Annotated in this window: 53 protein-coding genes (1 of these 53 running past the window's edge); 14 read left to right on the top strand and 39 right to left on the bottom strand. The window is 36.8% G+C overall.

The annotated features are described in order from the left end of the window. The 7 genes from ACVYAD_RS22750 to acpS all read right to left on the bottom strand — a co-directional run. A protein-coding gene (locus ACVYAD_RS22750; RefSeq protein ID WP_349661707.1) for a PP2C family protein-serine/threonine phosphatase crosses the window boundary here: on the bottom strand, positions 1–548 show its 5' portion. Its footprint begins 448 nt before the window's first position; the window shows 548 of its 996 coding nt (coding positions 1–548); the start codon lies at positions 546–548; the stop codon falls past the left edge of the window. A gap of 12 nt (positions 549–560) precedes the next feature. After that, positions 561–962: an anti-sigma regulatory factor gene (locus ACVYAD_RS22745; protein WP_349661708.1), complete on the bottom strand. Its 402-nt coding sequence runs from the start codon at positions 960–962 to the stop codon at positions 561–563. Between the two features lie 497 nt (positions 963–1,459). Then, positions 1,460–1,810: a type II toxin-antitoxin system PemK/MazF family toxin gene (locus ACVYAD_RS22740; RefSeq protein ID WP_049663446.1), complete on the bottom strand. Its 351-nt coding sequence runs from the start codon at positions 1,808–1,810 to the stop codon at positions 1,460–1,462. Between the two features lie 4 nt (positions 1,811–1,814). After that, on the bottom strand, positions 1,815–2,078 hold the full coding sequence (locus tag ACVYAD_RS22735) for a hypothetical protein (RefSeq protein ID WP_049663444.1): 264 nt from the start codon (positions 2,076–2,078) through the stop codon (positions 1,815–1,817). 321 nt (positions 2,079–2,399) lie between these two features. Then, positions 2,400–3,521, bottom strand: coding sequence for an alanine racemase (gene alr / locus ACVYAD_RS22730; protein WP_476428037.1), 1,122 nt, complete (start codon positions 3,519–3,521; stop codon positions 2,400–2,402). 221 nt (positions 3,522–3,742) lie between these two features. Continuing rightward, on the bottom strand, positions 3,743–4,849 hold the full coding sequence (locus tag ACVYAD_RS22725; RefSeq protein WP_349661746.1) for a LolA family protein: 1,107 nt from the start codon (positions 4,847–4,849) through the stop codon (positions 3,743–3,745). Between the two features lie 277 nt (positions 4,850–5,126). After that, complete coding sequence (gene acpS / locus ACVYAD_RS22720; protein WP_079562539.1) at positions 5,127–5,480, bottom strand: holo-ACP synthase; 354 nt, start codon at positions 5,478–5,480, stop codon at positions 5,127–5,129. A 64-nt stretch (positions 5,481–5,544) separates the two neighbouring features. Between acpS and ACVYAD_RS22715 the strand changes: the two genes are divergently transcribed. Beyond that, positions 5,545–6,165 (top strand): rhomboid family intramembrane serine protease, encoded by a 621-nt coding sequence (locus tag ACVYAD_RS22715; RefSeq protein WP_349661710.1) that lies wholly within the window; start codon positions 5,545–5,547, stop codon positions 6,163–6,165. A 3-nt stretch (positions 6,166–6,168) separates the two neighbouring features. Here the strand turns inward: ACVYAD_RS22715 and ACVYAD_RS22710 are convergent, their stop codons facing one another. The 8 genes from ACVYAD_RS22710 to ACVYAD_RS22675 all read right to left on the bottom strand — a co-directional run bounded on the left by ACVYAD_RS22710 (position 6,169) and on the right by ACVYAD_RS22675 (position 15,118). Continuing rightward, a complete protein-coding gene (locus ACVYAD_RS22710; RefSeq protein WP_386831325.1) occupies positions 6,169–6,321 on the bottom strand; it encodes a hypothetical protein in 153 nt (50 codons plus the stop codon). Positions 6,322–6,703: 382 nt separating this feature from the next. Continuing rightward, positions 6,704–8,185 carry a PH domain-containing protein gene (locus ACVYAD_RS22705; RefSeq protein WP_476428039.1) on the bottom strand — a complete coding sequence of 494 codons (1,482 nt, stop codon included), beginning with the start codon at positions 8,183–8,185 and terminating at the stop codon, positions 6,704–6,706. Then, entirely contained in the window at positions 8,178–8,657 is a 480-nt protein-coding gene (locus tag ACVYAD_RS22700; RefSeq protein ID WP_386831323.1) for a PH domain-containing protein, read from the bottom strand. Before ACVYAD_RS22700 ends, ACVYAD_RS22705 begins: the two co-directional genes overlap by 8 nt. A 190-nt stretch (positions 8,658–8,847) precedes the next feature. Then, the gene (gene cshA / locus ACVYAD_RS22695; RefSeq protein ID WP_476428036.1) at positions 8,848–10,371 is read right to left on the bottom strand and encodes a degradosome RNA helicase CshA; all 1,524 of its coding nucleotides are present in this window, start codon (positions 10,369–10,371) and stop codon (positions 8,848–8,850) included. Between the two features lie 351 nt (positions 10,372–10,722). After that, a complete protein-coding gene (locus ACVYAD_RS22690; protein WP_349661714.1) occupies positions 10,723–11,415 on the bottom strand; it encodes an alpha/beta hydrolase in 693 nt (230 codons plus the stop codon). A gap of 88 nt (positions 11,416–11,503) precedes the next feature. Beyond that, positions 11,504–12,871 (bottom strand): UDP-N-acetylmuramoyl-tripeptide--D-alanyl-D-alanine ligase, encoded by a 1,368-nt coding sequence (locus tag ACVYAD_RS22685; protein WP_476428035.1) that lies wholly within the window; start codon positions 12,869–12,871, stop codon positions 11,504–11,506. Between the two features lie 11 nt (positions 12,872–12,882). Then, positions 12,883–13,962, bottom strand: coding sequence for a D-alanine--D-alanine ligase (locus ACVYAD_RS22680; RefSeq protein ID WP_349661716.1), 1,080 nt, complete (start codon positions 13,960–13,962; stop codon positions 12,883–12,885). Between the two features lie 400 nt (positions 13,963–14,362). Next, complete coding sequence (locus ACVYAD_RS22675; protein ID WP_476428034.1) at positions 14,363–15,118, bottom strand: hypothetical protein; 756 nt, start codon at positions 15,116–15,118, stop codon at positions 14,363–14,365. Positions 15,119–15,489: 371 nt separating this feature from the next. Between ACVYAD_RS22675 and ACVYAD_RS22670 the strand changes: the two genes are divergently transcribed. Then, positions 15,490–16,677, top strand: a complete 1,188-nt coding sequence (locus ACVYAD_RS22670) for an FtsW/RodA/SpoVE family cell cycle protein (RefSeq protein WP_349661717.1) — start codon at positions 15,490–15,492, stop codon at positions 16,675–16,677. A 62-nt stretch (positions 16,678–16,739) separates the two neighbouring features. Here ACVYAD_RS22670 and ACVYAD_RS22665 read toward each other — a convergent pair whose 3' ends face one another. Continuing rightward, a complete protein-coding gene (locus ACVYAD_RS22665) occupies positions 16,740–16,877 on the bottom strand; it encodes an Lmo0850 family protein (RefSeq protein WP_004232019.1) in 138 nt (45 codons plus the stop codon). Between the two features lie 599 nt (positions 16,878–17,476). Here ACVYAD_RS22665 and ACVYAD_RS22660 point away from each other — a divergent pair. The 3 genes from ACVYAD_RS22660 to cls all read left to right on the top strand — a co-directional run bounded on the left by ACVYAD_RS22660 (position 17,477) and on the right by cls (position 21,264). Further along, a complete protein-coding gene (locus tag ACVYAD_RS22660; protein ID WP_476428033.1) occupies positions 17,477–18,637 on the top strand; it encodes an MFS transporter in 1,161 nt (386 codons plus the stop codon). A gap of 90 nt (positions 18,638–18,727) precedes the next feature. Then, complete coding sequence (locus ACVYAD_RS22655; RefSeq protein WP_349661719.1) at positions 18,728–19,519, top strand: YwqG family protein; 792 nt, start codon at positions 18,728–18,730, stop codon at positions 19,517–19,519. A 287-nt stretch (positions 19,520–19,806) separates the two neighbouring features. After that, on the top strand, positions 19,807–21,264 hold the full coding sequence (gene cls / locus ACVYAD_RS22650) for a cardiolipin synthase (protein WP_476428032.1): 1,458 nt from the start codon (positions 19,807–19,809) through the stop codon (positions 21,262–21,264). A 58-nt stretch (positions 21,265–21,322) separates the two neighbouring features. On the opposite strand, the gene ACVYAD_RS22645 is transcribed toward cls, so the two are convergent. From ACVYAD_RS22645 to ACVYAD_RS22630, 4 genes are all read right to left on the bottom strand, one after another. Continuing rightward, on the bottom strand, positions 21,323–22,099 hold the full coding sequence (locus ACVYAD_RS22645; RefSeq protein ID WP_476428031.1) for a M15 family metallopeptidase: 777 nt from the start codon (positions 22,097–22,099) through the stop codon (positions 21,323–21,325). Positions 22,100–22,258: 159 nt separating this feature from the next. After that, entirely contained in the window at positions 22,259–22,507 is a 249-nt protein-coding gene (locus ACVYAD_RS22640; protein ID WP_197141517.1) for a hypothetical protein, read from the bottom strand. Positions 22,508–22,560: 53 nt separating this feature from the next. After that, positions 22,561–23,322: a membrane protein insertase YidC gene (gene yidC / locus ACVYAD_RS22635; RefSeq protein WP_476428030.1), complete on the bottom strand. Its 762-nt coding sequence runs from the start codon at positions 23,320–23,322 to the stop codon at positions 22,561–22,563. A gap of 139 nt (positions 23,323–23,461) precedes the next feature. Next, positions 23,462–24,256: a helix-turn-helix transcriptional regulator gene (locus tag ACVYAD_RS22630; RefSeq protein ID WP_079562523.1), complete on the bottom strand. Its 795-nt coding sequence runs from the start codon at positions 24,254–24,256 to the stop codon at positions 23,462–23,464. A 497-nt stretch (positions 24,257–24,753) separates the two neighbouring features. Between ACVYAD_RS22630 and ACVYAD_RS22625 the strand changes: the two genes are divergently transcribed. From ACVYAD_RS22625 to ACVYAD_RS22615, 3 genes are all read left to right on the top strand, one after another. Continuing rightward, positions 24,754–25,404, top strand: coding sequence for a LytTR family DNA-binding domain-containing protein (locus ACVYAD_RS22625; RefSeq protein ID WP_049663393.1), 651 nt, complete (start codon positions 24,754–24,756; stop codon positions 25,402–25,404). Between the two features lie 371 nt (positions 25,405–25,775). Next, on the top strand, positions 25,776–27,296 hold the full coding sequence (locus ACVYAD_RS22620; protein WP_349661723.1) for a succinate CoA transferase: 1,521 nt from the start codon (positions 25,776–25,778) through the stop codon (positions 27,294–27,296). 122 nt (positions 27,297–27,418) lie between these two features. After that, entirely contained in the window at positions 27,419–28,564 is a 1,146-nt protein-coding gene (locus ACVYAD_RS22615; RefSeq protein WP_476428029.1) for an MFS transporter, read from the top strand. A 13-nt stretch (positions 28,565–28,577) separates the two neighbouring features. On the opposite strand, the gene ACVYAD_RS22610 is transcribed toward ACVYAD_RS22615, so the two are convergent. From ACVYAD_RS22610 to ACVYAD_RS22555, 12 genes are all read right to left on the bottom strand, one after another. After that, a complete protein-coding gene (locus ACVYAD_RS22610; RefSeq protein WP_349661725.1) occupies positions 28,578–28,886 on the bottom strand; it encodes a hypothetical protein in 309 nt (102 codons plus the stop codon). Between the two features lie 768 nt (positions 28,887–29,654). Then, positions 29,655–29,936, bottom strand: a complete 282-nt coding sequence (locus ACVYAD_RS22605) for a GNAT family N-acetyltransferase (protein WP_386831301.1) — start codon at positions 29,934–29,936, stop codon at positions 29,655–29,657. Between the two features lie 181 nt (positions 29,937–30,117). Beyond that, positions 30,118–31,032, bottom strand: a complete 915-nt coding sequence (locus ACVYAD_RS22600; RefSeq protein ID WP_349661727.1) for a DUF1002 domain-containing protein — start codon at positions 31,030–31,032, stop codon at positions 30,118–30,120. A 176-nt stretch (positions 31,033–31,208) separates the two neighbouring features. After that, positions 31,209–32,066 carry a CvfB family protein gene (locus ACVYAD_RS22595; RefSeq protein WP_349661728.1) on the bottom strand — a complete coding sequence of 286 codons (858 nt, stop codon included), beginning with the start codon at positions 32,064–32,066 and terminating at the stop codon, positions 31,209–31,211. A gap of 100 nt (positions 32,067–32,166) precedes the next feature. Next, positions 32,167–32,586: a transcriptional regulator MntR gene (gene mntR, locus ACVYAD_RS22590; protein ID WP_079562516.1), complete on the bottom strand. Its 420-nt coding sequence runs from the start codon at positions 32,584–32,586 to the stop codon at positions 32,167–32,169. Positions 32,587–33,081: 495 nt separating this feature from the next. Next, positions 33,082–33,381: a late competence development ComFB family protein gene (locus ACVYAD_RS22585; RefSeq protein WP_368483752.1), complete on the bottom strand. Its 300-nt coding sequence runs from the start codon at positions 33,379–33,381 to the stop codon at positions 33,082–33,084. Positions 33,382–33,548: 167 nt separating this feature from the next. After that, positions 33,549–35,675 carry a heavy metal translocating P-type ATPase gene (locus ACVYAD_RS22580; protein WP_476428028.1) on the bottom strand — a complete coding sequence of 709 codons (2,127 nt, stop codon included), beginning with the start codon at positions 35,673–35,675 and terminating at the stop codon, positions 33,549–33,551. Beyond that, complete coding sequence (locus ACVYAD_RS22575) at positions 35,656–36,027, bottom strand: ArsR/SmtB family transcription factor (RefSeq protein WP_476428027.1); 372 nt, start codon at positions 36,025–36,027, stop codon at positions 35,656–35,658. Before ACVYAD_RS22575 ends, ACVYAD_RS22580 begins: the two co-directional genes overlap by 20 nt. A 643-nt stretch (positions 36,028–36,670) precedes the next feature. After that, entirely contained in the window at positions 36,671–39,034 is a 2,364-nt protein-coding gene (locus tag ACVYAD_RS22570) for a penicillin acylase family protein (RefSeq protein ID WP_476428026.1), read from the bottom strand. Positions 39,035–39,592: 558 nt separating this feature from the next. After that, complete coding sequence (locus ACVYAD_RS22565) at positions 39,593–40,348, bottom strand: exodeoxyribonuclease III (protein ID WP_349661732.1); 756 nt, start codon at positions 40,346–40,348, stop codon at positions 39,593–39,595. Between the two features lie 56 nt (positions 40,349–40,404). Continuing rightward, positions 40,405–41,319, bottom strand: coding sequence for a UDP-N-acetylmuramate dehydrogenase (murB, locus tag ACVYAD_RS22560; protein ID WP_349661733.1), 915 nt, complete (start codon positions 41,317–41,319; stop codon positions 40,405–40,407). Between the two features lie 224 nt (positions 41,320–41,543). Further along, positions 41,544–41,849: a winged helix-turn-helix transcriptional regulator gene (locus tag ACVYAD_RS22555; protein WP_197142135.1), complete on the bottom strand. Its 306-nt coding sequence runs from the start codon at positions 41,847–41,849 to the stop codon at positions 41,544–41,546. An 838-nt stretch (positions 41,850–42,687) separates the two neighbouring features. Here ACVYAD_RS22555 and ACVYAD_RS22550 point away from each other — a divergent pair. Next, positions 42,688–43,056: a DUF2500 domain-containing protein gene (locus ACVYAD_RS22550; RefSeq protein ID WP_476428025.1), complete on the top strand. Its 369-nt coding sequence runs from the start codon at positions 42,688–42,690 to the stop codon at positions 43,054–43,056. A 30-nt stretch (positions 43,057–43,086) separates the two neighbouring features. Here the strand turns inward: ACVYAD_RS22550 and ACVYAD_RS22545 are convergent, their stop codons facing one another. From ACVYAD_RS22545 to ACVYAD_RS22535, 3 genes are all read right to left on the bottom strand, one after another. Beyond that, positions 43,087–45,441 (bottom strand): bifunctional 2',3'-cyclic-nucleotide 2'-phosphodiesterase/3'-nucleotidase, encoded by a 2,355-nt coding sequence (locus tag ACVYAD_RS22545; protein ID WP_349661735.1) that lies wholly within the window; start codon positions 45,439–45,441, stop codon positions 43,087–43,089. Between the two features lie 327 nt (positions 45,442–45,768). Continuing rightward, positions 45,769–46,392 carry an FMN-dependent NADH-azoreductase gene (locus ACVYAD_RS22540; RefSeq protein ID WP_349661736.1) on the bottom strand — a complete coding sequence of 208 codons (624 nt, stop codon included), beginning with the start codon at positions 46,390–46,392 and terminating at the stop codon, positions 45,769–45,771. Positions 46,393–46,794: 402 nt separating this feature from the next. Further along, a complete protein-coding gene (locus tag ACVYAD_RS22535; RefSeq protein ID WP_476428024.1) occupies positions 46,795–47,502 on the bottom strand; it encodes a DsbA family oxidoreductase in 708 nt (235 codons plus the stop codon). 126 nt (positions 47,503–47,628) lie between these two features. On the opposite strand from ACVYAD_RS22535, the gene ACVYAD_RS22530 reads away from it, so the two are divergent. Beyond that, positions 47,629–49,008, top strand: a complete 1,380-nt coding sequence (locus ACVYAD_RS22530; protein WP_476428023.1) for an FAD-dependent oxidoreductase — start codon at positions 47,629–47,631, stop codon at positions 49,006–49,008. A 121-nt stretch (positions 49,009–49,129) separates the two neighbouring features. Here the strand turns inward: ACVYAD_RS22530 and ACVYAD_RS22525 are convergent, their stop codons facing one another. Next, the gene (locus ACVYAD_RS22525; protein WP_476428022.1) at positions 49,130–50,056 is read right to left on the bottom strand and encodes a manganese-dependent inorganic pyrophosphatase; all 927 of its coding nucleotides are present in this window, start codon (positions 50,054–50,056) and stop codon (positions 49,130–49,132) included. 469 nt (positions 50,057–50,525) lie between these two features. Between ACVYAD_RS22525 and ACVYAD_RS22520 the strand changes: the two genes are divergently transcribed. Beyond that, positions 50,526–51,326, top strand: a complete 801-nt coding sequence (locus ACVYAD_RS22520; RefSeq protein WP_349661740.1) for a GNAT family N-acetyltransferase — start codon at positions 50,526–50,528, stop codon at positions 51,324–51,326. Positions 51,327–51,393: 67 nt separating this feature from the next. Here ACVYAD_RS22520 and ACVYAD_RS22515 read toward each other — a convergent pair whose 3' ends face one another. Together ACVYAD_RS22515 and ACVYAD_RS22510 are read right to left on the bottom strand one after the other, a co-directional pair. Further along, on the bottom strand, positions 51,394–52,260 hold the full coding sequence (locus ACVYAD_RS22515) for a MurR/RpiR family transcriptional regulator (RefSeq protein ID WP_476428021.1): 867 nt from the start codon (positions 52,258–52,260) through the stop codon (positions 51,394–51,396). Between the two features lie 310 nt (positions 52,261–52,570). Further along, complete coding sequence (locus tag ACVYAD_RS22510) at positions 52,571–53,800, bottom strand: MFS transporter (protein ID WP_476428020.1); 1,230 nt, start codon at positions 53,798–53,800, stop codon at positions 52,571–52,573. 205 nt (positions 53,801–54,005) lie between these two features. Here ACVYAD_RS22510 and thrC point away from each other — a divergent pair, with 205 nt between their 5' ends. Genes thrC through ACVYAD_RS22495 form a run of 3 tightly spaced genes read left to right on the top strand, consistent with a single transcriptional unit; the run spans position 54,006 to position 56,681 of the window. Continuing rightward, positions 54,006–55,058, top strand: coding sequence for a threonine synthase (gene thrC / locus ACVYAD_RS22505; RefSeq protein ID WP_476428019.1), 1,053 nt, complete (start codon positions 54,006–54,008; stop codon positions 55,056–55,058). After that, positions 55,055–55,969, top strand: a complete 915-nt coding sequence (gene thrB / locus ACVYAD_RS22500) for a homoserine kinase (protein ID WP_476428018.1) — start codon at positions 55,055–55,057, stop codon at positions 55,967–55,969. Before thrC ends, thrB begins: the two co-directional genes overlap by 4 nt. Positions 55,970–55,997: 28 nt before the next feature. Continuing rightward, positions 55,998–56,681, top strand: coding sequence for an MtnX-like HAD-IB family phosphatase (locus ACVYAD_RS22495; RefSeq protein WP_476428017.1), 684 nt, complete (start codon positions 55,998–56,000; stop codon positions 56,679–56,681). A 168-nt stretch (positions 56,682–56,849) separates the two neighbouring features. On the opposite strand, the gene ACVYAD_RS22490 is transcribed toward ACVYAD_RS22495, so the two are convergent. Then, the gene (locus ACVYAD_RS22490) at positions 56,850–57,461 is read right to left on the bottom strand and encodes a phosphatase PAP2 family protein (protein ID WP_349661745.1); all 612 of its coding nucleotides are present in this window, start codon (positions 57,459–57,461) and stop codon (positions 56,850–56,852) included. Positions 57,462–57,671: the final 210 nt, after the last annotated feature.

Below are 57,671 nucleotides of genomic sequence, written 5' to 3'. Positions count from 1 at the left end.
TATGAAGGATCTCTATATGCATAATCCAATGCTTCTAAACCATATTTTACCATAGACATGCATAATGCGGCTGGAACACCTTTACCTACCACATCTGTCACAGCTACACTCAAATAATCATCTCGATTATATAAAAAATGGACATAATCCCCATTCATTTTCCGGATTGGAATAGATATCATTCCTATATCGATATTTAAAAGTTGTGGTACCTCTGTTTTAAGTAATGTACTCTGGATACTTGTAGCAATTTTCATTTCTATCTCATACTCAGCCTGTTTTTGTAATAAGCTTTGGTGCTCCCTATGAGCCATTCCATAATGCACCATCACTTCGATAAGAAAATCATATGCAAGCTGTTCTTCACTCATTCTACGTGGAAAAAGCTTTTCAACTGCGTTTTTATGAATACTTACAACATCCTCTGGAGATATATTATTTTGGATTAACTGACGAGTGAAATTTTGAGCAATATACAAATTCTTTTCAGTTTGATCAGTCATATAATCTGACAAAATCTTTTTATATTGAGATTCTAATCGATCCAACAACTCCACATCCTAACGCAGCCATTTTTCAGCTCTTATCATTGTTCCTTCACCAATAACCGATTGAATATTCATACTGTCCATCAATCGATTAACGCCTGGTAAACCTGCACCTAGCCCCCCTGAAGTAGAGTAACCATCCTCCATCACTTTCCGAACATCCTCTATTCCTGGTCCTTGATCCGTTGCAATAACAATTATTTTTTTCTCTGTGTCTGACTCAAATTTTTCAATTTCAATGACACCTATACTTGCATATAAATATATGTTTCTAGCTAGTTCGCTTATAGCTGTGGTGATTCGAGCCTGATCAACAGTGTCAAATCCAAGCGCTTTTGCTTCGTCACGCCCCAGTTGTCTTGCTGCTACTATATCCCACTCAGTAATAATCTCAACCGAAGACTTAATTGTCACTGCTGTCCCCCCAATTCCTTTCGGAGTTATACTCTTACACTTTTTTGACCCACTTAACTAAATACTTTAAATATTTTAATTATATTAAAGATTTTACCTCAGCGAAATGGTTGCTGTCGCTAAGTTTGTATTTCACAGAAAAAATTTTATTGCTGAAGTTTTACTTTCGCACAGAAAAACACTTGTTGCTGCCGCTTCGCTTTCGCACAGATAAACACTTGTTGCTGCCGCTTCGCTTTCGCACAGATAAACACTTGTTGCTGTCGCTTCGCTTTCGCACAGAAAAACACTTGTTGCTGAATGAAGGTGAAATTCTATGTATATTTCCTTAAACCTCTCAATGCTTTTTCAAAAATCGATGCTAATTTTATATCTTGAATATACCTCAAATTTATAAGCACCATTTTTGAATAGCGATTTTAATAAGTATTTTAGGGGAACAATACAAAAAAGCATCGAGATGAAAACATCTCGATGCCGCTATACACATATGTATATCAAAATTTAACAAGCCCTAAACTAATCATCAATGCACCATCAACTTTCTCCATCAACGCATGGTCAAGTTGTGTAATACGATCCGTCAATCTTGACTTATCAATCGTCCGCACTTGCTCGAGCAGAATAACCGAGTCACGTTCAAAACCATACTTTTCAGCATTAATTTCGACGTGCGTCGGTAATTTTGCTTTCTGAATCTGTGCAGTAATAGCTGCGATGATGACAGTCGGACTAAATCGATTTCCAATATCATTTTGAATAATCAGCACCGGCCTAGTGCCCCCTTGCTCGGACCCAACTACCGGCGATAAATCTGCAAAAAAAACGTCACCACGTTTTACATTCAAAGTGTCATCCCCCGCTAACGAGACGCTCCACTGTATGTTGTGCTTCATATTCTGCATGCAAGCATTCACTTGCAATACTCAGATTTATATGAGACATTTCAACATATCCTTTCATCATAGCTTCCCGTATTTGATTTGGTTGCTCCTGCATTAAAACTTTGCGCGACAAAATACGCGCAAAAGATTCACTCTCAATTACTTCCTTTGTTTGTAGAAATAGTCTGTCTTGAACAGCAATTGTAGCTTCTCTTAACTTTTTCTCGTACACAGCAAGCACCTCCAACGGAACCATCCACTTTTCATTACTACCCATTCTACCATTGAAAGATATCGTTGAAAAGACACGAAATGACAAAATATCTGACAATTTAAAGTCCAAGTTGTAAAAATATGTAGGTTGTCGAAGGTAAATGCCGATTTATTCACCTTGCAATATGTCACAAATTATGATTGGCTCATCTACCCGGTAATTTAACAAATTGATTAGTAAGTAGTTATTCACCAGGTTGTTTAGTTGCTCCGATAAAAAATTCATTTGTCCTAAAATCATTTATGCCTCGGCATGATTGATCCCGATTTTAATTTAGAGTTAAATGTATAATCTAGGAACCCTCGCTGTAATAATGCATGGTACTTCATAATTAATGGTTTCAAGCTTCGCTGCCCATTCATTCATTGAAATAACATCCTGTCCTTGATGACCAATGAGTGTTACTTTCTCACCTATAGCATATGCTTTTGGCAAGGCAACCATACATTGGTCCATACAAATTCGTCCGACAATCTGCATTCTTTGACCATCAATTAGTACTTCTTGTCCGCCTAATTTACGAATCACTCCGTCAGCATAGCCTATTGGTATCGTTCCAATCCACATATCCGCTGGTGCCGTAAAAGTAGCGCCATAGCCTACTGAATCACCTGCTTGTAACTGTTTTACATGAACAAGCTCACTCTCAAGTGAAAACGCTGGCTGTAACGAAAATGGTAAAATACCTTCTACATAAGGCGATGGTGATAATCCATACATTGAAATACCATATCTGACAGCGTCAAATTGTAAATGTGTATCTTTCACTAATGATGTAGCTGTATTTGATGCATGAACAAGTCTAGGCTTTTCAGGCAATACTGACACACATCTCTCAAAAAATTGCACTTGTCTATCGAAGTAAGAGGCATCTTCTTCATCTGCAGTCGCAAAATGTGTAAATATCCCATCAAGCTCTACATTTATTGTATTCTTTATTGTTTGATATAGTTCCAATAATTCTTGTTCTGAACGAACGCCAATTCTGCCCATTCCACTATCTACTTTTATATGTAGTCGTAAAGGGTTTACTTCATTAGCTATGAACGGAGCAGCTTGCTGTACCCATTCACTAGCAAACGCCGTAAGAATTATGCGCTGCTTGGCAGCGTATGGCACAAACGAAATTGGAGAAGCACCTAATAATAGTATGTCCGGTTCTTCAAAATGCGCTCGAATATGTAATGCTTCATCGGGCGTTGCCACAGCAAGTATTGTTGCCCCTGCCTCGAGTGCCGCTTTTGCAACAGCTAAATCTCCATGACCGTATGCATTTGCTTTTACGACAGCTATAATTTGAACATTAGGTTGAAGTAGCTTTTTCAAATTTTTTACGTTTTTTTGAATTGCTTGTAAGTCTACAATTGCTTTGGTTGGTCTAAAATACTGCTGTATCTCCATTAGAATACCCTCTTTATATTTTTATTAAAACAATATGTATTGATTAAATCACTTTTGCTCTACAGTTTTACCATAAGTTATTCTATTTTAGACTAATTTTCTACATAACTTTTATCATATATGACTTAACACTTTCTAAACAGTGTTAATATTCATCAAAACTGCACTATTTTTCTTAATAAGCTACAGCTTTCCATTTAGAAAAGCTGTAGCTGGAGTAATTATTTCATACTACCTATCGTCATAGAAGTGGCAACTTGCACCATTTCTTCGCGAGTCAATTTACTAGATGCTACAAAGAATTCGACGCCATCCTTTTCCCAGCTAATAGATGTATCTGTAATAGCTCCAATTGTAAAGCCTAAATCTACAGGATCACCAGGCGATGATACTGGCAACATTGAAGTCTGTTTCGTAACTGGTTGTTGCATAACAGTAAATGGCTTGTCACCGTCGAATGTTAAGATAACACGTTCCATGCCACCCTCTTGCATGACTTTCTCATCCACCATCTTTGTATTTCCTAAACTTACAACAGGGTAATGTGTTTGGAACTTTGTATTTTCGGCTTCTGCACTTACTGCTTGTTCCCCATCATTTCCATCCGGATTATTATTGCTCTCTTTATCGCCTTTATCCTTTTCTTCCTTATTATCTTTTTCTGGCGATGTAGCGTTTTCCCCTTTTGGTTCATCTTTTTCTGTAAATTGCTCAACCGCATACTCTTTAGCCGCATGTTGAACACCTAATTTAATATTTTTAAATGTGATACGAATTTGCTCTTCTTTTACATCATTCATAATTACTACGGAAGTTGGAAGCATTGTTTTCTTATCGACTGTTATTACTTGATGAGGCATACTATTTTTATAGCTATTTCTAGTAGCCGCTTCAAATATATATGCTTTGTCCTCTTCTTTCATGACTAAATTTTTATCTTGAGCTAAATCTTCTGCTAGTGCACCTATTAAATAGGCCTGACTATTTTTCTTTGGCCAATCACTTTGGAATTTATACATTTTGTTTAATGTAGGTGTAACAACAAAAACGCCATCTGCATTTCGCACTATCATTTGTGAAACATCTTTCCCACTTTCTACAACTTCCACTCGATAGAAATCAGGTTTCGTATGCCAAACAGTTACATCATATTTTTTTGGATCCCCACCAGATTTAATCTCCATCGTAGCATTTAACTCATAACCATTGGTCTCTGCCCATTTCCCATTAACTTTCTTCAACACTTTTTCCTGTGAGTCTGTACCACATGCCGATAGAAGTAATATCGTACAAAGTAAGACGAGCCATTTAACTATTCGGTTGCCCACGCTTTCACCCTTTCCTTCTTTCAAATCCACTACGACAATATATGAACCGTATTTGTCAGTTATGTCATTTGAACATGGGCAATATATTTATCTTCACTCAGAAATTTATTTGCTTTTTAATAGCTATCACGATAGAGTAGTTGATTTTTGCTCCGACTAGGCACTTTCCTAGAGCGTCAGCCGGGACAGAAATCAACTTATAGTTTTAATAAATGCCTTCCGCAACTTTTAATAATGAGCCCTTTTACTTTATATGGCGAAAGATTGTTTACATTTTTTATTGTAATAATATTACTTGTGCTGCTGCGTATTGTTTTGAGTGTGTTATGCTTACAAATCCATTTACAAGCTCTCCTTTAAAATATAAAACAGGATTACCAGCTTCCCCTCTTAAAACTTCAACATCATGAAGCTTACATTCTTCACCAATACCAGTTCCTAACGCCTTCGAAAATGCTTCTTTTACAGCAAATCGTCCGGCCAAAAATTCTATTCTACGAGTTTCTGTATGTGCATCAAACAAAACTCTTTCCCTTTCAGATAAAATGCGGTCTTTAAATTTATTTGTTCTCCCCATTGCTTTAATAATACGGTCAATTTCTACAATATCGAGACCAATTCCTTTAATCATTTGAACTTCTCCTTTTCCTATTTCTAAAAAGCCATGTATAATGATTGTAAATTGAGGTGGAGTTATGTTTAGTAGAACAGAAAATTTCAAGCAATATACAAAGTATTATCCTATTGTTTCAACATTAATAGCGGTTAATTTAATTATTTATGTAATAACTATTTTACCTGAAATAGGTGACCAAGTACTGAATTACGGAATCCAAGTGAACTTCCTTGTTCAAACAGGTGAATGGTGGCGTGTTTTTTCCGCAATGTTTTTACACGCTGATTTTTTGCACGTTTTCTTTAATATGTTTTCACTGTATTTATTCGGACCAGAGCTTGAAAAAATTGCAGGTAAGGCGCGTTTTATTACAATCTATTTATTGTCCGGTATTGTAGGCGACATGGCAACCTACCTTCTATATGATAGTAGCTATGCAAGTCTCGGTGCAAGTGGAGCTGTTTTTGGAATATTTGGTGCCTTCGGAGCACTTGTCTACTACACACGCCGTACAATGCCGATGCTTCGAAAGCTTATTTTACCAATCATTGTGATAAGTGTTATTATGACTTTTTTACAGCCGAATGTGAATGTCTATGCTCACTTGGGCGGTTTAGTAACAGGGTTCCTCCTTGGACTCATCTACTTACACCCAAGAAGAATTTTAAGCTGGCGTAAACAAAAGATGGCGGGTAAGTAATAGTTACAAAGTGGAGCCATTCTCTGATGATAAGCTTTCATCGAGGATTGCTCCTTTTATTTTTACGCTAGTGTTATATTCTTTTTTCATTTTATCCCCAAATAAAACCGTATTAACACTTGTCCATTTATGCCCTAATTCACTTGATGATGCCACTCCCACATACTTCCCCAATAGCCCCCGTTTGTAGGCCATTATTATTCACGTTTTGTTGCATTGTAGCTACATCCTCTACGCTTTCTATTACTCCCCCTTTTGTTTGATTAATTTTATTATAAACAGAATATTTGGAAATTTATAGGTAAAAAAGGATTATCATCACCATGTGTCCCTAACTTCCTTTTTGACTATGTACTTTTCTAAGAGCATGCGATTAGCCACTTGGATCAACACAATATTTTTGTGCGAAAGCGTAGTATAAACGTAGTAGCACGATATTTGTCACTCATTCGTATATTGTTGTTCTAATGTTTTAACAAATGATTCATAAAAAAAGCTAATCCCACATTAATTGTGAGGACTAGCCTTTTTCTCGCATTCAATGTTCGTACCAAGATACTATAGTTTCAGCATCCTGCTGCTCCAAATTTCGCACATTCCCTGTCATACCAGTCATGCCCGACATTACCGTTGCTTTTACAGACATAACATTCTTTCTTTTTTGGAAATACGTTTGGGTAGTCCCAATAGATTGAATTCGTTTTTTCTCCATAAAAAATGTAATACGACTGAACACACGATATTGCATAGTTAGTTGCTTTCCATCTATCATATAAGCAGCTGTTTTATGTTGCCAAATACCTATTAATATCGTTAATGGAATTAACAATAGCGAAAGCAGTCCGTACGGATAAAAGTAATAACTACATGCACCAATTATCGGTACAAGCCAAATGAAATCAATTCGGTAAAAAAATGGACGAGCTCGATTTGGCGAATAAATAAGTTCTGGTCGCCAATTTACATCCGGAAAGATCTGCTCTAACGTTTCCAAACAATCCTGCTTCTGAATAAGTGGGAACAACGCAATTTTTTTATCATTTCCCTCTCCACCATTTCCCCCAGCACTCTCAACAACAACCGTTGCAAAGCCAAATAATTGACGCAATGGATTTTCTACAATACGAATCGCCTGAATTCGATTTAACGGTAAAGTAATACGTTTTTTCTCCAGTAGCCCTTTTGTAATAATAAGTTTTTCATCTTCAGTTCGAACTGTATAATCATAATAATTGACCAATGTAATAATAAATGACACAAACCATGCCAGAATTAGGCTGAATATCACTATTAGTGCAACTAAAAATGCACCAATTTTCGCAAAGTCAGCTAGCTCATTAAAAATTTCTTCATATGGGATTATATCTGAAAGCTGAGAGATAATTGCTGCTAGCCCAGACAGAACGACCCCAATTCCGCCTGAAGTTATGGCTAATATAAGTAAATCACGTATCGACATATGATAAATCATCGGCGCTAATACTTCCTCGGTTAGCGATTGTTCATTACTCATCTGGTCATCATTCATCTGCTCATTGGCTTTGTTTTTCGTGTGACGCATTTCCAGCTCTATTGCATCTGCCGCATCCTTTCTAATTGCCGTTAACTCTACCTCTGGCTTTCTATCCTTGCTTCCCGCAGTTTCAACTTGAACCTTTACTAGGCCAAATAGTCGATGAAAAATACCCTCATTGTAATTTAAGCTTTGAATACGTTCAAATGGGATGTAACGTTTCTTTTTAACGAACAAGCCATATTTTACACGTAATTCTCCATCTTCAAACCAATATACAAAGGTACGCCATTTAACAATGCCACTAACAAGCGCAAGTATAGCCCCTACTCCCCATATACCGAATAAGAAAACAGTTCTCCAAAAATTATCACTATGGAAATTAAACGAGAAGTTAAAACCATTCGTTATAATAATAACAATTAACGGGAAAATCATACTTTTTAATGCTTTTGCACTTGAAATAACAGCCGATACTGGGTGTAATCGATTAACTTCCTTAGACATCATCTTCTGCCACCCTTGCTAATTCCGATATACGTGCACGAAGTCCATCCGCCTCTTCCATTACAAGGGCTGGAATCGTATGTACAGTTGCCGCCGTTGATATTGAAATATTACCTAAACCATATTTTTTTAATATCGGTCCTTGCGTCGTATCAACATGTTGTACACGCACCATTGGGATAAGCGTACGTTTAACAACGAATAAACCATGTTGCACTTCAATCTCACTTTCACGCACCTCATAGCGCCAGCGTTCCCATCTTACTTTTGGAAATAGATAAGCAGATAGAATAGCACTAAGTATAACTACAACAACTGCAATGAAATAAATAAATGATGGCCATTCAAAATAATAAGTGCCATAGCATACTAAAGCCGCTATAATCAAAAGAAGTATCGTTTGCAATACACCATATAAACGCCACACTGTTAACCCTTTCCTAGAAATCTTATGAATTGGTTCTGATCTCAAAATCGATCCCTCTCTTTCCTTATTTATGTATACGTAACTAATTATCTTTTTGTTTCAAAGTTTTATCAATTTTACCTTGGCGTTCTCGTGCTGTCGCTTCGTATTTTAATATGGCCATCCGCTAAAAGAAGTTAAAAAAACCTTACAGCCACTTTGACTGTAAGGTTTTATCATTTTGATGAAGATAAAATTAATCTTCGTGACGACGTGGGGCACGTGAACGACCTTGTCCACCTTCACGGCGACCTCCATCACGGCGTCCGCCTTCTCGACGATCTCCGCCACGTCCTCCACGACGATCTCCGCCACGTCCGCCATCACGACGTCCGTTAGAGCTACGGTTGCCACCGCGTCCACGATCTCCGCCACGATTGCCAGAACGCTCACGACGCATTGGTAATGGACGTTCTTCAGTAATTGTTACTGGCGAGTCATCTGGCTCTTTTGTTAATGAACGAATTGCTGCAGCTACGACATCGATTGCATCATGGTTTTCAAGTAATTCTGTAGCAAGTGTACGATAATCACCTAAGTCGTTGTTCGCAATAAGACCTTCAAGTGTCTCCAAAGCTAAGCGTTGTTGTCCAACTAAAGCTTCGTCAGTTGTTGGTGGACGAAGTGGTGTCATACGTTTTTTCGTTGTTTCTTCTACGATACGTAAGTAACCCATTTCGCGTGGCGTTACAAACGTTACCGCAAGACCTGATTTACCTGCACGACCTGTACGACCAATACGGTGAACATAAGACTCAGGATCTTGAGGAATATCGAAGTTATAAACATGTGTTACACCAGAAATATCAAGCCCACGAGCAGCTACATCTGTTGCCACAAGAATATCAATTTTATTTTCTTTAAATTGACGTAATACTGAAATACGTTTTGCTTGGCTTAAATCACCGTGAATCCCTTCAGCAAGGTAACCACGAATTGATAACGCTTGTGCAAGCTCATCCACGCGGCGTTTTGTACGTCCAAAGATGATTGCAAGTTCTGGTTGGTGAACGTTTAATAAACGAGATAAAATATCGAACTTTTCACGCTCAGCAGACTTCACAAAATATTGATCGATGTTATCAACTGTTAATTCTTTTGCTTTAATTTTTACGATTTCTGGATCACGCATAAATGTTTCAGCAATTTTACGAATTGCTGGTGGCATTGTTGCTGAGAACAGTAATGTTTGACGTTCAGATGGGACGTTTTCTAAGATTGAATTAATATCATCAATAAAGCCCATGTTTAACATTTCATCTGCTTCATCAAGCACTAATGTTTGAACATCTTCTAATTTTAAAGTACGACGATTGATATGATCTATAATTCGGCCAGGTGTACCAACGATAATTTGTGGTTTATTTTTTAGCGCACGAATTTGACGGCCGATTTCCTGACCACCATAAACTGATAATAATTTCACACGTTTGTCATAACCAATTTTATAAAGTTCTTCAGAAACTTGAATTGCTAATTCACGAGTTGGAGCAATTACTAATGCTTGGATGTTAGGGTTTTTTGGGTCAATTTTTTCGATAAGTGGAATCCCGAAAGCGGCAGTTTTACCTGTACCTGTTTGCGCTTGACCTAATACGTCACGGCCTTCAATCGCAAAACGAATAGTACCTTCTTGGATTGGTGTTGCTTCTTCAAATCCCATACGCTTTACAGAACGTAATGTAGATTCGCTAATATTTAATTCTGAAAAATTTGTCAAACTTCTCAATCTCCTTTTTCTGCTTTTAAGTTGACAAATGGTTACATTTTCAGATGAAGTTGTCGGCAAATTCGAGCCTGTGTTGTGGAACGTTTCCGTTACTTAAAAATTTTCTCTATATGATGGTCACATAGAGCTCTCTTATATGAAAAGGAAAGCCCGGTCTTTACCGAGCGGTTTGATTCTGTCGTAATTATTCACTTTAGAATAAAACCGTTGTGTTCAAAAAAAAGTACTCTTCAATCAAATATGAAGAGTCTTCGCACAAAATGTATCCATTGCTTACACTAGTCTAACATGGGATTAAAACGTATGCAACGATAACGCATGAGTCGTAATAATCTGACTACTTTACGAACTCTTTAAAAATGACAAAACGTTAGAAAACCATTCAGAGCAATCTTCGCCATAACAAATATGATGCTTGCCAGTATCAGATAAATACAAGGTTTTTTCGTTTGAAGTTAATTGATCAAATAAAAAGCGAGCAGTATGATAAGGCACAATTCCATCTAATTTCCCTTGTACAATATACACCGGAATTTTAATATCTTTATAATACGGCTCCACCATTCGAACAAGCTTCATGAATTCTATCGTTGCGGATAGTGGCACATGATTAAACTTATGCCGGTATCGTAAAAACAGCTCATTATTAGACAAATTACGATGGTATGCCTCAGTTGCCAGCATTTTAAAATCTTTGACCAGTTGCTTCGGACTCACATATTTGGCAGCAGCGCTTAGTAATACGAGCTTTTTCACTTTATACCGCTTGGCTAAATAGAGCGCTATAATGCCCCCCATTGAAAATCCAACTACTATTACTTCATCTACTTTTTTGGCAAGAGCACGAAAAGCGAGCTCGGCATCCATTAACCAATGCTTAGCAGTGAAACCACGCATTTGTAATTCTTCTCCATGCCCTGACAAGGTAGGTTCTTCAATGAGCCAATTTGTATACGTTCGTAAATAGGTAGTAAAAGGTTCTACTTCATAAGGTCCTCCTGAAAATCCATGTATACATAACACACCTACTGACATTATTTTCACCTCTAAATGTGTAACTCATATAAGTCGATAAATGAAAGAAAGAATCGGTGAGAGAATGCCCCACCGACTCCTTGTTTTATCACTTCGTAAATGCACGTAAGATCGTTTCTAACTTCATACCACGAGAGCCTTTGAGTAAAACGATAGACTCCTCGTTAGCTTGCTGTAGTTTTTCGATAATTGGCGTATAATCATCCTCTGCATATAACAAATGGTCCTCATCAAATCGCTCTTTTAAAACTTCATTTAAATAAGCCATTCGTGGGCCAAATAAACATACATAGTCGATTTCTTCTGCATGAATATCCTTCGATAAATCTTCATGGAAACGCTTTTCATTTGGTCCAAGTTCAAGCATATCACCTAGCACAAGCCATTTTTCTGGGCGAATCGTTGTCGATGCAACAAATTGAATAGCCGCCTTTACAGAAGTTGGTGCAGCATTGTAAGCATCATTAATAAATAATGCCCCATTTGATCCATTCACTTGCTGCATGCGCATATCCGTAAGAGTTACTTGTTTTAAGGATGCACGAATTTGGTCATCGTTTAAACCTAGCTGTTGTGAAATTAACATCGCGACTAATGTATTTTTCACTTGATGCTTCCCAAGAACTGAAATAAAGAAATCTCCTTCTATCACACCATGTGTAGAGAAGCTACTTCCATCAGCCGTTGCTTCAATATTGTCTGCATACAATAGATTGCCATGCTCTAGGCCAAATGCCACCGCTTTTAACTGTTGCTCTTTCGCAACTAACTCTTGTAGTAGCGGTTCATCTCCATCATAAAACAGCACTCCATCTGGTTGCATTCCCTGGATTATTTCAAATTTGGCTTTAGCGATTCCTGCACGTGAGCCTAAATCTTGCATATGAGCCTCGCCAATGTTTGTAATCACTGTCATATGTGGACGAGCAAGTTTCGTTAAAAACTCAATTTCACCAAAACCACTCATACCCATTTCAAGTACGGCAACATCAGTATCTTCATCTAGCTGTAATACCGTAATAGGTAAACCTAGTTCATTATTAAAATTCCCGATTGTCTTTTGTACTTTAAAAAATGGTGTTAGCGTTCCTGCTAAAATATCTTTCGTCGATGTTTTACCATTTGAACCAGTAATGCCAATAAACTTCGCCTTATGCTCACTGCGATAGGCACGTGCCATTTGCTGAAGCGCCACCTCTGGATCATCTACAAAGAGTAATGGCACACCTTGAGGTGGATTCGGTTCATCCTTCTGCCAAAGAGAAGCTCCTGCTCCTTTTTCAATAGCCTGCAGAACGAATTTATGACCATTGGCCTTTTCACCACGAAATGGAACAAACAAATCCCCTTGTTGAATTGTTCTAGTATCAATGGAAATTCCTGATACGACCGTGTCACCAAAAGCTGGTACTTCTTCATTTAACCATGTAGCTAACTGCTTTAATGTTTTTTTCACAATAATCCCACTCAGTCTTTTTTATAGTGAAGCTGTTGTTTTTCTTCAAAACGCTCAATTGCTAGAGTAATCAGACGATCAATAAGCTCTGGGTAACTTACATTTGTATGTTGCCAAAGAAGCGGATACATACTTACAGGTGTAAAACCTGGCATTGTATTCACTTCGTTAATATAAATGCTATTATCAGCCGTCACAAAAAAGTCCGCACGAACTAAACCGCTCCCATCAATAGCTTTGAACGCACGTTTAGCTAGCTCCTGTAAATTAGATACTGTATCCTCAGTAAGCTCTGCTGGGATAATAAGGACTGTCGAGCCATCTTTATATTTGGAGTCATAATCATAAAAGTCAGTGACTGGTTTAATTTCACCAGGTACAGAAACTTCCGGGAAGTCATTTCCTAGCACAGCAAGTTCAATTTCACGAGCGATTATACCTTGCTCAATTACAATTTTACGATCATACTGCAAGGCTATTTCGATAGCCTTCACTAATTCATCGCGATTTGTTGCCTTGCTAATTCCAACACTTGATCCTAAGTTTGCAGGTTTCACAAACATCGGCCAATCCAGTTTTTCTTCGCAACGAGCGAGGATAGCCTCCTGTTCATTAGCCCATTCACTACGAATGAAATACGTATATGGAACTTGTGGTAAGCCGGCAATTTCAAATAATTGTTTCATAACTACTTTATCCATGCCAGTTGCTGATGCTAAAACACCATTTCCTACATAAGGTAGATTTAGAACCTCAAGTAAACCTTGAACAGTTCCATCTTCACCATTAGTACCGTGAAGCAATGGAAAAATCGCATCAAATTGTACGGATTTACCATCTTTATCAATTAAAAAATCTGTAATGTTATTTTCTAAAATATTGGCATTATCACCAAATTGTAATTCTTCAATTGTACTTGCAGGTTTTTTTAGACGCTCACCTCGGCGCCATTCCCCTTCAAGGGTAATGAAAATCGGATATACTTCATACTCCTCGAAATTCAAAGCTCCCGTGACTGCACGTGCTGTCGATAATGACACCTCATGCTCGGCTGACTTTCCACCGTATAATAAACCGATTCTTTTTTTCATTTTTGTGCCCTCCACATACTTCTTGAGTACTATTAGTTTATCATGAAACGTCTTTATAAATGACATCAATTTCGCCTTGCCGTAATTGTAGCTGACGCTTTGCTTTCGCTACATAAAACATCTGTAGCTGCCGCTTTGCTTTCGCTACATAAAACATCTGTAGCTGTCGCTACGCAAAACATCAAAACAATTACTGAATGACGTTAAAAATCTCACCGTAATTTTGACGGTGAGATTTAGTGTATATTCATTCTACGTACAAATGAATAGATCAATTATGCCTGGCATAATTGCGTCAGGAATCAGCTTCGTGCTTAGGCCTGCGTGACGCAGGACAGTTAGCCGTTATCGCATGGATGCGATGATTTTAGGCTAACATCCTTTTATCCGCTGAAAGAAGTTAAATAATATAAATCAATTCATCGTGCTCATTTTTCAAAATTGTACTTTTTAAATCATCCCATACCTCATCCGGATAGGAATACTCTGACAGATTGCGAATTTCGATACCGTAAGCTACTTTAGGCTTTTCAATTCTATACAATGATAACAGTGCCCCATCTTTAGTAAAAGAACGATAGGCACGCAAAAATTCCGGTGAAATAGCAGGAATACTCGATTTCACCTTCCGTCGCCAAAAACCTGTGCTACGTTCCTTTTCACGAATCAAACTGTTCAAAACATTAGCAAGGAGTAAATCGGAATCACTTAAATGGCGAAAATAAACTTTAGTCATTTTCTCTAAATCTGAAGAATAATAGACAAATCGATTTTGTAATTTATTAAAAAAAGGCGAATTAATCGGTTCCTTTTTATGACTTATGTAAAGCAGCTCTCCTTGTTCCATCGGTGTTAGTTGGTCTAGCCTCTTCTCATCCATAAAGTCTATCCAACATAATTCTTTGGATTCTGTAGCTTTTTTTACAAACTGAGGTACTTCCTCTTCTGATATATAATCGAACTGAGTATGCATATTAAAGGAACCATCTTCATAGGAATGTTTCAATAACAGTAAGTGATGCAGTGGTTCAAGTGCAGCCACAAATTGCGAGAATTTAAGCCCGCTAAAAACAACAAATTTATCGACCTCATTCATATGAACATATATATGATACATAAAATCGTCAGCTGACTTCAATTTTTTAGCCACAACCATCACCCCATTCTTCACTATATTATAAAACTAAACTTGAATTTTTTGAAACATTTTATGTTAATAATCGTCATAACAATATTCACAGGCGTAAAAGTGTTTTTTACGTTATAATATGAATGTTAAAGATGCTTTTGCATTTATGTTTTTTAACTACTCGGAATGAGCACATTTAGAACGAATATAATTCTATTCATTTCTTACAAATATTTGAGAGAATTTTCTAAACAAAAAGCAAATATTACTCCCCTACTTTCGGTTTAATATTGCCTCTTGAGGATTCATCATATATATATTTGGTAGTAGATTGAATCGGAATTAATTTAAATCAAATTTACTCATTAAGAGATACTATTTTGATATAGGTGGCTTGTATGGAAAATAAACGAAATTTCGCGAATCGTTTTGACTGGACGCTCGCTTTTATACTTCTTTGCTTTCTAGTCATAAGTTTGTTAGCCATTTCGTCGGCGCAAACATCAGGTCAGTACGGCGTTAACTATGTTCCTTTACAATTGCGATGGTACGTCATTTGCTCAGTAATTATTGGAGTAGTTATGTTTTTTGAACCTGACCAATATAAAAAATTGTCTTGGTATATGTACGGTGGAGGCATCTTCTTATTAGTACTGCTTATTTTCATGCCAGAAGGTCCAGGACAAATCGGTGCAAAAATTAATGGTGCAAAAAGCTGGTATCATACACCACTTGGAAATATTCAACCTTCTGAGTTTATGAAAACCTTTTACATTTTAGCACTTGCTCGACTTATTAGTAAGCACCACGAAGTTTATACTTTTAAATCCATAAAAACGGATTTCATATTGCTAGGTAAAATCATTGCTACACTATTATTACCTTTAGCCCTTATTCTGAAGCAGCCTGACCTTGGTTCAGCCTTAGTATTCTTCGCCATTACGGCTGCTGTTGTCATTGTAGCAGGTGTATCATGGAAAATTATTTTACCAACTTTTTTAGGTGGCGCAATAGTGGGTGGTTCTTTTTTATGGATGGCACTCCATATGCAAAGTTTTTTAGAGAACACATTCGGCTTAAGACCATATCAGTTTGCTCGAATCTATTCTTGGTTAGATCCATATTCATATTCTTCTAGTGATGGATACCATTTAATTACTTCCTTGAATGCCATTGGTTCAGGTGAGATTTTCGGTAAAGGCTACCGAGGCCGTGAAGTTTACGTTGCCGAAAATCATACCGATTTTATTTTTACAGTTATCGGAGAAGAATGGGGTTTTATTGGCGCTAGTATCGTTATTTGTTTATTCTTTTTATTAATCTATCATTTAACAAAAACTACCCTATTATTGAAAGATCCATTCTCAACATATGTATGTTCTGGTATTATTGCAATGATTACATTCCATGTACTTGAAAATATCGGTATGACTATTCAGCTATTACCTATTACAGGAATTCCTCTACCGTTTATCAGTTATGGGGGAAGTTCATTGATGGGGAACGCTCTAGCCATCGGTCTTGTCTTCAGTATGCGTTTCCACTACCGTACTTACATGTTTACCACTCACGATGATGACGATTAATTGTGGATATAAAAAATGGGTAGCCTCATTAAGAGACTACCCATTTTTATTTGTAAAACGAGTTAAGCTTGAACTTGCGGTGTTTGCGTTGGTGGTGTGAGCACTTTTAAAAGTTCAAGTCGAGACTTTGTTACAGTGGCTGTTACACCCAACTTAGATAAATTCGAAACAATCTTTTTCAAATCTACTTCTTTTGTCATACATTCCACCTCAATCTTTCCTCGAATTTATATAACGTTTTATTTCCAAAAAAGTTTCATTTTTGCAAGCGTATGATGTCTGACGAGTTAATCTCTTTCTATCATACCATTTAACTTTGCTTTAAAATTTTTCATTTTTGTTACAATGTAAATTTTTCCTCTTTTAAACCATTTACCACTAAGTAACAAAATTTAAACATTAATAAAATAAAATACCGATATACCCTCTAGTAGTATAACCCAGATATAATTTAATACTCTATGCGACATTCGATACAAAAAATTAAAAATAGAATGAGTCCATTTAGTTACTTACGTTAGTTCGCCATTCATTTTTGGTGTCAATATAATTACATTGTTAACAGTTTGTCATTTTTTATACAGTGTTCAGCCTCTTTCCTCCACTTCGCTCGCTCCAATTTTACAGCTTTCCTTAAGAAGTCACCCAGCCTTCGCTATATAAAACCTTCATACATCTTAACAAAATATCCTCCCCTACTTTAGTATTTAAACTGTTTATTCTTCCGTTTTCTTGTAATAACAATAATAAGAGAGGTAGAATATACATACTAAAATATTGTATGAAAGCAGGGGACTGTATGAAAAAGGCAATTTTATTATTAATGTCTGTCCAATTCCTCGTCTACCTTGGATTTGGAATTATTATACCTGTCTTACCTGAGGTTATAGTTCAGCAAAATTGGGATAATATACATGTAGGTGGCTTACTTACAGTGTATTCGCTCGCCAGTTTTTTCACTGCACCTCTTTGGGGTATGCTGTCCGATAAGGTAGGTCGTAAGCAACTTATATTAATAGGTCTTGTAGGTTTTAGCTTAAGCTTTGTTATTTTCTCATTATTTATTACTAATTTAGTAATGTTATACATCTCACGCGTTGTGGGTGGTTTGTTCTCGGGAGCACTATATACAGCTGTAACAGGCTTTGTAGGAGATATGTCGAGTGATGAGGATCGCAATAAATATATGGGTCTCATGGGCATGTCCATCGGGCTCGGTTTTATTTTTGGTCCAGCAATTGGTGGTATGCTCGGACACTACAGCTTGCAACTACCCTTTATCGCTTCAGCAACACTAATTGCGCTATTATTTATTTATGCAAGTTTCGTTTTAAAAGAACCTACAAAACGAAAAGATACAAATAAACGTGCCATTATGCCAAAGGGTGCTACAAAAATGTTGCAGTACCGTGTGCGCTATTTATTTATGTTCTCATTTTTAGTGACTTTTATGCTGGCAGGTGTGGAAGCGACTTTCCAGTTGTTCCAAATTGATCGAATTCAAATTACACCATTACAAATTGGTTATTTGTTTATGTTTAGCGGCTTTGTAGATGCAGCTATTCAAGGCGGTGTGGTTAGACGAATTAAAAACGGAAGCGAGACAACTTGGTTAATAGGTGCACAAATTATCACAGCAATGGGTATGCTTTTATTCACTTTAACAGCTAACTTATTTATGGCCGGTTTAGCCCTCTGTGTTTTCACAGCAGGAAATGCACTCGCAAGAACATGCGTTGTATCTCTTTCAACTAAAGAATCTGGTGGTCAATACGGAACTGCTGCAGGTCTTTCCTATTCGATGGATAATCTAGGACGCATTCTAGGTCCACTATTCTTTACTTGGCTATTTACTATGCAATCTAGTTTAGGCTATTATATTTCAGCAGCAATAGCCGTCGTTTCAATTAGTTTAATATTTATTTTTAAAGCATCAAATAAATCTTTACGACTTGAATAATTTGTTGATAAAAAGCCGTAACTTAATAGTAATTCAAAGCATAATAAAACACATCAAGGAATATTGGAACGGACTACCGGAGGGCTCTGCATGAACAAAACAACAAATTTTTTTCTTCCAAAAGAGCTAGAATCGTTTCGTTTTGAAATTGAAGAAACACTAATTTCAGCAATGATTATCACACCTTATAAGCGATCAACTACGTTAACGGAAAGTAAATTTGCTGGAGAACCTTATTTACCATATTACCAGACATATCCGAAAGATATTGCAGGCGAGACTATGCGGCTATTAGCTCAAATTAACTTTGCAGAAATGCCACCTCTAAAAGATTTCCCATCTCAGGGTATTCTGCAATTTTTTATTTCATCTAATATTTTCGTGAATGCTGATCATTATCACGAGGATATTTTTCAGCAATTTTATAAAATACGTTTTTATCCTACCGTAAATTTTGAAGCAACACCCCCTAGTCAGGAGTTTTTAGCACAAGCAGCAGACGATCAGTTCCCTATTCGTCAGGAATTAGCATTACAATTTCAACCGATTCAAGAACCTGTTTCCGCTTTAGATTATCGAGCCTCACATTATTTACCAGACTTAATTCCTTCATCAGAAGATGTTGATTTACGGGAAATTTATTTACAACACTTCTTAGGGGCTGGAGCTAAAATTGGCGGTTACGCCTATTTTATAGAGGAGGATATCCGTCACGAATCACAGCTTCTTAAACGATATGATGTATTGTTACTCCAAATCGACTCTAATGATGAAATCGGTATTATGTGGGCAGATAGTGGCGTTGGGAAATTCTTTATTAACCGAGAAAAGCTCCTCCAAAAGGATTTCTCTGATATTTTATTTCAATGGGAGCATTACTAATCATTTATCTTCATTCAGCAACAAGTTTTTTCTGTGCGAAAGCGTAGCGACAGCAACAAAGTTTTTTTCTGTGCGAAAGCGTAGCGACAGCAACAACGGTTTTTCTGCGCGAAAGCAACGATACAACTATTTCAATACAACAGGGCAAAATGGATTTCGGATTACCTCGTTCTTATTTGGAGGTAATCCTTTTCCATGCTTACCAACCAAATTTCATATCTTCTTTCCACTTATAAAGTAAGTTATACTAAGTGTATTACGCAAATATAGTAAAGGCAGGTGTAGGAATGAGTATTTTTACCGATGTTGGATATCTAGTACCTTTAATTATGTTTGTTAATATTTTGGCAGCAATGGTCATAATTTTTTTAGAGCGTAAAGATGCCACTTCTACATGGGCATGGATTCTCGTACTATTCTTCATTCCATTAGGTGGGTTTATTTTATACTTGATGTTCGGACGACAACTACGAAAAAAACATTTATTCCGTTGGGAAGGACGCAAGGATATCGGTATCGATAACCTCATTAGCTATCAGACAGAAGCGATTCGAGATAATACGTTCGAGTTTCGGATCGAAAATGCGGAAAATTATAAAGAAATGATTTACATGCATCTTAAAACAAATAATGCTGTATTAACGCAAGATAACCACATTGATATTTTTGATGATGGTGCAAATAAATTTGAGCAGCTACTAGCAGATATTGAGGCAGCAAAAGATCATATTCACATTCAATATTATATTTTCCGTTTAGATGACTTAGGTACACGCATTGTTAATGCACTTATAAAAAAAGCAAAGCAAGGAGTTAAGGTAAGAATCTTATATGATGAAATGGGCTCGCGCAATGTTAAAAAACGCCATTTCAAAGAATTACTTACTGCAGGTGGAGAAGTCGAAGTATTTTTCCCATCCATTTTGCCGCTTATAAACCCTCGTTTAAATTTTAGAAATCACCGGAAAATTGTTGTGATTGATGGTCGTATTGGTTATATTGGTGGTTTTAATGTTGGAGATGAGTATCTCGGTCTACAAAAAAAGTTTGGCTATTGGAGAGATACACATTTACGTATTGAAGGTAGCTCCGTCCATCCATTGCAAACACGCTTTTTACTTGATTGGAACCAAGCTTCCGTACAACAGAAAATGGGCTATTCAGATCGTTACTTCCCTGCTATTCCAAAAAAAGGCGATGTGGGCTTACAAATCGTGTCTAGTGGACCTGACTCTGACTGGGAACATATTAAAATGGGCTACTTAAAGCTTATTAATATGGCGAAAAAGTATATATATATCCAAACGCCATATTTCATCCCTGATGTTAGTTTTTTAGAGGCTATTAAAATTGCGACGCTTTCAGGCATTGATGTAAGAATCATGATTCCAAATAAGCCTGATCATATGTTTGTTTATTGGGCTACATATTCATACGTAGGACAATTATTGCGTGCAGGAGCGAAAGTTTATATTTATGAAAAGGGCTTTATTCATGCTAAAGCAATCATTATTGACGATGAAGCATCAACAATCGGTACTGCAAACCTTGATGTACGCAGTTTCAGTTTAAATTTTGAAGTAAATGCCTTCATTTATGACTCAACGATTTCACATCAGCTTGCTGAGCTGTTTGAAAAAGATATTTTTGATTGTACTGAATTAACTTGGGAAATGTACCAAAATCGTTCCGCATTAATTAAATTTAAAGAATCCATTTCACGCTTATTAACACCGATCTTGTAGAATGTAGAAAAGGAAGAGAGCTAGTTCGTAACATTACGAACAACTCTCTTCCCTTTTTTTATTTCACACCTAGATATTCTTCTAGCGTTATATTTTGTTTTTTTATGTCTTTTGCTATGTCTACACCTACATAACGGTAGTGCCATGACTCATACATATAACCTGTGATGTCTTCTTTATTTTTGGGGAATCGTAAAATAAAGCCATAGTCTTGAGCATGTGTAAATAACCATTGGCCTGCTGGTGTTTCACCGAATTCTTCAGTTAGCCATAATTTATCTTTACCGACTTCCCCTATATCAAAGGCCAAACCGGTTTGATGTTCTGAATAACCAGGGCGCGCACTATAGCGATCAGCGGCAGCTTGCCCATCACGGTTTACATAGTTATTATATAATGTTGTTTGATATTCAAAAGATCGATAGCCACTAAAAGCTACTAATTCAAAACCTTGTTGTTTTGCAGCAGCAAGCATTTTATTTAGAGCTTGACGTGCCTCTGGACTTTCTTCAGGCGCAAAGGTAGATGGTAGCGGATATACTTTATTCGCTAATAAAATCCCTTTAATATATGTCGGCTCAGTTGGTAATGTTTGATTTGGTATATAGCCATTTTCATCTACCTTCTGCTCGGGCTTCACCGGATTATCCGCTGTATTTTTCGGCTCTTCTTTTACAGGTGAATCTTTTTTAGTTGGTTCTGCGGTTTGTTGTTCATGTCCATCTGATGCATTACTTATCTGTTTATTTTTATAGTTATAAACTACGAAAATAGATGCGATAAGCGCCACCGAGATTAAAGCACCCAGGATGAGTGGAAAACGTTTCTTTTTCACTATTTTTTACCCCTTTTAAAGTTATCCAGTACTACATCTTCAAAGAACAGTCCTTCAGTAAGTACCGATACTAGTTTTTACTATTTTGCTATAGTCTCATTTTAGCACTGTTCACAATTTAGGGTGTGGGTTTTCACCCATGATTTTAAAATTAATCTGTTAGTCTGTGAGAATAATAATAAACACTACAATAGAAGCAATTGAGAAAAAGATTGCCATGTACTTCATCCATTTCGCTTCTTTTATATAACCTTGCTCTTTAAAACTTTTTGCTCTAAATCCATTAGATACGGCAAACATAATAGTCATTGCAAATACCGCAAAGTTAAAATTACCTATGATAATAAATACGATAGCCGCGATACTAAAAATTGCGACTAGAATAGATGATAGCCACTTTGTATTCATCTTACTGTCCTCCTAAAAAAATCGAGGCTACATAAGCGCCTCGACAAATAATTTTATGAGTTTACTTTTTCCGGATGTTCCGAATAAAATTTCCGACCGATATATGTTTGAATAATCAATAATGCACCGCTGACCGACCAGTAAAGTGGTAGGGCTGCCATAGATGACATCGAGATAAAGACAATCATAATTGGTGAAATATAAATAAACATTTTCATTTGTGCTTTTTGTTGCTCTGGTACTGTCCATAATGATACACGTGCTTGAACTAAATAAACAATACCTGCGACAATTGTCATAGCGATATCAGGTGAACCTAGGCTAAACCATAAAAATTCATGTGATTTCACATCTGTAGAATATAAGATAGAGAAATAAAGACCCATGATAATAGGCATTTGAATTAACATTGGTAAACAACCCATGTTGAGTGGATTGATGCCATGTTTTTGATATAATGCCATCATTTCTTGCTGATACTGCATTTGCTCTTCTTTTGTCTTAGCTTCCTTCATCTTTTTCTGAACAGCTTCCATCTCAGGCTTAAACGCATCCATTTTCGTTTTCATCTTTTGTTGCTGACGGTAATTTTTTAACATAATCGGCATTAAAACTAAACGAATAAGAACCGTAATAGCGATAATTGCTAAACCATAGCTACCTGAAAAAATAGTATTACCGAAAAATTCCAATAAAAATTCCATAGGTTTTACAAAGATACTATAGAAAAAACCTTCTTTGTTTTGCACAGCTTGACAGCCACTAAGAACAAAAACGACAAGTCCAAGCATTGAAAATAGCTTCAATTTCTTCATTTTTCCACCTACTATTATTTATCAACTAAAATGAAGTATACATTATCGGGTCCATTATTATCAAATAGCAAGCATAAAAAAGATGCGAGCTTTAGCATCGCTAATACGTCCGCATCTATTTATTAATCTTTTTATGACTTTAAACGTTTTGAAGCTCTGATTCCGCCATCTCGAAACGATAAAACTCATGATGTAGCTCATCTCGGAAATGTTTGGGCGTTACCCCAGTATATTTTTTAAAGATGCGGGTAAAATAGCTTTGATTACAGAAATGGAATTGATCTGAAATAGAAGTTATACTTTTATTCGTGTGTCTAAGGTAGTACTGTGACTCTTCTACTCGGCGAACATTTAGATATTCAACAAGTGTAATACCAACATGTTCTCTAAATATACGTGATAAGTGGCTCGTACTTATATGAAAATTATTTGCGATGCTTTCCACTGTTAAGTCATTTTCCAATTCATCGTTTATATACATTATTACTTTATTAACTGTCTGGTGACGAAAAGTCGGTTGCTTGCGATCTGCGATGAAGTAGACAAAAAAATCAATTAAATCATCAGCGAATTGTAAAAATTCTGCGTCTTTCATTTGATTTTCAATCATATCATTACAAGCAATGTTAAAAGCAAAAGCTTTTTTCGAAGGAACTTGATTGTCTAGCAATTTACGTGCAACAATTGACGACAAAACAGAAAAATAACTTCGAACAATTTTAATGACTTGTTTGCCAAAACGTATGGAAAGAATATCAATTAATTTATGCAAAGATTTCTTTGCCTTTGCAGATTCTAAATGGTAAATTTCAAATACTAATTTCGACTCAATATTAAAAAATTCTTCAACACCGATGTATTGGTTAATACTATCGATTTCCTGAAAGTATCTTTTGGATATCGTTTCTGACATAGAATGTTGATGTAGTTGCATAATCTTCCCCATCTTTCCTCAGATTGCACGAATTGCTGTTACAATTCTTGACACCAATCTACTTATTTCAAAATAAGAAAATAGTATTTCCTTATCAATTGTACGAATTGAGTCATATTTCATATATTATATAATAAAAATAACCCAACTATACCATCAGTTACAAAAAAAAATAGACTATACAGTGAATTTTACCATATTCTGCGATTTCCTTTCAACCACATTTTGTCTTTCACACTAGTTCTAATTTATCATATATACACAGTAGAAACCCCGTAAACTTATGTCGCACAATTAAATTTTACCATATATATATCAAATCGAATTAGTAATTTTTTAAAATTTGTTACAAATTATGTAATGTCGTTTTACACCTATATTTTTCATCAATCGACATTTCTCTTTTTTATTCCGAAATCTTCTCTATATAATTTATATGAATATGTAGTAAAATAGATGATAATACTATTTTTAAAAGTTTAGACGAGGTGTTAATAGTGGATCCAAAACAAATAGAAGAAATTATGGAGATTATTAAAGAATTCTTCCCCGAGAATACTTCTATCGCAATCTCCGATACAAACGAATACTTGTACTACCAAGCAAGCAAAAAAGTTGATTTAAAGATCAAGCCTGGCGACCCAATTAAAGAAGGTTCAGCAGCTCATAAAGCGTTAAACTACGGACAAAAGATTAGTTCTTACATTGAGCCTGATGTATTTGGAGTAGCATATTATGGCATGAGTATTCCTTTAATGGAGGAAGGCGAAACTAAGGGTGCTATCACTGCAATCTTCCCACAAAAGCCATCAGCATTTTTAACGAACTACATTACTATTAAAATTGATGACTGCTGGTACCCAATCAAACATGATCAAGTTATTTATCTTGAAACACAGCTTCGAAAAACATTTGTTAAAACGATGAGTCGTGAAGGCTACCACCGCTTAAACCTAAGTGATCTTGAGCTATTTTTAGCACCTGACTCATTTATACGTTGTCACCGCTCTTATATCGTTAACATTGACTACATTGATGAAATTCAACCAGATTCTCATTCAACGTTTTTATTAATCATGAAAGACGGTACTCGTATTCCAGTTAGCCAACGCTATGCAAGTTATTTCCGTCGTTCTTTAGGTTTCTAATTTTTTTATAAGTACAGCGAGCATTTTAATTGTTCGCTGTACTTTTTTCTTGCTAAATTTAAATGCTCTTCATCAACCAGTCGGAACGGAAATTAACCCCACATTATATTACTGAATTTTCAAAAGTAAAATTCTCTAAAAACAATACACCTCTACATTAAAACGTTTTCTCTGTCGAAAATTCGTTTTTATGCTCATTTTTCCTGTTTTTACTCAATTTAATGCTATTTCTAAAGTAATTGTGACAATTTGGTGATAGTATTATTCAAATGGTTGGTGTCATACTACAACTAAATAAACAGAAAATTCTTACACGTTTTTTCTAGTTTTGTAATCGGTTTCCATAAAACTTTTTAGGGGAGGACTTTTTAATGGATGCAATTATTCAAAAACGCCTAGGCTTAAAAGAACTTGAAAGTAAAATTGTTACTGCTGATGAAGCTGCAGCACTTATCTCAAACGGTGATGTAGTTGGTATGAGTGGATTCACTCGTGCGGGGGACGCAAAAGTTGTTCCTATGGCTTTAGTAGAGCGCGCTAAAAACGAAAAATTCAAAATTGATGTATATACAGGGGCTTCTTTAGGACCTGAAGTTGATAAATACTTAGCTGAAGCTGGTGTTATCCGCAAACGCGGACCATTCCAAGGAGATGCAGGTATTCGTAACTTAATTAACTCTGGGGATGTACTATATGTAGACGCTCACCTTTCACATAATGCTGAATTAGTTCGCCAAGGAATTATCGGACCTATTAAACATTTAATCCTTGAAGCTGTAGCTATTACAGAAGATGGCTTCATCATCCCAACAAACTCAGTGGGTAACTCACCTATCTTTGCTGAATACGCTGAGAATATTATTATCGAGTTAAATATCTCTCACCCAGAAGCTTTAGTAGGTATCCATGATATCTATGTACCAGCTGAGCAAGGTAAACGTGAAGCGATTCCAATGACTGATGCTATGCAACGCATTGGTGATATCGGTATCAAAGTTGATCCAGCTAAAATTAAAGCGATTGTTATTTCTGAAGAGCCTGATGCTCCTTCATTAATCGTACCACCTGATGAAGAAACACAAACAATGGCTAACATTTTATTAGACTTCTTCCGTGATGAAATTAAAGCGGGTCGCTTAACAAAACAATTAATGCCATTACAATCTGGTGTTGGTTCTGTTGCAAACGCTGTACTTGATGGCTTCGCTGATTCAGAATTTGAAGATTTAGTTGTTGCTTCTGAAGTACTTCAAGATGCTGTATTCAACTTAATTGATGCTGGTAAAGTTAAATTTGCTGCAGCTACTTCAATTACGCTGACTGAAGAACTACAGAAAAAAGTATACGGCAATTTAGAAAAGTACGCTGATAAAATTTGCCTACGTACACAAGAAATTTCTAACCACCCAGAGCTTATCCGTCGATTGGGTCTAATTTCAATCAACACTGCTCTAGAATTAGATATCTACGGTAACGTAAACTCAACTCACGTATCAGGTACTCGTATGATGAATGGTATCGGTGGTTCAGGTGACTTTGCACGTAACGCACGTCTAGGTATTTTTGTTACTAAATCATACGCAAAAGGCGGCGCTATCTCTTCAATCGTGCCAATGGTTTCTCACGTTGACCACACTGAACATGATGTTGATGTAATCGTAACTGAGCAAGGTATTGCTGACTTACGTGGTCTTGCACCAAAAGAGCGTGTACCTTTAATTATCGAAAACTGTGCACACCCAGATTACAAAGAACAACTTTGGGATTACTATAACCGTGCTGTAGAAGCAACTGGTAGCCATCAAACTCCTCATATTTTAGAGGAAGCACTTTCTTGGCACGTAAATCTTGCTAAAAACAAAACAATGAAAAAAGAAGTTGCTAAAGCTTAATTTTCATCATTCAGGAACGCCTCATTAAGTCAAAAACTTATGAGGCGTTCTTTTTTGTCGAAAATGGTATAATAAGAGTGATATTCATTCTCATTAACATATAATTTTCTATCGGAGGAGCTATGAAGAAACTTATTTATTTGATTATATTCTTTTCGTTTTTCGACCTATTTACTCAACTTCCTGTCATGAGTACATATGCTGAATCCTTAGGGGCATCAACCTTCATTACCGGCCTAGCAGTAGGTATGTATTCCCTTTCCAATACATTTGGTAATGTTATCTCTGGTTTTTTAACAGATCGTAAAGGACCATTCGTTATTTTAATCCTAGGTCTCTTAACGACAGGCCTTTCACTATCCCTTTATAATTTTGTGGAAGATCCTATTACTCTATTAGTAGTCCGCTTTGTACATGGATTAGTTGCGGGCTTTATCGTTCCTGCTGCTTTCACATTTTTAGCGAATGCTACTGAGCAAGAAAAAAGAGGTAAGGGCAGTGCTATCTCTGGAGCATTTGTTGGTATCGCTGCAATAATCGGTCCTGCATTTAGCGGAATTTTAGCGAGTCGTACTAGCGTACCATTCGTTTTTAATATAACTGCAAGCTTTATGCTCTTGTTAGGAATACTTGCCTTCTTTTTATTAAAATCAAATCAGGTAAAAAAAGAAAAGTCTGCTTCAACTGCAAACATTCCTTTTTATGTACTTTTTAATAATCCAGGTACATTGAAAGCCTTTACCAGTGCATTCTTTTTAATGTTTTCTCAAGGAGTTATTGCCTATCTCCTTCCACTAAAAGTGCAATCTTTAGGCTTTGATTCACGTTTAAGTGGTACCTTGATGAGTACATTTGGCATTATTGCTGTTCTCATATTTATTTTGCCTACTAACCGTATTTTCGATAAGGTCGCTCCTATCAAAACATTATCCCTTGGTATAGGTTTAATGGGGATCAGTCAATTATTAATTAGTCAGGCAGATTCAAGTACGTTACTTTATATTGCAATGGCCTGCTACGGTATCGGATTTGGCTTCTTATTCCCATCAGTCAATTCACTTTTAATCGACTCTACGACGGCAGAAATCCGCGGAAAAGCCTATGGTTATTTTTATGCCTTCTTCTCATTAGGAGTTGTCTTAGGTTCCTCATTACTAGGATGGCTCTCACTAGGTATTGTCAGCGGCTTTATATTTACTGGAATTGTATTATTAGTATTTGCAACGATCATCATATGTACACAAAAAAGACCTTCTCACGTAAAATGAGAAGGTTTTGTTGTTATTTCTCTTGTTCCTGAATTTCTCCATTGAAGTAATGGATACCTGTATGCCCTCCACCTTCTGCAACCATTTCATTTGAAGCTATTTTTGTTGGAGACGTTCCAGCTTCTGTGGCTACTTCAGTAGATATACGCTCTGTAATGTTTCCATGCATCTCCATATTCGTTGTATTCAAATAAGATGCTAATTTAGATTTTGCATTATTAAACATACTCAACGCTTTATCACGGTTTTCTTTTTTACTTAAATAAGATGCTGCTAAAGTTAACCCTACTAGCATAACACCTGACCCTTTACGTTTCGCCATTATAAATCCCTCCCAAAAATATAAAAACTAGCTCTGTAATATATCTTTTCCCTATTTTTTGAGGACTAAACATAATTTTTATATACGCTACTGCATATATAAAAAGAGAGTCATCTATTCCCCTTCGCTTCCATAATATAAACACATTTCTTAGGACATCTATATTTTTTCGCAAATAGTTAATTATTCTTCTACAAAATTTTATGGTAAACATTTATTTTTCGTAATTACGGTTTTTTTGTAACTTTTTATGATTACAAAGGACAAGTAAAGGGAATTAATGAATTTATACTAATAACAGGAGAGTGATTATTATGAAAGATTTAGATTCAGTATATGATTGGGTAGACATGGCTTCATTAGTAGGTGGAGCAGGCATCTTAACAATACTAATTTATAGTATTTTACTGTAAGGAGCCACATGAATGGTCTATAAAAATCAATTATGCATTGGCATAATTGCGTCCAGAATCGGCTTTGTGCAAGCACAAAGAACTCCTTTCCGATTCTGTGACATCCTCTGGAGGATTTAACTTCTTTCAGTAAATGTTTTACAAAAACATTTACTGAAAGAAGTTAAAAGGCAATCCAGCTTATTAATAAGCAGATTGCCTTATTTTATCCCGCGTTAACGGGCAGTAGTTTTCACCATAAAATTTTAGCAAAATTAAAGAAGTAAGGTTGGATTAAAACTGCCCGTAAACGCCCGATTGGTGAAGACTAATAATCAGTGGGGAAGAAAAAATCCCCACTGATTAAAGTTTCACTTTATTGTTTTACATCATTGTAAGCATCGGATTTTTCAAATGCTGCAACTACATAAGAACAAACCGCTTCCATTTTATAGCCTTGTTCACGTGCATAGGCTGCGGCATGATCCAACAGTTTTTTGGCCACCCCTTGGCCACGGAGCTTATCTGATACATATGTGTGATCCATGACCATTACTTGACCCTTTTGCTGCCATGTAATTTCCGCTAATCTTTCCCCTTCTTGCTCATAAACAAAAGCATGCTTTTTATCCGCTAGCTGTTGTAATTGAAATTCCATTTCTCACCACTCCTTTTTATCATAGTACCATAGCTTTTTATATTTTTACAAAGCTGGCGAGTGGCACGTTAAAAAAATATAAACCTTATAAAAAAAGAATCCGCTCACTTTCTCTAGCAATCAGGAGAAAGTGTTGCAGATTCTTTTCTATCAATTTTGCCTTGGCGTAATTGCGTCCAGATTAATTAAACCATGATGCGATTGTATCCTTTAAATTAGCAAAGAAATTTTTCACACTTTCCCAGAAGCCTTTATCTTCCATTAGCGATCCGAATTTTTCTTTAATCGTATTGCTAATATCATCTAATTGTTCAGACCATTTACCAAAATCAATATCTAGTTTACTAATCTTGTTCATCAAATCAACTAGCAATTGACGGTCCTTTTCACTTAAATTAATTTCAAGCTTGTTTAATTGCTCTTGCACAATCTTTTCAACCTCTTCTTTAGTCGCTGGCTTTGATTCTGCAATTTCTTTTTTAATTTCTGTTAGTAACTCTGCAACCTTGGCATCTTCAACTCCTGCTGATTGCGTAAGAGTAGTTGCTACTGATAGCTCGTCATTTGCAACATCTGTACGCTCAGTATCAAGCTTTTCACCTGTTTTTACTTCGTAAGCTTTGTAAATTCCCACAAGCGCTGAATGACCTGTTACTGCTTTAGGTGCAGCCACCTGTACTGTTGCATCTTCAATACCTGCAGTTAGCATGGCATTTGCATACATTTCAGATGTAACCTGTGTAATGTTTGATGGTGTAACAATTTCAATAACTAATCCTTCTCCTGCATTTTTACGCGTGATTTTGGCAGAAGAATACATACGAGAACTTGAATTACTATCTTTAATATATTTAGCTAAGTCTTGACCTGATACTGTTATTTCTTCAACTTCAGGCTCTTCGTTCACTTTTAATGACTTTTTAACAGACTCTTTTTCAGCCTCAGATAAGTTTGCACCATATACGACAATCGGTACTCCTAATTTTTCATCAATTGCTTTAGGTGGCGTATTATCAGCCGCAAAACCTGTTGCGGGTGCCATCACGCCAAATACTAACATTGTCGCTGTTAGTATTTTTATCCATGTTTTTTTCAAATTGTGTGACCCCTTTCATCCAAAAACTCATTTGGCCTGTAAAATGCATGCCAATCAATTACTAAACAATTATTAGTACGAAAAAAAGACGAGAAGGTTTCAAAGGGCTCTCGTCATTTTCTTTAATTTCATTTAGTAGCCGTTCATACTCTTAGTGCAGAAGAATTTCTTCTACACTAAATTTCCTCTGTCCAACCATCCTGCTGTTTCACTTTACCAGCTTTCATAAGTGTACCTAACGCTCGTTTGAATGCACCTTTACTCATGTTAAACATTTCTTGAACTTCATCTGGTGAGGATTTATCGCCAAACGGCATTCTTCCTCCTACCTCTTGTAGGTAATTTAAAATTCTTTGCGCATCGCCTGAAATACGCTCATGTTTACGTGGTAAAAGTGAACCATTCATCGAACCCTCGTCTTTTACATCAATAATACGAACAACAACATCTTGTCCCAGACGAGGTTCTTCATTACGCTCTGATTCATGGACAAAAATACGGTACGGAATGTCTACACCTAATAAAAACGAGCCAACTGGTAATAAACGATATGGACGTGCCTTAATGTTTTTATTGTGCATGTCTTCAAATGCACCTTCATATAATTCCGAAATTTTTTCTTCAGTTGCCAAACGTCCAAATAAATCACCATTGCGATCTGTGCGCAATGTCATAAATAAATGGTCGCCTGGTGCTGGCCAAAGCTCTGTTATTGCAGGTAAATCTTCAGCTTTTACTAGCACCTCGCGTGAAGTACCGATATCTACAAAAGCCCCTTCACGCTCGACTACTTTTAGAACACGAGCCCAGCCATATTCCCCTTGTACGAAAGATGGGATAGCTGTTGTAGCTGCTAAATCACCACGACGATCTGCAAATAAAAATACTTCAAGGCGGTCACCTACTGCAAGTGGCTCTGTTACCTCTGAAGCATTTAAGGGCAGTTCGTCAACTCCATTTGTTAAGATCCATTTCGATGCTTGTTGCTCTAACACAGTTAACGTAACAACTTCACCTGATTTTAATTCGTTCATATTGTCTTCCTTTCCTTCTTACCATCATTTTCGCAAAAAAACTTCACCGAAGGCTTTAACATCTGTAGCTGTCGCTACACAAAACATTCGCTGATAGAGATTAAAAGTTATGATGTGTTTTAGATGCCTCTAGCTTTTTCGCGATGTCCGGATTTTCTTCCATTACTTGCACAAGATCCGCAATTCGATCGATTGAATTCCAACTCAAATGATGTTCGATACCTTCTACATCATTGTATATTCGCTCTTCATCTACACCAATGATTCGCAAAAATTGCTCTAGAAGTTCATGGCGCTGTACAAGACGTTTCCCAAGCTTTTCTCCTTTAGGCGTCAATGTAAGGCCACGGTATTTTTCATAAACTAAATAACCATCTTTATCTAATTTTTGAACCATTTTTGTAACAGAAGAAGGAAGAACAGATAATGCTTCAGCAATGTCAGACACACGAGCATACCCTTTATTAGTGATTAATAAATATATTTGTTCGATATGGTCCTCCATACTAGGTGTTGGCATATCCTATTCCCTCTCTTTCCTTTTCTTATTCTCTAGTTTACTACAAGCTTGCCTTAAAAGTTAACTGAAAATACATATGCCAGAAAAACAATACATGCGCATCCTAAAAAGAACAACTTCATATGTTGGCTCCCTTGTAGTTGAAAAATTTGTATCAATGTAATTAAGGTATCATTTTAAATAAAGTGTGCTTTGCGGCAAAGCAAGGGAATGATTTCCGTTCCAGGCTACTCGCTTTCCTGTGGGCGAGCGTCGAGCCGCTTCCTCCGCTGCGCTCCGTGCAGGGTCTCGCCTGTCTCGCTTTCCCACGGGATCGAGTAGCCTTCCACTCCAATCAACAATAGCGTAGTGCTATTATAAATTTCTTCCATTTCAAAAGTGAACGCTTTGGCTACTCATCATATTCGAACTGAATAAACTTATAACTTAAAGGGTTTGTATCTGATGTTGCTACCACTTCGACCATTTGTTTTTCAAAAATATGAAGAGCCAACTTCATATAGAAGTTGGCTCTTCCTTATGTCGAGGATACTTATTTACCACATGTAATGCATGAATAATCTCTTTATTGATTCGTTCAATATTTTCAGGAGTATTCATCACTTTGAATGCTTCATCTCGGGATTCCATAGATGTAACATACTTACTAGGCAATACATTCAGTGTAAGTGCCACTGCGTCAAGTTCACAGATTTCACATTTACAAAATGTTTGATATTCCGGTCCACGTAGTAGAAAACTTACTAAACCACGTACAATTTCCTCTGTAACATTTACTAAAATAGGATCTGACATATTCAAAGCTTCGCCTCATTTATATTTAATTGTTACAATATTCCTGAAACCATAATAGCGTTAACAAAGCTTTTTTTCAAGAATCGCTAGTAACATCTATACCATTAATATCACTAGCTCCCCAGAATGACTTTTTTTCTACACGCTTCCACCGGATTATATCTTATTTACCATTTCTTGGACTTGATTAATCTTAATGAATTCAACACAACTAGTAATGTAGCACCCATATCTGCAAAGATGGCAATCCATAATGTTAGCCAGCCTGGGATAACAAGTAACAGGGCAATTAATTTTAGGGCTAAGGCAAATATAATGTTCTCTTTAATGATACGTAATGTTTTTCTACTTAAGCCAATTGTATACGGCAGCTTCGTTAAATCGTCGCTCATTAATGCGATATCCGCAGTTTCCAGTGCTGCATCCGTGCCAGCGCCTCCCATTGCAATACCAACATCCGCTGCGGCAAGTGCAGGTGCATCATTGACACCATCTCCTACCATCGCCACTGCACCAAACTGTGCACGTAAATCTTTAATGGCCATTAATTTTTCGGCTGGTAATAAGCCTGCTCTTACATCTGTCATATTTATCGAAGTTGCAATTGCCTGTGCTGTTGGTTCTGCATCACCTGTTAGCATAACTTTATGTTTCACTTTTAAACCATTTAATTTATTTAAGACATCTTTACTTTCTTGACGCAATTGATCAGCAATACCAATCATTCCAATAAACTGATTATTACTAACCGCTGCTACAACTGTTTTCCCCTGTTGTTGAAGTTGATGAACCTGTTCTTTTATCATTTCATCAACAGTCGTTAATGTAGCAATCCATTTTAAGCTTCCTACATAGATTAATTGATCGTCAACTGTTGCATAGGCACCCTTGCCTGTTACGGATTGAAAGTCTGTTGGTATAAACTCTGTCAGATTTTTTTCATGCAAAGCCCGCAAAATAGCTTTAGCTAATGGATGCTGTGATTGTTTTTCAACAGCCGCTACTAGTTGTAAAACATAATCCTCAGACATCTCCTGCGATGTAATAATATCCGTTACAGCAGGTTGACCTTTCGTAAGTGTGCCTGTTTTATCAAATGCTATTGCTTCAATATGACCAAGCTGCTCTAAATGAATACCGCCTTTAATAAGAACGCCTTGTCTAGCAGCGTTCCCAATTGCTGTAACAATAGCAACTGGTGTAGAAACGACTAATGCACATGGACAACCTACAACAAGGACCGCCAATCCTTGGTAAATCCAATGTTGCCAATCGCCTATAAATAAAGGTGGTAGAACCGCTACAAGGAAAGCAACAATCATAATTGCAGGCGTGTAATATTTCGCAAAGCGATCAACGAACTGCTGTGAAGGTGCTTTTTCTGCCTGTGCTTCTTCAACAAGATGAATGATTTTGGCAATTGTAGTGTCCTCTACTCGCTTTGTCACACGAACCTCTAAGGCTCCTTCTTCATTTAGAGTTCCTGCAAATACTTCGTCATCGACTGTTTTACTGACTGGAATAGATTCACCTGTAATCGCTGCCTGATTCACTGCTGACAATCCACTCACTACAATTCCGTCCATAGCAATCTTCTGACCAGGTTTAACGATTAAAATGTCACCAATTTCAATCTCCTCAGTCGGTAGCTCCATCTCATGAAAATGCTCGCCATGTGCACGTTTTATCGTCGCTGTAGGAGGAGCTATATCCATGAGCTGACGAATCGATTGACGCGCTTTATCCATTGAATACGCCTCAAGCGCTTCACTTACTGCGAATAAAAAGACAACAACAGCCGCTTCTTCCCACTCCCCAATAATGGCCGCACCTATTACTGCAATAGTCATCAGCGTCTTCATATCAAATTCAAAGCGTGCTAGATTGCGGAAGCCTGTTTTAAAAATTCCAATTCCCCCAACTAGAATTGCGATAATAAACATCCCAATAGTTAGCGGGTCCGTTTCACCACGCATTGTTCCAAACATATATCCAAGCACTACGAATAACAAAGAGATTCCAGCTAATATATTTTCAGTTTTCCGATAAAAAGGTGTTGATTTTTCAATTGTTCTTGTCTTTGATTGGGATACTTTTATGCCGTCGAAAGCACCTGCTTCTTCAAGTTGATCAACGTTAATATCACCAGTAACTGTTATTTTAGAAGCGCCGAAATTCACTTGTGCATCCTGAACCTCTGGAATAGCCTTCACGTTTTTTTCGAACTTTGCTGCACAGCTGGCACAGGATAAATTTTGCAACCTATATTCTTGTTTAGTTGGTGTTGCTGTCATCTACAATCCCCTCTTTCACATGTTCGTAGGCAATCGTTACAATTTGATACACATGCTTATCAGCTAAAGAGTAGTACATTTGCTTTCCTTTTCGATATGACTTCGCTAAGTTATTATCTTTTAAATATCGTAAATGATGCGATGCTGTTGCTACTGACGATCCTATAATGGAGGCAACATCGCAAACACATAATTCATCTTCGACCGTTAAAGCATACGCAATTTTAAGTCTTGTTTCATCAGATAATGCCTTTAAAAACTTTGCTACTCTCGATAAATCTGGCATTTGTTGTTGAACCTTACTGACCGCTTCTTCATGAACTTGTGTTATCTCACATACTTCTTTTGGCATTTCCTCACCTCATTCAAATGTTTGTTTGATTGTTTTCACCATAACATAATATTCCATCATATTCAAACGAATATTTGAATGTAAATGATTTATATCACAAATTCAAAAAATGTCTTTATAGTTGCTAACTAAAAGTTAAAAAGCTATCACTTCATCGTGATAGCTTCGTATGTTGTTGTATTAAATTATGGGTCTTTGGTAAAGCGAGGGGTTGATTTCCGTTCCGACTGAGCGCTTTGTTTTTAATGTCGCTACGCTTTCGCACAGAGCAGAGCTTCTTGGGGCGTCCGATGAGCGGGCAACAGATGTTTTTTGCGTGAAAGCGTAGTGCTAACGTAGCGACAGCAGAGGGTTTTGATTGTGCGAAAGCGCAGCAACAGCAGGATGTTGGTCACGAAGGCGTTATCACCGGATGTGATGGTTTTAGCCTTCGTTCCTCTACCGTTGATCCCCGAGGAGTCGCCCAGTCTCCAATCCAATCAACCACTTTACTTAGCATGTCCTAAAATGTCATTGAATCTCCTTAATCAGTTTATCATCTGACATCTCCTAATCTATTTATAAAAACTCCTTTCTACTCAAAATAGAAAGGAATTTTTGTTGTCTTAATATCAAACCCTGTAGATACTTATAACCTCTCATCCTATTTTGCTTTTAATCGTAACGTTTTACCTTTAATATCATCTTTCCACACATACGTTTGATGATAATCTCCATTAGCCCAATCCATTACTTGATCTTGATACCAAGCAGATTTTACATGTCCACTCTGTCCTGGACCAACGATATGATAGGCTGTGCTTAAATCACCGACATCAACTACAAAGCGCCATGATGCTCCGTGAGTAACATGTCCAGCTAAATCATTATCAGCAGCCTGAACAGTAACTTTTGAACCCCCAATAGGAACCTTTTTAGCATTAAAATATGCTGCAAGAATTGGCGAAGCTTTTCCTAATGTATGGTCAAAGGTAAGTTGATGGAAATCGCCCCACTTCCATTTCAATGCATTTTTTCCGAATTGATCTTCTATTTGTTTGACAGTGAGCTCTAATGCCTTGTAAACAGTTGCATCTACTCCGCCCTGTTCCTCAATCCATATACTCTTCTTACCTGCATAAGCTGTACGTAAAAGCTGGTCTGTAATATTAAATTTTCCATACATTAATTCATACATATCTTCTGGCATCTGATCTTTAAATAACACTTCTTGTAACTTCTCCATTAACGTATGGAACACTAATGGTGCCCCAGAATCCTTTGCATCTACCATATCCCAATTCTCTAATAATTTTATAACATCTTTATATTTCCCATCTTGATCTTGTGCTTTTATCGATGGTAATAAATATGGTAGAAACTCACGAGCATATAGGTTTTGCTGATCCATTTGTAAATTCATCATATCTTCCACTGTTAATGAATCATTCGCCTCTAAAACTTCCTTAATCCGTTCATAACGATAAGGCTGAGCCCAGAAATCTGTTATATGATAAGGATATTCTTCCCCAATAACTTCATTATTTGCTGTCGCAATAAATCCTTCATCAGGGTTTACTACAGTCGGGAGCTCATCCCACGGGATAAAACCTTCCCACCCATAGTCACTAGAATCACCTGGTACTGGTAATTGTCCGTCTCCTTGTTTCCGTATTGGAATTTGACCATTCGCTTTATAAGCAATCGTGCCGTCTTTTGATGCAAAGACAAAGTTTTGAGCCGGTGCTTTAAAATCCTCTAAAGCTTTTTCAAATCCATTCCAGGATTTCGCTTTATTAAAGCCTAGTATTGCACGTAGCTCTGTCGTAGGTTGCAGTGCCGTCCACTGCATCGAAAATTGTGCTGTAGGCTCAGTATCTTTAAAGGCTAAATCTGTCATGATTGGGCCGTGACGTGTAACAATAACTTCAAAATCTACCGTTGCCCCGTCCTTTACCTTAATCGGTTCATCCCGTACCTCCGCTTGTTCCCACTTGCCATCATAGCGGAACTGTGTTGGATTATTCGGATTAGGCATTTCTATATATAAATCCTGTACATCAGGTCCAACATTCGTTACACCCCACGCAATGTTATCGTTGTGTCCTAAAATAATACCTGGAATACCCGCAAAGATTACGCCACTAACATTTTGCTCAGGAGATTGTAAATGCATTTGATACCAAATAGATGGTGTACTTAATCCTAAATGTGGATCATCCGCTAAAATCGGCGTACCGTTTTTTGTTTTCTGCCCAGATACAACCCAGTTATTACTACCGTTAAATTCATTTGGCAACAGAGCTGCATTAAAACGCCCTGCCACGGCAACTGGGTTTTCTTTATTTGCCTCGATAATGGATGAAGCGTTTTTAGGATACTTTATAAATAATTCTTTAGCTTTTTCTTCATCAAAATTTTGTAAAGCCCAATGCCGGAACGCAAGCGTATTCCAATTACCACCTAAGTCATAGGCCATATATTTACCAATAGTAAGAGAGTCTATAACAGACCACTCCTCAGGTTCATAACCTAGTAATGCGAATTCATAGCTTAATGTTTTATTTTTCTTTGCCTGTGCAATAAAAGCATTGACGCCATCTGCAAACCACTCAAGTACCTGTCTGCTTTCTGCATCATAAGTACCTAATGATTTTTCAGCTGCATCCCGCAAGCTAAATGTTCGGAAAAATTTATCAGTATCAACAGTTGCCTCACCGATTATTTCCGACAAGCGACCGCTAGCTTGTCTTCGCGCTAAATCCATTTGAAACAGTCGATCTTGCGCTTGCACAAAACCTTGCGCACGATACAAGTCTGCATCTGTCTTAGCAAAAACATGAGGGATCCCCTTGTCATCCCTTGTGACAGTAACATCTTCATCTAGTACACTCAATGAAAGCTCTCCATCAATTATTGGTTTAGATTTATTCATAAACCAGGTAAATCCGATAAATGCGGCAATAGCCACTATAGCTAAACATCCTGCTATAGCTAGAAGCCATTTTTTCCACGTAATCTTTCTCACATCTCAACCCCCTTTTTGCAATATATTCTTTTACCTTTTAAAGATTCGAAGTTAATTGTTTATTGCTTTGCAGTATAAAAAAAATCGTATTTCCTTTTAGAAAATACGATTTTTTATGATGTTGAAAAACTATTGTCATCTTAAAGGGGCCCCCCTGTGAATGTTATAGATGAGGATGGTTTCCATTCCAGGCTAATAGACTTCCCTGCGAACGCACTTCCTCTACCTATTTTCACATTACGTTCCTTTTTCATACAAAATATTTATGTTGCAAAAGTTTCGTTCTATCACTAAAAATTAGACTGTCGTGACAGAAAATACACGCTATGTGAAGTGGTTGATTGGAGTGGAGACTGGGCGACTCCTTGGGGAATAGCGATTTAGGGAACGAAGGCTAAAAGCATCACGTCCTGTGATAACGCCTTCGTGACCAACATCCTGTTGGCCCGAGACCCTGCAGCGAAGCGTCAGCCCCAAAGCGTCCAGTCGGAATGGAAATCAACCCCTTGTTTTGCCGAAGAGCCATCCATTAATTGACCGTTTTATTGTTCAGAAATCTTAGTTATTAAGCTGTAATTCAATCGGACAATGATCACTGCCCATAATTTGTGAATGAATACTCGCTACGTTAATGTTGTTCTTTAGTCTCTCCGAAACAATAAAGTAGTCAATACGCCATCCGATATTACGCTCGCGTACTTTATTCATATAAGACCACCATGTATAGTGGTCTGTTTTATCTGGATACATGTAGCGGAATGAATCTACGAAACCACTTGCCAATAGCTCCGTCATTTTTGTACGTTCTTCAAATGTAAAACCTGAATTACCATTATTCGATTTTGCATTTTTTAAGTCAATTTCCATATGTGCGACATTTAAATCACCACAGTAAACTATAGGTTTCTTGGAATCTAGCTCTTTTAAATAAAGCGCTAATCGATCCTCCCATTCTAAACGAAGAGGTAATCTAGCTAAATCACGTTGTGAATTTGGGGTATAAACATTCACTAAGTAAAAATCTTCATACTCAAGTGTAATAATTCTCCCCTCTTCTTGTGATTCATCCTCACCAACGCCATAACGTACTGAAAGTGGTGTATGCTTTGTAAAAATAGCTGTTCCTGAATAACCTTTCTTTTGTGCATAATTCCAATACTGCTCATATCCCTCAAGTGAGATTTCCACTTGTTCAGCCTGACACTTTGTTTCTTGAATACAGAAAAAATCTGCATCTACATGATTGAAAAAATCTAAAAACCCTTTACCTAAGCAGGCTCGAATTCCATTAACATTCCAAGATATAAACTTCATTTTCTGTTGTCACTCCTCGAAAAACGCCCTCCACCATTAGCGAAGGGCGTAGTATTCTATAAGTCGTCACCAACGATTTTTACTTCTGTTTCTAAATCGATGCCAAACTTTTCTTTAACTTCTCGTTGTACCATTTGAATTGTTGCAATATATTCAGTAGCCGTTGCATTACCTTTATTAACAATAAAGCCTGCATGCTTCGTTGATACCTCAGCATCACCAACACCTTTTCCTTGTAAGCCACTATCTTGAATAAGCTTACCAGCAAAGTGACCAGGCGGGCGCTTAAAAACGCTCCCTGCAGATGGGTATTCTAACGGCTGCTTAGATTCTCGCTGAAACGTTAAATCAGCAATTTTTGCATCAATTTCTTCCTGCACACCTTTTGCTAATTGAAATTCGGATGATAATACATAGTATCCTTTCTTGGCAATGATACTTTGACGATAACCAAGTTCAAGATCTTCTTTCGATAGTATTAAAATTTCGCCTTCTTTCGTTAGCACTTTCGATGAAATAATAATATCCTTAATTTCACCGCCATATGCACCGGCATTCATTGCCATAGCCCCACCAACTGAGCCAGGGATACCACAAGCAAATTCAAAACCTGTTAAAGATGCTGCTGCTGCCAGTTTCGATACATCTTTTATAAGTGCACCACTTTGCGCATAAACATGGTCACCATTAATGCGAATTTCATCTAAAAACGAAAATGTAACAACGATCCCTCGATGACCGCCATCACGAACGACCATATTAGATCCATTACCTAACATTAATAAAGGTATATTATTTTTGTGAGCATAGCGAATAACCGTTGCTGCCTCTTCCTCTGTTTCAGCGAGAACGAAAATATCCGCTTTACCACCTAATTTTGTCATAGTATATTGCTGTAATGATTCATTTAACTTAATATTGGCCGGATTAACGCTCTGTGCTAAATCCGCTGCCCATTGTTCTTTTGTCATGAGAGCTAATTCCTTTCTAACGTCCTTTCTTACTCTACACTAGTATGGATTTAGAACCCTAATTTGACAAGTAAAAATGAAGGGTAATTTTTATCTCGCCTGAATAGGTAGCGAGACTCTCCATGCAGAGCCGATGAATAGGATAAAGAAAATTCATGGTCATTATATTACATATGTCCAATGTTTATCTATCCATCAGAAATTTCGAGATAGACTTCACACTTTTATAGCCAACTCGTTGCCCACGATTCGATATTGCGGATTGCTCCTTCTAGTGCCCAACCTTTATCCGTCAAAGAATATTCAACACGCACTGGTACCTCTGAATATACTTTTCTTGCAACAAGCCCTTCTTTTTCTAGCTCTTTTAAACGTTCGGATAATAAACGGCCACTTACAGGTAATGCAGTTTCAATCTCATTAAAACGCTGTGGTCCATCTAGTAATTGATATAAAATCAGCCCTGTCCAGCGTTTTCCGATTAAATCCATTGCTTTAGCTAAACGAGGACATAAATTTGACTCACTCATTTTTTTCACCTCTTATGTACTCTATTGTAACGATAATTTTTAAAAAAGTAAATTTGAAGTAACTTATTTACTACAAGTAATCTATTTACCTTTTCTTATTTGATTACTAAATGTAACTTAAAGTGTTCTTTCATTTTTGGCATTATCTTTTGCTTTAACATCGTATCAAAGCTACTGATGGCATAAAAAATTAGCCATGGCTGTTTGATCAGAGCGTAGTCATGGTAGCTATTATTTTAAAAAATGGCCACTTATTTCATATAGATGCACATGATTTTATTATTATGACTACTCCCCCTCTGTTAGAAGAAAAGTTACCGTACTAATGACTTTCAATGAGCCTTTTTTATATTTACTTTCATAAAACAAACTTTTGTAAAAGTAATATTTTACCACATTTTCTAAATACTCATTGAAAACTTACATTGTTTAATTTATTATTCGTGTAAGATACTGTTTTTAGAGGTTTTTCCACGAAAAACTTTATTGTGATGTGCATCTTATATCTCCTGATTTTTTGACGCGGACATTTATCCAAAAATTTCATTTACGTCTACATATATTGAACAATTAGAAGATAAGAAGTTTGCTTTACATGAAATTTAACTATTAAGGATCTAACAAAGCCTATCGATTGTTTTTACAACAGTATATACAGGAAACAGTGTAAATCCATGGGCGCAAGAAGAATGGATTCCTGATGCAGGTACAGATTGAATTTTATAACACTCCCCTAGAAACAGGTGGTGTATTGTCGTAGTTGATATTGTAGTGGATCTTGAAGTATATCCTTTATAAACAACTTCAAGCACAATATTTCGTAGAACGGAGGACTTTTATGGTAGGGTTTGATGAATTCTCTTCAGGACATACTTTTATTTCAATGATGTTTTTTATCGTATTCGGTATTATCGCATTTTCTATTATTAAAAGTACTGTACAATGGTCAAAAAACAACAATGAACCATTACTAACAGTACCCGCTAAAGTCGTAACAAAACGGTCTAATACTAGAGGAGGTTCTGGTAACTCTAGTGCTCATACATCGTACTACGTCACGTTTGAAGTACAAAGTGGTGATCGTTTAGAATTAAAGATGAATGGCCGTGATTATGGACAGCTTGCAGATGGTGACTTTGGCTTACTATCATTTCAAGGAACACGTTATCATACATTTGAACGACAAAAAAAGGAGAGCAGCGTTTAACAACGCCCTCTCCTTTTTAACATTTCATTATTATTTAATTAAATATTTACCAAAGCCGCCTTCAGTATCGCCTAAATATTCGATACTGCTACCTGCAGGAATAACTTTTTGTGCATCCTTTGCAGAATTGTAAATAACTTTTGTATTTGCTGGGAACGGTACAAATGACCAATTGTTATCCGCAGCAGGATTAATTGTTTTGTTTGTCATAATGTAGTCAATGACAGCTTGGCGATTTTCATAAGCATAGTTTGTTAAGTTAGAGCCATCCGCCTTTTTAAATGTAGCACCATAAGAACCACCAACACGGTAATTGTTCGAAATGATAATAAATTCTTGTTTTAGATCGATTGGTTTACCGTTGTATTGCACGTTTTTAATACGATTTGCTTTTTCGTCTAGTAAAACACCTCGACTATCATACTTTGCAGGTGATGTTACATCAATTTGATAAGTTAAGCCATCTAATACATCAAAATTGTAAGAGCGTGCCTCTGGGTCAATAATATTTTGTTCTTTAGTTTGTTTTGGATCAATTGTTGCAAAAACACCAGCAGCCATTTCTAACCATTCAATAGCTTGCGCACCTGTTACTTTAATCGTTGCAAGCGTATTATCGTAATAATAGATGTCTGCCATATTTTTAATTGCTAGCGGACCTACAGGAATGTTTGTGTAATCTGCAGGGTTATTTCGAGATCCCGCTTTGAAAGGTGCACCAGCTGAAAGAAGTGGTATGTTTTCATCAGCAGTACCTTTTAATTCTTTTTCAATAAACCATTTTTGAGCTTGTGTCACAATTTGAATAGAAGGATCGTCTTGAACCATTGAGAAGTAGCTATGGATTGGTGCAGTTGTCTCACCAACAGGCTGACGAATATACTTTAACGTACCTTCATGCGCTTCTTTAATTACATTTAAAACTGTTTTAGATGGTTTTAGACCTTCTTGTTTGATAGAGCGGATAGAACCTTGTCCATCCTTCACAACCCATTTAGCACCTTTTTGTTCTAGTTGTAAATCAATAACTCCAAGATAGCTACCATAGCTTCCTGCCATTACAGTTGGAACACCGTTAATTGTCCCTTTTTCTTGATCGACATTTTTCAGATTTTTATAGTCACCTGGGAATGTTAAATGAGAGTGACCTGTAATTAAAGCATCGACACCTTTAATCTCAGAGATTTGGTACCCAACGTTTTCGGTACCTTTTTCGTAAGTATCTTCACCAATACCTGAATGTGAAAGTACTACAATTACATCTGCACCTGCTTTTTGCATTTCTGGTACAACTTCTTTCACCGCTTCAACTGGTTCTTGCATTTCTACTTTGCCTGCTAAATGAATAGCATCCCATTCAACAATTTTCGTAGGTACAATCCCTGTTACACCCACTTTAAGCGTGTGCTTTTTACCTGTATTGTCTACTACCTCTTTATTAAGAATTACATACGGTGTGTACATACGCTTTTTTGTTTTAGCGTCGTATGTGTTTGCATTTACGACTGGATATTTTGCATCATTTAATACTTCATCTAAAAACTTTAAACCATAGTTGAACTCGTGATTTCCTAAAGTTCCTCCATCATATTTCAGCGCATTTAGTGCTGCTATTGCTGGATGAACCTCACCTGGTTTCAAAGGATTCTCTATCGCTTTATAAGAGCCTAGTGGCGTTCCTTGAATTAAATCACCATTATCAAATAATAATGTATTTGGGTTCTCCTTACGGGCTTGTTCAATTAATGTAGCCGTGTTTGCTAAACCTACATCAGCTGATTCAGCATCTAAGAAATAATTGTAATTAGCAAGATTTGTATGAATATCTGTTGTTCCTAAAATTTGAAGATTTACTGTAGATGTTGATAATTTGTATTCAGCTACAAAGCGTTTAATAATACTTTGCATTTGCTCAGTTGTTACATAGGCACGCGGACGAATTGTGTTATCCTCAAAGCCTTGTAATAAGTTTGCTGCAACAGCATTTGCTAAATCTTGCTTATGTGCTTTAGCAATTTGATCCGCATCTTTAAACTTATCTAATACAGAAAGCGGTGCATTATCTTTGGCTAATCCACGAGCAGAAATAACGAATGCTTGTTGTCGTGTCAATTTATCATTTGGCCCAAACAACGTCGCCGTTTTACCTTTAATAAGATTCAGTTCTACTGCCTTTTCTACATACGGAGCTAACTCCTTAGAGATGTCAGTGAAGGCAGTTTTGGAACCATCCCCTAGCCCTACATTTAAGCTTTCTACTAATTCTTTCACGTAATCCCCGCGTGTCACATCGTTTGATGCAGCATTCGCAGATAGTCCAAATGGTAACACCGCGAATAGAACAAGTAACATCGCTAAGAATTTAGTAATAAACTTCTTACCCATGGTAACAACCTCCTTATAAATCTAATATTTTCCTACGTTTTTCATTATATTATACTAATTAATAATTTAATTGAATAAATAGTCCTAATTGTATGTATTTTTAAACGAATAGCAAAACTCTACTTCTGAAAATAATAGAATAATATCATTTACACAACCGGATGTTAGTAAATGTAAATTCGAAGTACATGAATAGTACCAATAGGTTAGACCTACTTACCACTACCATACCTCTATGAATAAAAAAAAGTTCTCTCAAATTAGAGAGAACCTTTATTAAAAGAATTACTATATTTCCCTAGTCAACACGCCAGAGAATAGTATTTATTATGCAGTTACAGTTTGTAAAGATTGAGCTACTTTTTTAACCGCTTCTAGGCCATTTGCAATAATTTCTTGCGCTTTATCTTGTGAAGCGTTATGACCTTCAATGATAACCTCTTCGATAATTTCCATACCGAACATGCCAACAACGTTTTTGATATAGTTAACTGACATTTCTATTGATTGTGCTTCAGGTGTAGAGTAGAAACCACCACGTGCATTTAGAATAACTACTTTTTTGTCACCCATTAAGCCTTCTAATTGACCGTTTTCATTATATTTAAATGTATAACCAGCTTGGAATACATAGTCAATGAAAGTTTGTAATTTCGCTGGGATTGTTAAGTTCCAAAGTGGGAAAGCAAATACGACAACATCGGCTGCAGTTAAAGCATCCATAGCTTTTTGTTTTGCAGCTAAAAGACGTGATTCAATATCAGTTAACGTTTCACCGTTTTGAACTTTACCAAAAGCATTGAAAAGATCTTGACCGAAATAAGGCATATCTTCTGCGAATACGTCAAAAGTCGTTACGTTTACACCTTGTACATTTTCCATAAATGTGTCGTACATTTTTGTTGAAATACCGTCAGGACGGTTGTTTGCTTTTACTACTAATACATTCATTATATAAATTCTCCCTTAAATTTCAAAATTTAATATCTCGAATTCAAGATATATGAATATATTAAAAAACTTTGTGTAAAAAGTCAACGTTAGTATACTAAGACTTTTGACCGAAATGCGGATATTTCAAAAAATTCACATCATAAAATAAGGTTGATTTCCATTCCGACTGGGCGCTTTCCTAAGGGCGTCCAGTCTCCATTCCAATCAACTTTGCCACATGATATGCGTTTAACAAAGATCTATCTCCTTTTACTTGGAATGTAAAATGAACTTACCAGAGCTTTTTCGTGTTTCGAGAGTATTCTGTAAGGGAACCAAACTTTTTCGAGGTTCGTGTCAGATCGGCTTCCTGTCCAAAGTGATCAGGTCCTGTTATTTCTTAACCTTTCAAAAACAAACTTAAAATTTACAACTATCGTCCGTACAAACTCCACTGTCTCCAGAGCCTGCCATCTTTAATTCTGGTTGTAAGCCTTCTTCCTCGGCAACTTTACGTAAAGTTTCTTCAAATACTTCTTGAGGTTGTGCTCCTGAAATACCATACTTACGATTTAATACAAAGAACGGTACCCCTCGTACGCCCAGTTGTAGCCCTTCTTGTATATCAGCCTCTACCTCTGTTTTAAAATCGTCGTTAGCAAGAACCTTTGCAACTTCTTCACGATTTAAACCTACTTGCTCGGCAATATCGATTAATACATCATCCTGACCAATTCGCTTTGCTTCAATAAAATAATTGTATAATAGTGCTTCGACAAGCGCTGAAACATCCCCTTGTTGTTCTGCCCATTTTACTAGCCGATGTGCTTTTAAAGTATTTTCTTCCATTGAATGATCAAAGTTATAATCTAGGCCAACTTCTTTTGCACGAGCAGCAACACCTTGCGTCATTTCTTTCGCTTTTTCTAGCGACATCCCATACTTTTTCGCCAATGCTTCATACGTAGACACATTTGTATCCACAGGTGTTGTTGGGTCAAGTTGATAGCTTTTATAAACGAGCTCTACTTGCCCTGCAAAACCAGTTTCCTCAATCGCTTGCTCTAGTTGCTTTTTGCCAATATAACAAAACGGACATACATAATCTGACCAGATTTCAATTTTCATAGTTAGTCACGCTCCTTTTGCTACATTGTAGCGATAGTAATGATTACAAGGCAATTTTTATGCTTCATTGCATAATTTCTCAAATCAATCTACATACTGAACGTAAAAACAATGTGAGGGTTATGTATGACACAATCTCTTTGGCTCGGAACAATTGATCCCGTCTCCCTACCAACTCTTCCTGCGTCAACAACTTGTGATGTATGTATTATTGGCGGAGGCTTGACGGGACTATATACAGCATATGTCTTAGCAAAATCAGGTGTAGATGTAGTCTTACTTGAGGCAAATTCCCATATCGGTCATGGTACGACTGGTCATTCAACAGGAAAATTAACTGCACAGCATAGCTTAGTTTATGCCAACCTTATTGAAAAACTTTCTGTAGATGAGGCGCGGCTTTATTATCAGCTCAATCAAATAGCTGTAGAAAAAGCATTACAGTTACTCCCTAAAGAAAGTATCCAACAAGTAGATTCATTGCTTTATTGCCAAACAAAAGAAGGCTACGCCCAATTATTAAAAGAATGGAATGCCTATAAAGTATTAAATATTAAGGCGAAAATCACTACTGACACAGAGCTTCCCTTTCCAATTACAAAAGCACTCAGCATGTCCCAGCAGGCACAAATTCATCCTGTAGAAGTATGTAATTTCCTTGTTAAAGAAGCTTTATCAATGGGCGCAAAAATCTATACAAATACCCGTGTTCAGCAATTAAACATACCACAAAATAGCTTACATACCGCAAATGACATGTCGGTTCAATACAACAAGCTTATTTTATGCTCACACTATCCAATTGAAGCCTTTAGAGGACTACATCTTTTCAAACTTTCTAACAGTCGCTCCTATATGGTTGCTGGTAAATTCACTGATACGCTACAAGGTCAATACTTATGCGTAGATAATCCTACACGCTCTATTCGAACAGCTACCATTAACGGTGAGCATTATTTAGTATTGGGTGGCGCTAATCATATTGCAGGTGAAACAACCAATACCCAACCCTATTATGAAGCTATTCAAAATGAAATGAAGGCTCACTTCGATCAGGATCCTATCTATCGCTGGTCTGCGCAGGACATCGAAACACCTGATATGGTCCCGTATGTTGGCAGGATTACACCGTCTTTGCCTAATGTTTTCATTGCAACTGGCTATCGAAAATGGGGAATTTCCAATTCTTTTGTAGCCGGAGATCTACTGTCCTCCTTAATAACAGGTGCTGGGAATGAAGATGGCGCCATTCCCCTTTATTCACCAACACGTACGAAATTTGGTGCTCAATTTATGCAGATGCTAAAGGTAGGAGGTTTTGTAGCTAAAGAATTCGTAACAGGTTATGTGAAACGTGCGAATACACCAACTTGCACGCATTTAGGTTGTAAAACAAAATGGAATGAAGCCGATGAAACTTGGGATTGCCCTTGTCACGGCTCTCGCTTCAATGCCAAAGGGGAAGTTCTTGAAGGTCCTGCTGTGCACCCTTTAAAACTAGATTAACAAATGCGCTAAACCGCTCGTTTACATCTACAAGCGTTGGAGTGCCCACAGTAAAAGTATTCCTATAAATTCCTTAACAATAAAAAAAGAGGTTGCCTATTTCGCGGCAACCTCTTTTCCGTTATTTCAATGCATCAGTTAAAACTGGAACGATTTGTTTTTTACGAGATACAACACCCGGTAAAAGTACGCGATTATTCACAAGCTCTGCGCCAAATCCTTTTGCTGCAGCCTCTGCTACTTGTCCAATTGCAACAGCAGTTGAATCATTGTTTAAAATATCCGTTACAACAAAGAAGAATAAATCTAAACCATTTTCTGCTACATTTTTATTTAATAAATTTTCTAATTCCTCTTGGCGGCCAAGTACATCGTTAATGTCGACAGCATTTACTTGGGCCACTACAGATTTATATTCACCGAATTGGAATTCTTTCGCATCTAATGATAAAAGATCTTCTAATGATTTATCTGAAAGATCAGCACCTGCTTTAAGCATTGCTAATCCATATTCAGCGGCATCAACACCTGCAATTTTCGCTAGCTCTTCACCAGCTTGTACATCTTGCTCAGTGCAAGTTGGAGATTTGAATAATAATGTATCAGAAACGATGGCCGAAAGCATTAAACCAGCAATGTTTGCAGGAACTGCTACGCCATGTTCTTTGAAGATTTTATTTAAAATCGTAGCAGTACAACCTACAGGTTCAGCTCGGTAGTATAGTGGGTCTGCTGTTTGGAAGTTTGCAATACGGTGATGATCAATCACTTCTGTAATTTGTACTTCTTCGATTCCGTCTGCAGATTGTTGGAATTCATTGTGGTCTACAAGGATTACTTTCTTCGCTTCTCCAGCTACTGATGAAATTAATCGAGGTGCCTCAAAGCCAAATTTATCTAAAGCAAATTGTGTTTCATTATTTACTTCACCAAGGCGTACCGCTTCAGCATCAACACCAATTTGCTGTTTTAAATATGCATATACAATAGCAGATGTAATTGTGTCTGTATCTGGATTTTTATGACCAAAAACTAAAACTTTACTCATTAAATTAATTCCTCCTAAATGGCAATAACATTTATAGTTTATTTTATCATACCTTATGAACGAACATGTTATAAAGTGAAAGTTTATCTATAAAGGAACTACTGCCAATATACATCCGAAATCCCCCGTTTTAGGATAACCATATTATCATGTATTACTTACTTTTCTTATACACGCTAGAGGCAGGCTTTATTAGCTCAGGAAAGAAGACTAAAAGTATGACTACCTGGAAAGCATCGGGAGATAAAAGAATCCCTTTTTATAACATTTATAGATTATTATTAAATATAATATATTTATCTGTTAATAACACCCTATTTATAACATTTAATAATAAAAATACACAGTTTATAAAAAATACTTACTATAAATAGATATATAGTTGTGTTTTTATATTTATGAAAACGTAATTTTATGCTATTATCAGGTAGTCTATATTTTTTAGGATATACAGGAAATGGGGATCACAATGACAAAGAAGATGGAAAAAAAGTATATTCCTTTAGCAAATTATTTTGAAGTAGCTTTACAACAAGAAATTACTTTATCATTTAGCGAACTCGAAAATATTATGGGACAAGCCTTGCCAAATGCAGCTTACTTAAATAGGAGCTGGTGGAAAAAAACAAAGCCCCCTCTCTCTCACTATTTGTCATGGACAAATGCAGGCTATTATGTCATGGATGTTAAGCTCGGTACTAGTGTAACTTTCTCGCGTACACAAATGAAGACTACGAGTAATGTTTCTACAAATGACGATAACCCACCTGCATACATAATTCGAGCAATTGAAGCATCTGACGCCCGATCATTTATTCATTTGCAAGAAGAAATTTTCCAACAAACTGACTTCATGTATAATATGGAAAACGAATTAGACCTTACAGTTCAACAACTTCGAAAAGATTTGGTCTATTGGAAACAATTGAAGAACCGTACGATTTTATGTTGTATAGTAAATGGCATTTTTGCTGGCTATGCCGTTATTCATGGATATAAACATTCTAAAGCTAAACATGTTGCAACAGTTCATCTAGCTGTTAAGGAGGAGCATCAGCGACAAGGTATCGGCTCTGCGCTGATGGAAGCAGTAGAACGTTGGTCTATACAGCGAGATATTTCACGCCTAGAAGTATCTGTCATGGAGCATAATGAATGTGCTTTAAATTTGTTCAAAAAATTAGGTTTTCAGCAAGAAGGCATCCGACAAAATGCCATTAAATTAAATGATACCTTTATTAACGAATACAGTTTAAGCAAAATTTTATAAGCTTCTTTTTCAAGGATGTCTAAAACTTATTTGGACATCTTTTTTTATGTGTAGCGTTATAAAATGATTAGAAAACTTGCTTTTCTCTTACTGCATCTAAAAATAATAAATTATTTTCTACTTGTTCATAGGATTGCTGATATTTTTCATATTGTACCTTGTCCTGACTGACCATTTCCTCAATTAGCGCATGTAAAAAAGAGAACAATACTGGAATAACGTCCAATGAAGATTGCTTTTTCAGACCAAGTGTAAATAATGCACTTGCATATTCCCGAATAGAAGAAAACGCAGACCCAGTAATGGCGATAATTCTTGCCTTTTTCTTCTTAGCAATTTCTACAATCGTTTGAATGTCGTTTGAATGCTTGTCCCATGAAAAAACAATTAATGTCGTTTGATCACTCATACTGTTAATTTGCTGTACAAGATCATCAGATTCTGAGCGAAGCTGTTTCACGTTTGGACGTAACGTTTTCATTGTATACGCTAACCAGTTTGCAATGGACGCAGCTTGACGAGTACCTAAAATATAAACGTTCTCTGCTTCGTGCATCCATTTAGAACTTTTTTGGAGCGTATGATCATTTATCAAATGAATCGTATCTTGAATATTTTGTATATCACGTTGCATGACCTTACCAAAACTCGAAATATTAATCTTAGTTGATGGATATGTAAGTTGAAGACTCTCATGACCATTTTGATTCATTAAATAGCTTCTAATTTTGTCTTGAAGCTCTACATAACCCGATAAATCCATCGCATAACAAAAACGAATCACTGTCGATTCACTAACATTAGCCTGTCTCCCTACTTCTGCTGCTCCATTACTAATTACAACTGTAGGGTTGTTCATAACAAATTGTGCAACTTTACGCTGTCCCTTCGACAGCCTAACAAATCTACTTTTTATTTCTTCATTAATACTCATTTCTAACAACCTTTCTTTCAATGAAATTATCACGAATGGAGATTGTTTCTTACTGACTCTAAATTCGGTTAAAAATACAGTATCACGATTACAATCTGAATACAATGACTTTTCTGAAAAATCTTTAACACTTTAACTTGCTAATGTGACAGTTTCATAAAATTGTTCTATCCTTAAGTTTTTCGATGAATTGATTCTAACAGATTTTTTAAAATATTTGAATAAAAATTAATATTCCTTAATTTTTATGTAATAAAATTATAAAAAATGTCTTGGACTAGACAATCGCCCATCCAAGACATGATTTTTTTTAATCTAATTCCATTTGTTTTGTTTCTTGTCCTAAGAAAATTACCCCAACAACTCCGATAACAATCGCTCCGCAGAAAATCGCGAAGATGAAGCCGATATCATAGCCTGCCGTTAATAAATATCCTACTAACAAAGGGCCAAAGATGCCACCGATACGCCCAACGGCTGCTGCCATTCCTGCACCTGTTCCACGAATAATTGCTGGATACTGCTCTGGTGTATAAGCATAGAGGGCACCCCATGCTCCTAAGTTAAAGAACGATAAAAACATTCCTGATGTTAATAGTACTACCATCGTTTCGGCATTACCAAAAATGAAAGCACTTACAGCTGTACCAATTAAATAGGAAACAAGTACAAACTTCCGTCCAAATTTTTCTATAAACCATGCAGCTGTAAAATAACCTGGTAACTGTGCAAGCGTCATAATGAGAACATATTTAAAGCTCGTAATCATATCGAACCCTTTACTAACCATGACACTTGGTAGCCATAAAAACATACCGTAATACGAGAAAACAACCGTAAACCATAATACCCATAACATAAGTGTCGAGCGTACGTATTTTTTCGACCATACTTCTTGAATATTTTGCACAACACTACGTTTTTTAGACTCTGCTTTTACTACAAATTGAGGTGAATCTGGTAAGTGCCAACGAAGATAAATTGCATATACTGCTGGAATTGCCGTTAACAATAAAGCTATACGCCATCCCCATGTTGGAATAACAAAATACGAAATCAGTGCAGCGATTAACCACCCCGCTGCCCAGAAGCTTTCCAATAAAACAACCACTCGCCCACGTTCTTTTGCTTCTACACTCTCAGAAACTAGCGTCGATGCGACTGGCAATTCGCCCCCTAGTCCCATGCCTACTAAAAAGCGTAGTGTCATAAAAGCAAATAATGTAGTTGTAAATGCTGATAAGCCACTTGCAATCGAAAATAAAACGAGCGTCCACATAAAAATTTGCTTACGTCCTACTTTATCGGCAAGCACGCCGAAAATAAGAGCTCCTACAGCCATCCCGATTGAATTGATGCTACCTATCCAACCTGCTTGACTTGGTGTTAATCCCCATTCAACTGCTAACGCCGCAATAACGAATGATAATATCCCTACATCCATAGCATCGAAAAGCCAGCCAACGCCTGCTACCCCTAAAAGCTTATTACGAGAAATAGATTGTTGAACCTTATTTGTTGTTACAGTATTTGTCGTCATTCTAACCACCTGTCTTTACACTTGACTTTACATTTCAAGTTTACTATACAGTTATTTCAAGAAAGTGACAAGTAAAAATTCAAATTACCGAATTGTTTCGACAATTTCTCAAATTCTATTGAAAACATAGGGCCATTTGCGTTAAAATGTCTTTTATACAAAAACAACTGTTCTTCCTATAAGAACAAAAGGAGATCGTAACGTTATGTGGAAAGGCCTAATCGAGGAATATAAACAATTTTTACCCGTAACAGAAAGTACACCTGCTCTAACTTTAAACGAAGGCAATACGCCTCTTATACATTTAGTAAATTTATCTAAGAAACTTGGCATTGAACTTTACGGAAAAATCGAAGGTGCAAATCCAACAGGTTCATTTAAAGACCGAGGCATGGTATTTGCCGTTGCAAAAGCAATTGAAGAAGGTAGCAAATGCGTTATTTGTGCTTCAACAGGTAACACTTCAGCTGCAGCTGCAGCTTATGCAACACGTGCTGGAATCCAATCCATAGTCGTGATTCCTAAAGGGAAAGTTGCCCTAGGTAAGCTAGCCCAAGCGACAATGTATGGTGCACAAATTATCGAAATCGACGGTAATTTTGATGATGCTTTAAATATCGTTCGTCAAGTAAGTGAAACAACTCCAGTGGCACTTGTAAACTCTGTAAATCCATACCGCATCGAGGGGCAAAAAACAGCATCATTTGAAATTGTAGATGCTTTAGGAGCCGCTCCAGATTATCTTTGCATCCCTGTTGGTAACGCAGGTAACATTACTGCGTACTGGAAGGGCTTTAAAGAATATGATGCAGCAAAAGGCTCTGGCTTACCTAAGATGTTCGGCTTTGAAGCTGAAGGTGCAGCAGCAATTGTAAACGGTGAACCTATTGCTAATCCTGAGACAGTGGCAACAGCTATTCGTATAGGTAATCCCGCAAGCTGGAAATTTGCAGAAGCAGCTCGCGATGAGTCAGGTGGAATTATTGACTCGGTTACAGACGAAGAAATTTTAGCTGCTTACAAATTAATTGCAGGCACTGAAGGAATTTTCGTTGAGCCAGGTTCAGCTGCATCATTAGCGGGCGTTATTAAATCAGTTGAAAATGGCAAAATTGCAAAGGGCTCTAAAGTTGTTACGATTTTCACTGGTAATGGCTTAAAAGATCCTGATACTGCTATGAATATCTCGACTGTAGATGTTGTCTCACTTAAAAATGATGAGGGAGAAATTCGAAAATACATCGAGGGCGTACTATGAGTAACATGTGGCAAATCTCAGTTCCTGGGAGCACTGCCAATCTAGGCTCCGGCTTTGATTCAATAGGGCTTGGCTTGTCTCTTTACTTAAAGTTAACCGTGTCTTTACAGGATAGATGGGAAATTATCCACCTCGATGATAATGGTCCTAAAGAGTTTGAGCTAGAAGAGCACTTACTATACGTGATTGCTAAAAAAATTGCAGATCAATACGGTAAGCAGCTACCTGCCTGCCGTGTTGAAATGGCAAGTGAACTTCCATTAGCCCGCGGTTTGGGGAGTAGTGCAGCTGTCATCGTTGCAGGAATTGAACTAGCTAACCAAGTATGTGATCTAGGCTTAACTGTACAGGATAAACTCGATTTATCCTCACAAATCGAAGGGCATCCAGACAATGCAACAGCCTCGGTATTAGGAGGATTAACAATTTCCTCAATGGATGAAAATGGCGTTGTTGATACATTTCATGTTAATGATATAGAACCTTCCTTTGTTGTGTATGTACCAGATGTTGAACTAAAAACAAGTGAAGCTCGTTCTGTTTTACCAGAGCAATTTGACCGTGCATACGCAGTGAGAGCCTCTGCAAATGCAAATATGCTAGCAGCTTCATTAATGGTTCGTGATTATGAGCATGCAGGTCGTTATATGGAAGCTGATTTATTTCATGAACCTTTCCGTGCCCAATTAATCCCACAATATAAAGAAATCCGTGCATCCGCTAAAGCTAATGGGGCATTTGGAACAGCTTTAAGTGGGGCGGGACCAACAATGATTTCTATCATCCCTACTGCTATTGAGCAAAATTTTGTAAATGCGATGAAAAATCAATTTCCAGAGCATCAAATTATCTTAACAAAAGCCGATGAACATGGTGTACAGGTGAAATTTAAACGTCTACTGCAAAAGTAGACGTTTTTTCTTGGAAGGGGGAAGTAGCTTGAAACCAATTATTTTTTGTGATTTTGATGGTACTATTACAGAAACAGATAATATCGTCTCACTAATGACTCAATTCGTTCCAGAGGAATCTGAGAAAATTGCTACGGCAATGATGGAACAAACCATTACCTTTAAAGATGGCATTTCAGCAATGTTCGAGCTATTATCGACTAAACAAAAGGATGATGTTATCCACTATTTATTAAATACAGCCATTATACGTAAGGGCTTTGGTGATTTCGTTCGTTTTGCACAAGAAAAGCATATTCCGTTTTATATTGTTAGTGGAGGTGTAGACTTTTTCATTGAGCCACTGTTAGAAAAGTACGGTCCATTTTCCGGTATATATTGTAATAGTGCCGATTTTTCCGGACAGCAAATTAAACTCGTCTTTCCAAACGGCTGTGATGAAGAATGTACGAAATTTGAGACACAGGGCTGCGGTTGTTGCAAGCCAAGCGTTATGCGACAGGTTGCACAGAGCAATCATTTTAAAATCGTGATTGGAGATTCACTCTCTGATTTTGAGGCTGCAAAACAGGCAGATTTAGTACTTGCTAGAGATCATCTTATTAAACGTTGTAAAGACCTTCATCTTCCTTATGAGTCTTTTGAAACATTCTATGATTGCTTAGAAGTTGTAAAAAAGTTTATGGAAGCAGACAAGGCTGTTTCCATTTAATTAAAAAAATAAAGCTCATCACCATAACGTGTGGTTGATTTCCGTTCCGACTGGGCGCTTTCTCTTTTGGTGGTGAGCCAGAGATAAGGGCTGTACGTTCATAAGTGACACCCTTATTTCTACATAAAAAAGGGAACCAACTTTAATTAGATGGCTCCCATTTCAGGTTTATAATTTATTTTTCGTTTTAAAAAGTCTCTTTCGACGTTCGTACCAAAAAACACAAATAACAAACCACGTATACCCCATACTCCAGCCGGCCAATACATCAGAAGCAAAATGACGGGCTCCAGCAACTCGAGACAAACCAATAAGCACAGTTAAAACAACTGCCCCAAGCCAAAGTAATGTCTTACGTCCTCTGCTATTGTTCTCCGAAAACACATAAGCAATTGTAAATAAATACAAGATACCGGTCATAGAATGTCCGGATGGAAAGCTAAAGGATGTTAATTGTTCTTCAATCTCCGGTCTTGGTCGTTGAGTCCATTTTTTTAATAATTGGTTAAGTACATTCCCACCTGCGATTGTTAACAAAACAAATAGTATGCCTCGGTTATTTTTCACTTTCCACGCTAAATACACTATTAAGACGATAGCGACAGATACTACAAATACCGGTTCTCCTATATAGTGAAAAAAATCTACAAAACGGTTACCGAAAAATAAATCAGCCATTTTTGTATCAAAAGTACTGATTAATTTACTTTGAAAAGTACCTCGTAACACAAAAAAGATAATGAGCGTTAATACCGCTAAAGGATAAGCCCATTTTTTCATTTATTACTTCACCTCAAAACTATATGCTACTATTATATTTTTCACATCATATCATATTTAAGCTTGCTTGAGGTAATTTGCTTTTTATCCCGCATTAAGGGGCTGTAAACTTTAAATAATTAACTGCCCCTAAATGCCCGATTGGTGAAGACTAATAATCAGCGGGGTAAACCTCCCCACTGATTTAAGTTTCACTTTATCCCGCATTAA

Source organism: Lysinibacillus sp. G1-3, from assembly GCF_056322905.1.
This window is presented reverse-complemented; position numbering and strand designations above follow the sequence as displayed.

Bases quoted from the DNA above. Each gene is read 5' to 3' on its own strand.
- ACVYAD_RS22615 (WP_476428029.1), top strand. From the start codon at position 27,419: ATGAAGAAACTTATTTATTTGATTATATTCTTTTCGTTTTTCGACCTA.
- ACVYAD_RS22675 (WP_476428034.1), bottom strand. From the start codon at position 15,118: ATGGTTGTGGCTAAAAAATTGAAGTCAGCTGACGATTTTATGTATCAT.
- ACVYAD_RS22555 (WP_197142135.1), bottom strand. From the start codon at position 41,849: ATGAGTGAGTCAAATTTATGTCCTCGTTTAGCTAAAGCAATGGATTTA.
- alr (WP_476428037.1), bottom strand. From the start codon at position 3,521: ATGGAGATACAGCAGTATTTTAGACCAACCAAAGCAATTGTAGACTTA.
- ACVYAD_RS22575 (WP_476428027.1), bottom strand. From the start codon at position 36,027: ATGCCAAAAGAAGTATGTGAGATAACACAAGTTCATGAAGAAGCGGTC.
- ACVYAD_RS22490 (WP_349661745.1), bottom strand. From the start codon at position 57,461: ATGAAAAAATGGGCTTATCCTTTAGCGGTATTAACGCTCATTATCTTT.
- acpS (WP_079562539.1), bottom strand. From the start codon at position 5,480: ATGATTAAAGGAATTGGTCTCGATATTGTAGAAATTGACCGTATTATT.
- ACVYAD_RS22595 (WP_349661728.1), bottom strand. From the start codon at position 32,066: ATGAACGAATTAAAATCAGGTGAAGTTGTTACGTTAACTGTGTTAGAG.
- ACVYAD_RS22540 (WP_349661736.1), bottom strand. From the start codon at position 46,392: ATGAATGTATTAGTAGTAAAAGCAAACAACCGTCCTGACGGTATTTCA.
- ACVYAD_RS22580 (WP_476428028.1), bottom strand. From the start codon at position 35,675: ATGACAGCAACACCAACTAAACAAGAATATAGGTTGCAAAATTTATCC.
- ACVYAD_RS22535 (WP_476428024.1), bottom strand. From the start codon at position 47,502: ATGAAAATTGAAATCTGGTCAGATTATGTATGTCCGTTTTGTTATATT.
- ACVYAD_RS22655 (WP_349661719.1), top strand. From the start codon at position 18,728: ATGAACAAAACAACAAATTTTTTTCTTCCAAAAGAGCTAGAATCGTTT.
- ACVYAD_RS22550 (WP_476428025.1), top strand. From the start codon at position 42,688: ATGGTAGGGTTTGATGAATTCTCTTCAGGACATACTTTTATTTCAATG.
- ACVYAD_RS22515 (WP_476428021.1), bottom strand. From the start codon at position 52,260: ATGAGTATTAATGAAGAAATAAAAAGTAGATTTGTTAGGCTGTCGAAG.
- ACVYAD_RS22545 (WP_349661735.1), bottom strand. From the start codon at position 45,441: ATGGGTAAGAAGTTTATTACTAAATTCTTAGCGATGTTACTTGTTCTA.
- mntR (WP_079562516.1), bottom strand. From the start codon at position 32,586: ATGCCAACACCTAGTATGGAGGACCATATCGAACAAATATATTTATTA.
- yidC (WP_476428030.1), bottom strand. From the start codon at position 23,322: ATGAAGAAATTGAAGCTATTTTCAATGCTTGGACTTGTCGTTTTTGTT.
- ACVYAD_RS22620 (WP_349661723.1), top strand. From the start codon at position 25,776: ATGGATGCAATTATTCAAAAACGCCTAGGCTTAAAAGAACTTGAAAGT.
- ACVYAD_RS22605 (WP_386831301.1), bottom strand. From the start codon at position 29,936: ATGGAATTTCAATTACAACAGCTAGCGGATAAAAAGCATGCTTTTGTT.
- ACVYAD_RS22715 (WP_349661710.1), top strand. From the start codon at position 5,545: ATGTTTAGTAGAACAGAAAATTTCAAGCAATATACAAAGTATTATCCT.
- thrC (WP_476428019.1), top strand. From the start codon at position 54,006: ATGTGGAAAGGCCTAATCGAGGAATATAAACAATTTTTACCCGTAACA.
- murB (WP_349661733.1), bottom strand. From the start codon at position 41,319: ATGACAAAAGAACAATGGGCAGCGGATTTAGCACAGAGCGTTAATCCG.
- ACVYAD_RS22520 (WP_349661740.1), top strand. From the start codon at position 50,526: ATGACAAAGAAGATGGAAAAAAAGTATATTCCTTTAGCAAATTATTTT.
- ACVYAD_RS22530 (WP_476428023.1), top strand. From the start codon at position 47,629: ATGACACAATCTCTTTGGCTCGGAACAATTGATCCCGTCTCCCTACCA.
- ACVYAD_RS22585 (WP_368483752.1), bottom strand. From the start codon at position 33,381: ATGTCAGATCCTATTTTAGTAAATGTTACAGAGGAAATTGTACGTGGT.
- ACVYAD_RS22610 (WP_349661725.1), bottom strand. From the start codon at position 28,886: ATGGCGAAACGTAAAGGGTCAGGTGTTATGCTAGTAGGGTTAACTTTA.
- cls (WP_476428032.1), top strand. From the start codon at position 19,807: ATGAGTATTTTTACCGATGTTGGATATCTAGTACCTTTAATTATGTTT.
- ACVYAD_RS22640 (WP_197141517.1), bottom strand. From the start codon at position 22,507: ATGAATACAAAGTGGCTATCATCTATTCTAGTCGCAATTTTTAGTATC.
- ACVYAD_RS22680 (WP_349661716.1), bottom strand. From the start codon at position 13,962: ATGAAAAAAAGAATCGGTTTATTATACGGTGGAAAGTCAGCCGAGCAT.
- ACVYAD_RS22525 (WP_476428022.1), bottom strand. From the start codon at position 50,056: ATGAGTAAAGTTTTAGTTTTTGGTCATAAAAATCCAGATACAGACACA.
- thrB (WP_476428018.1), top strand. From the start codon at position 55,055: ATGAGTAACATGTGGCAAATCTCAGTTCCTGGGAGCACTGCCAATCTA.
- ACVYAD_RS22630 (WP_079562523.1), bottom strand. From the start codon at position 24,256: ATGCAACTACATCAACATTCTATGTCAGAAACGATATCCAAAAGATAC.
- ACVYAD_RS22670 (WP_349661717.1), top strand. From the start codon at position 15,490: ATGGAAAATAAACGAAATTTCGCGAATCGTTTTGACTGGACGCTCGCT.
- ACVYAD_RS22510 (WP_476428020.1), bottom strand. From the start codon at position 53,800: ATGACGACAAATACTGTAACAACAAATAAGGTTCAACAATCTATTTCT.
- ACVYAD_RS22565 (WP_349661732.1), bottom strand. From the start codon at position 40,348: ATGAAGTTTATATCTTGGAATGTTAATGGAATTCGAGCCTGCTTAGGT.
- ACVYAD_RS22660 (WP_476428033.1), top strand. From the start codon at position 17,477: ATGAAAAAGGCAATTTTATTATTAATGTCTGTCCAATTCCTCGTCTAC.
- ACVYAD_RS22690 (WP_349661714.1), bottom strand. From the start codon at position 11,415: ATGTCAGTAGGTGTGTTATGTATACATGGATTTTCAGGAGGACCTTAT.
- ACVYAD_RS22705 (WP_476428039.1), bottom strand. From the start codon at position 8,185: ATGTCTAAGGAAGTTAATCGATTACACCCAGTATCGGCTGTTATTTCA.
- ACVYAD_RS22665 (WP_004232019.1), bottom strand. From the start codon at position 16,877: ATGACAAAAGAAGTAGATTTGAAAAAGATTGTTTCGAATTTATCTAAG.